Annotated in this window: 51 protein-coding genes, 2 tRNA genes and 1 other RNA gene (1 of these 54 only partly in view); 33 read left to right on the plus strand and 21 right to left on the minus strand. The window is 58.7% G+C overall.

Annotated features, from left to right (window positions below):
* Positions 1-168: 168 nt before the first annotated feature.
* Together NUV89_RS01125 and NUV89_RS01130 are read right to left on the minus strand one after the other, a co-directional pair.
* Complete coding sequence (locus NUV89_RS01125; protein ID WP_257779987.1) at positions 169-2,022, minus strand: DUF4105 domain-containing protein; 1,854 nt, start codon at positions 2,020-2,022, stop codon at positions 169-171.
* 91 nt (positions 2,023-2,113) lie between these two features.
* Positions 2,114-2,602, minus strand: coding sequence for a DUF3015 domain-containing protein (locus tag NUV89_RS01130; protein ID WP_026137099.1), 489 nt, complete (start codon positions 2,600-2,602; stop codon positions 2,114-2,116).
* A gap of 268 nt (positions 2,603-2,870) precedes the next feature.
* Here NUV89_RS01130 and NUV89_RS01135 point away from each other — a divergent pair, with 268 nt between their 5' ends.
* Positions 2,871-5,309: a Lon protease family protein gene (locus NUV89_RS01135; protein WP_257779988.1), complete on the plus strand. Its 2,439-nt coding sequence runs from the start codon at positions 2,871-2,873 to the stop codon at positions 5,307-5,309.
* A gap of 311 nt (positions 5,310-5,620) precedes the next feature.
* Positions 5,621-5,929: a hypothetical protein gene (locus NUV89_RS01140; protein WP_257779989.1), complete on the plus strand. Its 309-nt coding sequence runs from the start codon at positions 5,621-5,623 to the stop codon at positions 5,927-5,929.
* A gap of 3 nt (positions 5,930-5,932) precedes the next feature.
* Here the strand turns inward: NUV89_RS01140 and NUV89_RS01145 are convergent, their stop codons facing one another.
* Positions 5,933-7,756, minus strand: a complete 1,824-nt coding sequence (locus NUV89_RS01145; RefSeq protein WP_257779990.1) for a hypothetical protein — start codon at positions 7,754-7,756, stop codon at positions 5,933-5,935.
* A gap of 161 nt (positions 7,757-7,917) precedes the next feature.
* Between NUV89_RS01145 and NUV89_RS01150 the strand changes: the two genes are divergently transcribed.
* Positions 7,918-8,406 (plus strand): TIGR00645 family protein, encoded by a 489-nt coding sequence (locus NUV89_RS01150; RefSeq protein WP_005791582.1) that lies wholly within the window; start codon positions 7,918-7,920, stop codon positions 8,404-8,406.
* 15 nt (positions 8,407-8,421) lie between these two features.
* On the opposite strand, the gene NUV89_RS01155 is transcribed toward NUV89_RS01150, so the two are convergent.
* From NUV89_RS01155 to NUV89_RS01165, 3 genes are all read right to left on the minus strand, one after another.
* Positions 8,422-9,855, minus strand: a complete 1,434-nt coding sequence (locus tag NUV89_RS01155) for a glycosyltransferase family 39 protein (protein WP_257779991.1) — start codon at positions 9,853-9,855, stop codon at positions 8,422-8,424.
* A gap of 143 nt (positions 9,856-9,998) precedes the next feature.
* Positions 9,999-10,520, minus strand: coding sequence for a hypothetical protein (locus NUV89_RS01160; protein WP_257779992.1), 522 nt, complete (start codon positions 10,518-10,520; stop codon positions 9,999-10,001).
* Between the two features lie 118 nt (positions 10,521-10,638).
* The gene (locus NUV89_RS01165; protein ID WP_257779993.1) at positions 10,639-11,532 is read right to left on the minus strand and encodes a hypothetical protein; all 894 of its coding nucleotides are present in this window, start codon (positions 11,530-11,532) and stop codon (positions 10,639-10,641) included.
* Between the two features lie 368 nt (positions 11,533-11,900).
* Between NUV89_RS01165 and NUV89_RS01170 the strand changes: the two genes are divergently transcribed.
* The 3 genes from NUV89_RS01170 to NUV89_RS01180 all read left to right on the plus strand — a co-directional run bounded on the left by NUV89_RS01170 (position 11,901) and on the right by NUV89_RS01180 (position 15,790).
* Positions 11,901-14,633: a hypothetical protein gene (locus NUV89_RS01170; protein ID WP_257779994.1), complete on the plus strand. Its 2,733-nt coding sequence runs from the start codon at positions 11,901-11,903 to the stop codon at positions 14,631-14,633.
* Positions 14,630-15,271, plus strand: coding sequence for a phage tail protein (locus NUV89_RS01175; protein WP_257779995.1), 642 nt, complete (start codon positions 14,630-14,632; stop codon positions 15,269-15,271). Before NUV89_RS01170 ends, NUV89_RS01175 begins: the two co-directional genes overlap by 4 nt.
* A 90-nt stretch (positions 15,272-15,361) precedes the next feature.
* Positions 15,362-15,790: a hypothetical protein gene (locus tag NUV89_RS01180; protein ID WP_257779996.1), complete on the plus strand. Its 429-nt coding sequence runs from the start codon at positions 15,362-15,364 to the stop codon at positions 15,788-15,790.
* On the opposite strand, the gene NUV89_RS01185 is transcribed toward NUV89_RS01180, so the two are convergent.
* The 7 genes from NUV89_RS01185 to NUV89_RS01215 form a co-directional block, all read right to left on the minus strand.
* A complete protein-coding gene (locus NUV89_RS01185) occupies positions 15,739-16,887 on the minus strand; it encodes a DUF1906 domain-containing protein (protein ID WP_257779997.1) in 1,149 nt (382 codons plus the stop codon). The genes NUV89_RS01180 and NUV89_RS01185 overlap by 52 nt on opposite strands.
* 96 nt (positions 16,888-16,983) lie before the next feature.
* On the minus strand, positions 16,984-17,592 hold the full coding sequence (locus tag NUV89_RS01190) for a hypothetical protein (RefSeq protein WP_257779998.1): 609 nt from the start codon (positions 17,590-17,592) through the stop codon (positions 16,984-16,986).
* 1 nt (position 17,593) lies between these two features.
* Positions 17,594-18,304, minus strand: coding sequence for a hypothetical protein (locus NUV89_RS01195; protein ID WP_257779999.1), 711 nt, complete (start codon positions 18,302-18,304; stop codon positions 17,594-17,596).
* Positions 18,301-18,966 (minus strand): hypothetical protein, encoded by a 666-nt coding sequence (locus tag NUV89_RS01200; RefSeq protein ID WP_257780000.1) that lies wholly within the window; start codon positions 18,964-18,966, stop codon positions 18,301-18,303. Before NUV89_RS01200 ends, NUV89_RS01195 begins: the two co-directional genes overlap by 4 nt.
* 121 nt (positions 18,967-19,087) lie before the next feature.
* Positions 19,088-19,702 carry a hypothetical protein gene (locus tag NUV89_RS01205; RefSeq protein WP_257780001.1) on the minus strand — a complete coding sequence of 205 codons (615 nt, stop codon included), beginning with the start codon at positions 19,700-19,702 and terminating at the stop codon, positions 19,088-19,090.
* Between the two features lie 482 nt (positions 19,703-20,184).
* On the minus strand, positions 20,185-21,048 hold the full coding sequence (locus NUV89_RS01210) for a hypothetical protein (protein ID WP_257780002.1): 864 nt from the start codon (positions 21,046-21,048) through the stop codon (positions 20,185-20,187).
* Positions 21,014-21,256, minus strand: coding sequence for a helix-turn-helix domain-containing protein (locus NUV89_RS01215; RefSeq protein WP_257780003.1), 243 nt, complete (start codon positions 21,254-21,256; stop codon positions 21,014-21,016). Before NUV89_RS01215 ends, NUV89_RS01210 begins: the two co-directional genes overlap by 35 nt.
* Before the next feature lie 60 nt (positions 21,257-21,316).
* On the opposite strand from NUV89_RS01215, the gene NUV89_RS01220 reads away from it, so the two are divergent.
* Both NUV89_RS01220 and NUV89_RS01225 read left to right on the plus strand, forming a co-directional pair.
* Complete coding sequence (locus tag NUV89_RS01220) at positions 21,317-22,222, plus strand: Dam family site-specific DNA-(adenine-N6)-methyltransferase (protein ID WP_257780004.1); 906 nt, start codon at positions 21,317-21,319, stop codon at positions 22,220-22,222.
* A gap of 132 nt (positions 22,223-22,354) precedes the next feature.
* Positions 22,355-22,591, plus strand: a complete 237-nt coding sequence (locus NUV89_RS01225) for a helix-turn-helix domain-containing protein (RefSeq protein WP_257780005.1) — start codon at positions 22,355-22,357, stop codon at positions 22,589-22,591.
* 616 nt (positions 22,592-23,207) lie between these two features.
* Here NUV89_RS01225 and ssrA read toward each other — a convergent pair.
* The 4 genes from ssrA to NUV89_RS01245 all read right to left on the minus strand — a co-directional run bounded on the left by ssrA (position 23,208) and on the right by NUV89_RS01245 (position 28,699).
* Positions 23,208-23,604, minus strand: a transfer-messenger RNA (tmRNA) gene (ssrA, locus tag NUV89_RS01230).
* A gap of 104 nt (positions 23,605-23,708) precedes the next feature.
* On the minus strand, positions 23,709-23,987 hold the full coding sequence (locus NUV89_RS01235) for a hypothetical protein (protein WP_257780006.1): 279 nt from the start codon (positions 23,985-23,987) through the stop codon (positions 23,709-23,711).
* 136 nt (positions 23,988-24,123) lie between these two features.
* On the minus strand, positions 24,124-26,934 hold the full coding sequence (locus tag NUV89_RS01240; RefSeq protein WP_257780007.1) for an FAD-binding and (Fe-S)-binding domain-containing protein: 2,811 nt from the start codon (positions 26,932-26,934) through the stop codon (positions 24,124-24,126).
* A gap of 70 nt (positions 26,935-27,004) precedes the next feature.
* Positions 27,005-28,699, minus strand: a complete 1,695-nt coding sequence (locus NUV89_RS01245) for a lactate permease LctP family transporter (RefSeq protein WP_257780008.1) — start codon at positions 28,697-28,699, stop codon at positions 27,005-27,007.
* A gap of 261 nt (positions 28,700-28,960) precedes the next feature.
* Between NUV89_RS01245 and NUV89_RS01250 the strand changes: the two genes are divergently transcribed.
* Positions 28,961-29,728, plus strand: coding sequence for a GntR family transcriptional regulator (locus NUV89_RS01250; protein ID WP_257780009.1), 768 nt, complete (start codon positions 28,961-28,963; stop codon positions 29,726-29,728).
* A 38-nt stretch (positions 29,729-29,766) separates the two neighbouring features.
* Here NUV89_RS01250 and smpB read toward each other — a convergent pair whose 3' ends face one another.
* Positions 29,767-30,249 carry an SsrA-binding protein SmpB gene (gene smpB / locus NUV89_RS01255; RefSeq protein ID WP_014719962.1) on the minus strand — a complete coding sequence of 161 codons (483 nt, stop codon included), beginning with the start codon at positions 30,247-30,249 and terminating at the stop codon, positions 29,767-29,769.
* A gap of 166 nt (positions 30,250-30,415) precedes the next feature.
* Here smpB and NUV89_RS01260 point away from each other — a divergent pair, with 166 nt between their 5' ends.
* A complete protein-coding gene (locus NUV89_RS01260) occupies positions 30,416-30,850 on the plus strand; it encodes a type II toxin-antitoxin system RatA family toxin (protein WP_017735533.1) in 435 nt (144 codons plus the stop codon).
* Complete coding sequence (locus tag NUV89_RS01265) at positions 30,843-31,145, plus strand: RnfH family protein (RefSeq protein ID WP_017735534.1); 303 nt, start codon at positions 30,843-30,845, stop codon at positions 31,143-31,145. The genes NUV89_RS01260 and NUV89_RS01265 overlap by 8 nt, the downstream gene beginning before the upstream one ends.
* A 63-nt stretch (positions 31,146-31,208) precedes the next feature.
* On the opposite strand, the gene NUV89_RS01270 is transcribed toward NUV89_RS01265, so the two are convergent.
* Positions 31,209-31,736 (minus strand): outer membrane protein assembly factor BamE, encoded by a 528-nt coding sequence (locus NUV89_RS01270; protein ID WP_017735535.1) that lies wholly within the window; start codon positions 31,734-31,736, stop codon positions 31,209-31,211.
* A 98-nt stretch (positions 31,737-31,834) separates the two neighbouring features.
* On the opposite strand from NUV89_RS01270, the gene fur reads away from it, so the two are divergent.
* Entirely contained in the window at positions 31,835-32,239 is a 405-nt protein-coding gene (gene fur, locus NUV89_RS01275) for a ferric iron uptake transcriptional regulator (RefSeq protein WP_124527768.1), read from the plus strand.
* 86 nt (positions 32,240-32,325) lie between these two features.
* Here the strand turns inward: fur and recN are convergent, their stop codons facing one another.
* Positions 32,326-33,999, minus strand: coding sequence for a DNA repair protein RecN (gene recN / locus NUV89_RS01280; protein WP_257780010.1), 1,674 nt, complete (start codon positions 33,997-33,999; stop codon positions 32,326-32,328).
* 254 nt (positions 34,000-34,253) lie between these two features.
* Between recN and grpE the strand changes: the two genes are divergently transcribed.
* From grpE to NUV89_RS01320, 8 genes are all read left to right on the plus strand, one after another.
* Positions 34,254-34,814: a nucleotide exchange factor GrpE gene (gene grpE, locus NUV89_RS01285; RefSeq protein ID WP_257780011.1), complete on the plus strand. Its 561-nt coding sequence runs from the start codon at positions 34,254-34,256 to the stop codon at positions 34,812-34,814.
* Positions 34,815-34,916: 102 nt separating this feature from the next.
* Positions 34,917-36,833 (plus strand): molecular chaperone DnaK, encoded by a 1,917-nt coding sequence (gene dnaK, locus NUV89_RS01290; RefSeq protein ID WP_257780012.1) that lies wholly within the window; start codon positions 34,917-34,919, stop codon positions 36,831-36,833.
* Positions 36,834-37,150: 317 nt separating this feature from the next.
* Positions 37,151-38,275: a molecular chaperone DnaJ gene (dnaJ, locus tag NUV89_RS01295; RefSeq protein WP_257780013.1), complete on the plus strand. Its 1,125-nt coding sequence runs from the start codon at positions 37,151-37,153 to the stop codon at positions 38,273-38,275.
* A 9-nt stretch (positions 38,276-38,284) separates the two neighbouring features.
* Positions 38,285-39,091, plus strand: a complete 807-nt coding sequence (gene dapB / locus NUV89_RS01300; protein ID WP_257780014.1) for a 4-hydroxy-tetrahydrodipicolinate reductase — start codon at positions 38,285-38,287, stop codon at positions 39,089-39,091.
* 259 nt (positions 39,092-39,350) lie between these two features.
* Entirely contained in the window at positions 39,351-40,487 is a 1,137-nt protein-coding gene (carA, locus tag NUV89_RS01305) for a glutamine-hydrolyzing carbamoyl-phosphate synthase small subunit (protein WP_257780015.1), read from the plus strand.
* A 105-nt stretch (positions 40,488-40,592) separates the two neighbouring features.
* Positions 40,593-43,814 (plus strand): carbamoyl-phosphate synthase large subunit, encoded by a 3,222-nt coding sequence (gene carB / locus NUV89_RS01310; protein WP_257780016.1) that lies wholly within the window; start codon positions 40,593-40,595, stop codon positions 43,812-43,814.
* On the plus strand, positions 43,811-44,287 hold the full coding sequence (greA, locus tag NUV89_RS01315) for a transcription elongation factor GreA (RefSeq protein WP_124527760.1): 477 nt from the start codon (positions 43,811-43,813) through the stop codon (positions 44,285-44,287). The genes carB and greA overlap by 4 nt, the downstream gene beginning before the upstream one ends.
* A 28-nt stretch (positions 44,288-44,315) precedes the next feature.
* Entirely contained in the window at positions 44,316-44,720 is a 405-nt protein-coding gene (locus tag NUV89_RS01320) for an MFS transporter (RefSeq protein ID WP_192298923.1), read from the plus strand.
* Between the two features lie 9 nt (positions 44,721-44,729).
* Here NUV89_RS01320 and NUV89_RS01325 read toward each other — a convergent pair whose 3' ends face one another.
* A complete protein-coding gene (locus NUV89_RS01325) occupies positions 44,730-45,038 on the minus strand; it encodes a YhbY family RNA-binding protein (RefSeq protein WP_017139256.1) in 309 nt (102 codons plus the stop codon).
* A 105-nt stretch (positions 45,039-45,143) separates the two neighbouring features.
* Here NUV89_RS01325 and rlmE point away from each other — a divergent pair, with 105 nt between their 5' ends.
* From rlmE to truB, 13 genes are all read left to right on the plus strand, one after another.
* Positions 45,144-45,794, plus strand: a complete 651-nt coding sequence (gene rlmE, locus NUV89_RS01330) for a 23S rRNA (uridine(2552)-2'-O)-methyltransferase RlmE (protein ID WP_017735545.1) — start codon at positions 45,144-45,146, stop codon at positions 45,792-45,794.
* A gap of 200 nt (positions 45,795-45,994) precedes the next feature.
* Entirely contained in the window at positions 45,995-47,905 is a 1,911-nt protein-coding gene (ftsH, locus tag NUV89_RS01335) for an ATP-dependent zinc metalloprotease FtsH (protein WP_257780017.1), read from the plus strand.
* Positions 47,906-47,913: 8 nt separating this feature from the next.
* Entirely contained in the window at positions 47,914-48,765 is an 852-nt protein-coding gene (folP, locus tag NUV89_RS01340) for a dihydropteroate synthase (protein ID WP_257780018.1), read from the plus strand.
* Between the two features lie 16 nt (positions 48,766-48,781).
* Positions 48,782-50,119 (plus strand): phosphoglucosamine mutase, encoded by a 1,338-nt coding sequence (glmM, locus tag NUV89_RS01345; RefSeq protein ID WP_017735548.1) that lies wholly within the window; start codon positions 48,782-48,784, stop codon positions 50,117-50,119.
* Positions 50,120-50,185: 66 nt separating this feature from the next.
* Positions 50,186-50,941 (plus strand): triose-phosphate isomerase, encoded by a 756-nt coding sequence (gene tpiA, locus NUV89_RS01350; protein ID WP_257780019.1) that lies wholly within the window; start codon positions 50,186-50,188, stop codon positions 50,939-50,941.
* Between the two features lie 4 nt (positions 50,942-50,945).
* On the plus strand, positions 50,946-51,329 hold the full coding sequence (gene secG, locus NUV89_RS01355) for a preprotein translocase subunit SecG (RefSeq protein ID WP_010206600.1): 384 nt from the start codon (positions 50,946-50,948) through the stop codon (positions 51,327-51,329).
* A gap of 22 nt (positions 51,330-51,351) precedes the next feature.
* A tRNA-Leu gene (locus tag NUV89_RS01360) sits at positions 51,352-51,437 on the plus strand.
* Positions 51,438-51,533: 96 nt separating this feature from the next.
* A tRNA-Met gene (locus NUV89_RS01365) sits at positions 51,534-51,610 on the plus strand.
* A gap of 140 nt (positions 51,611-51,750) precedes the next feature.
* Complete coding sequence (gene rimP / locus NUV89_RS01370) at positions 51,751-52,209, plus strand: ribosome maturation factor RimP (RefSeq protein ID WP_257780020.1); 459 nt, start codon at positions 51,751-51,753, stop codon at positions 52,207-52,209.
* Between the two features lie 47 nt (positions 52,210-52,256).
* Positions 52,257-53,738 carry a transcription termination factor NusA gene (gene nusA, locus NUV89_RS01375; RefSeq protein ID WP_207045563.1) on the plus strand — a complete coding sequence of 494 codons (1,482 nt, stop codon included), beginning with the start codon at positions 52,257-52,259 and terminating at the stop codon, positions 53,736-53,738.
* 27 nt (positions 53,739-53,765) lie between these two features.
* Positions 53,766-56,282 carry a translation initiation factor IF-2 gene (infB, locus tag NUV89_RS01380; protein WP_257780021.1) on the plus strand — a complete coding sequence of 839 codons (2,517 nt, stop codon included), beginning with the start codon at positions 53,766-53,768 and terminating at the stop codon, positions 56,280-56,282.
* A 159-nt stretch (positions 56,283-56,441) separates the two neighbouring features.
* Entirely contained in the window at positions 56,442-56,837 is a 396-nt protein-coding gene (rbfA, locus tag NUV89_RS01385) for a 30S ribosome-binding factor RbfA (RefSeq protein ID WP_003176137.1), read from the plus strand.
* 3 nt (positions 56,838-56,840) lie between these two features.
* A protein-coding gene (gene truB / locus NUV89_RS01390) for a tRNA pseudouridine(55) synthase TruB (RefSeq protein ID WP_257780022.1) crosses the window boundary here: on the plus strand, positions 56,841-57,228 show its start. 530 nt of this gene lie beyond the right edge of the window; only the first 388 of its 918 coding nucleotides appear in the window; the start codon lies at positions 56,841-56,843; its stop codon lies beyond the right edge, outside the window.

Raw genomic sequence — 57,228 nt, forward strand, 5'->3', positions numbered from 1 at the left:
TTTGGGCGCTATCATAGCGCCCGATTGAAGTGTCCAAAATCATTAGGCCAGTTCAGTTTGCTCGCGAATGCGGTGGGCCAGTTACAGATGTTTTGTCTGATCCACCGCATTCGCGAGCAAGCCCGCTCCCACACAAGCCCGTTCCCGCCTTTGGATTTGCGGTGGGCCTTAGTAGTGATACCACTTCACTTCCAGCATCACTTCATTTACTGGCGTCGACAAGTGGCTGAACTCACGCTGGGCACTCAAGCGTACGCCCAGGTTACGTGACAATTCCCACTGCTGGTTCAGGCTGAGGCTACGGCGCACTTCGCCATTGGTGAAGAAGTCGCCCTTGGCCTCCAGGCTCAAGTTGCCCAGCGGATTCCTCCACAGCACACCGGTATTGAACCCGGCCGCGGGTGAGATGGCTTCGTTGAAGTCATTGTTGTGTTCCACGCGCACGGTGCCGAGGGCAAAGCCGAGCATGTCGTCGCGCAGTTGCCAGGTGCCGCCGGCGCCGCCGTTGACGTGGGCGACCAGGGTTTCGTCGTCGTGTTTGCCCGGTACGCGCTCCAGGCCGCCAGTGACTTGCCATGACAGCGGTTGCAACAGGGCGTTGCGCGGGGTCAGGGAGCGGATGGTGGCCAGGTCCAGTTGCTGCAGTTGCCAGTGGTTGCCTTCGTACTGGCGCAGTTTCATTTGCAGGATTTCGATCTGTGCGCCGAGGGGGAAGCCTTCGGCGTTGTCGTTGAGGTCGTGGTAGGCCATGCGCAGGCCGTATTCGCCAAAGGCCTTGTCGCCCCGGGTGCCGATGCCGGCTTGCCAGGTGCGCGACTCATGGCCGTTTTCCGGCAGCCCGGGCGGGGTGATCTTGAGGTCGGGCGCGGGGTTCTGGTTGATCGCGCGCAGCAGTTCGAAGCTGCGCTGGGAGCGGGCGGGGTCGCGTTCGAGGCCGTTGGCGCGGTAACGGCCAAGGCGGTAGGCGGCGTCGATAATCAGGGCCTGGCGGTCTTTGGCGAGGGCCTTGAACGCCGGGTCTTGCAGTTGCTTCTGGTCATCGCTGACGTTCAGCACCCATTGCTGTTCATCACTGTCCAGCGGCTTGGCACGCTCCAGCAACTCGCGTTCGCGGGAAGGCCGGTAGTCGATCTTTTCAACCAGGCCGGCATCCTTGACGGCTTTTACGGTGTCGGTGGGGATCGCGGTCAGCGGGAACTGTTCGGTCAGGCGCAGGCCGGGGCGCGCCACTTGCAGCAGTTCCAGCAGGCGATAGGAGCAGTTTTCGTCGAAGAAGAAGTAGTCGAACTTGATCTGCTTGAGCTCCCACACGTGCTCGACCATGCGCTCGGTCTCGACCTGGGTCAGGTTGAGGCGGTATTCCCACAGGTCGCGGTTCTCAAGGCTGCGGTATTCGGAGAGCTTTTCCTGGTACGGCACCAGCGCGAACAGGCCGGGGTAGCCGCCCATCAGGCCTTTCCAGGCGTAGAGGATGCTGTTGTCGGAGCCTTCGATATAGGCGCCGAAGTTGATCGCATAGCTGAGCAGGGCGGTCTTGTCTCTCTGCACATCGGCCTGGTCGATGCGCAGCAAGGTATGGCCGAACATCGACGACGGGCTGTTGAGGTAGGCCGCCGGGAAGATCATCACCGCGCTATGGGGGGCGACGTCCTTGAACCATTGCTTGAATTCGGTGCAGTCCACGGCAGGCAGGTCAGTGAGGTGCAACTGATCCTTGAGCCAGCGGGTACGTGCGGGGTAGACGCATTGGGCGTGTTTTTCGCCGAGGCTGGCCGGCGCGTACAACGCGTCAACGGTGGCCTTGAGTTCGGCGTCGGGGTGGTGCGCGCCATCTGCGGCGAGAAAGAACTTCTGTTCGCTGACGTAACTGCGCCAGCCACTGATTTTGCCGGCTTCATAATGGCCCAAAGACAGCCAGAACGGATCGTTGGCCAGTTGCTGCAAACGTTGATCGTCAAGATGCGGGGCCGCGTACAGCGGGGCGCAGGCGAAGAGTGCCATCCAGGCAAAGCGTTTGAGCATAGGAGCAACTTAAGTCGGAAAAAGTGAGACCCAAAAGGGGGGCGGGTCCAAAAATACAGCCCGCGCCTGGGGAGGCGCGGGCTGGTCGAGCTTAAGCTTGGGTCGCGTATTTCGCCAAGCGGGCATCGCTTTTCAGTACAGACAGGGTGTTGTTGTGCACGTCGTCAGCGGTCACGTCAGCCTTGCTGAAGATTTGCTGGAAGTGCTCGTGGGTCACGGCCGCGAAGTGCTCGCGATCTTCCGGCGCCACGCCCAGTACCACCGCGTAGGTGGTCAGCGCTTCGCCATTGCCCTTGGCCATGTCTTCGGACAGCTCGTTCATCATGCCATTCATGGCAATCCAGGACTTGCCGCCGTAGGTCAGGGCGCTGTTGGTGCTGCAACCGTTGGTGCCCGAGGTCATGCCGAAGGTGGCGTTGCCGGACGTGCCGTTGGTGGTGGAAGCCAGGAAGTGGGCTGGCGTGCCGCGCTGGCCTTCGAACAGCATGTTGCCCCAACCGCAGTTCGGGCCGCCTGGCGATTCTGCCATTGCATTGAGGGAGACAACGGTGAAGAGAGTACCGAGAAGGATCCGTTTCATAGCTTTGTTCTCTTTGTGTGCAAACCAATGGACAAGGGTTCAGGCGCATCGTAGCGCCCTAGGGGCCAGTTATTAGTCCAACCCGCGCAGTTTGGAGTTTAGGCAGGTTCAAGGGGTTCCGTGAGTTTTTATAAAACAATCAGAGATGTCGTGCTTTTTTTTGTAGGACCGGTTCCGTGTCCAAGCTTTCCCAACGACGTGCCTTGCCAGAGCGCGCAAGCGGGAGCCAGAATGCCGACATCTGCCCCGCCTGATGTAAGGAAGCCCGATGCCTGATCCTGTTGCTGCCAGCTTGCGTCTAGCGCCTGAAGCGCTGACTCGCCCTTTCTCCGCTGAACAGTTCAGCTTCTCGACCACCAATGATTTGGAGCCCTTTCGCGGTGTGCTTGGCCAGGAACGTGCGGTTGAAGCGTTGCAGTTCGGTGTGGCCATGCCACGCCCCGGTTACAACGTGTTTGTCATGGGCGAGCCAGGCACTGGCCGCTTTTCGTTCGTCAAACGCTACCTGAAGGCCGAAGGCAAACGCCTGCAGACCCCGTCGGACTGGGTCTACGTGAACAATTTCGATGAGCCCCGCGAACCCCGCGCCCTGGAATTGCCAGGCGGCGCTGCTGCGGCGTTCATCAACGACATCAACGGCTTGGTCGACAACCTGACGGCGACCTTTCCGGCGGTCTTCGAACACCCCACTTACCAGCAACGCAAAAGTGCCATCGACCGCGCCTTCAACCAGCGTTACGACAAGGCCCTGGACGTGATCGAGCGCCTGGCCCTGGAAAAGGACGTGGCGCTCTACCGCGACAGCTCCAACATTGCCTTTACGCCGATGCTCGACGGCAAGGCCCTGGACGAGGCGGAGTTCTCGCAGCTGCCGGAAGCCGACCGCGAGCGTTTCCACACGGATATTTCCGAGCTGGAAGAGCGTCTCAACGAGGAGTTGGCCAGCCTGCCGCAGTGGAAGCGTGAGTCGAACAACCAACTGCGCCAGTTCAACGAAGAAACCATCACCCTTGCCCTACAGCCTTTGCTCGCGCCGCTGTCGGAAAAGTACGCAGAAAACGCCGCAGTCTGCGGTTACCTGCAAGCCATGCAGGTGTACCTGCTCAAGACCGTGGTCGAGCAATTGGTGGACGACGCCAAGACCGACGCCCAGGCGCGCAAGCTGCTCGAAGAGCAATACTGCCCAAGCCTGGTGGTGGGCCATCCGGTCAACGGCGGCGCGCCAGTGGTGTTCGAACCGCACCCGACCTACGACAACCTGTTCGGCCGTATCGAATACAGCACCGACCAGGGCGCGCTCTACACCACCTATCGCCAGTTGCGTCCGGGCGCATTGCACCGCGCCAACGGCGGTTTCCTGATCCTTGAAGCCGAGAAAATGCTCAGCGAACCCTTTGTGTGGGACGCCCTCAAGCGCTCCCTGCAATCGCGCAAGCTGAAGATGGAATCGCCGTTGGGCGAGCTGGGCCGCCTGGCCACCGTGACCCTCAACCCGCAGATGATCCCGTTGCAGGTCAAGGTGATCATCATCGGCTCGCGGCAGTTGTACTACGCGCTGCAGGACGCCGATCCGGACTTCCAGGAGATGTTCCGCGTGCTGGTGGACTTCGACGAAGACATCCCGATGGTGGATGAAAGCCTGGAGCAGTTCGCCCAGTTGCTCAAGACCCGCACCTCGGAAGAAGGCATGGCGCCGCTGACCTCGGATGCGGTGGCGCGGTTGGCCACTTACAGCGCACGGTTGGCGGAGCATCAGGGCCGTTTGTCGGCGCGTATCGGTGATTTGTTTCAACTGGTCAGCGAAGCGGACTTCATTCGCCACCTGGCCGGCGACGAGATGACCGACGCCGGGCACATCGAGCGGGCGCTCAAGGCCAAGGCCACCCGTACCGGGCGTGTGTCGGCGCGGATTCTCGACGACATGCTCGCGGGGGTGATCCTGATCGACACCGACGGTGCGGCCGTCGGCAAGTGCAACGGGCTGACGGTGCTGGAGGTCGGTGACTCGGCCTTTGGCGTGCCGGCGCGGATTTCCGCCACGGTGTACCCGGGGGGCAGCGGCATTGTCGATATCGAGCGCGAGGTCAACCTCGGCCAGCCGATCCACTCCAAAGGCGTGATGATCCTCACCGGTTACCTCGGTAGCCGTTATGCCCAGGAATTCCCGCTGGCGATCTCGGCGAGTATCGCGCTGGAACAGTCCTACGGTTACGTGGACGGTGACAGTGCGTCGCTGGGCGAGGCGTGCACCTTGATCTCGGCCCTGTCGAAGACGCCGCTCAAGCAGTGCTTTGCCATCACCGGTTCGATCAACCAGTTTGGTGAAGTGCAGGCGGTGGGTGGGGTCAACGAGAAGATCGAAGGTTTCTTCCGCCTGTGCGAAGCGCGCGGTTTGACCGGCGAGCAGGGGGCGATCATTCCCCAGGCCAACGTGGCCACGCTGATGCTCGATGAGAAGGTGTTGCAGGCGGTACGCGCCGGGCAATTCCATATCTATGCGGTGCGCCAGGCGGATGAAGCCTTGAGCCTGCTGGTGGGCGAGCCGGCCGGTGCGCCGGATGAGGAAGGGCAGTTCCCGGAAGGCTCGGTCAATGCGCGGGTGGTTGAGCGTTTGCGGGTGATTGCGGAGATGATTAGCGAGGAAGATCTGAAGGAAGCGGAGAAGGAGCTGGCGCAGGAGGCGTTGGCGGAAGCCAAGCCGAGCTAAATGTCCGGCGTTACTCAGGCCCAGTGTGGGAGCTGGCTTGCCTGCGATAGCGGTGTATCAGTCAACAGAAATGGTGGTTGTGAGTCAGTCATCGCAGGCAAGCCAGCTCCCACACTGGGTACAGCAGTGTCTTCGGGAATGCTGTCATGAAATTGACTCGGTGCCGGGACCAACGCCCGTTGGTCCCTACAACCTTGGTTTCTCGCGGTTTTCTTCTATTCTCTGCTCAAGGGATCTCCACAGGAGTCGCAGGATAGAGACAGCCTCGCCGAGCGTCGGGGTTGAACACCGATCTACCGAGGGTCGCCGCCATGCCGCGCAGCCTTTGCCTTACCCGCCAGTGCTTGGGCCTGGTCACCCGTATCGAATGTTCCATTCGCCCTCTTGCCGGGGATAACGGGCTGTGGACCTTGTTGTTTGCCGCCGGAATGACCGGTGAACAGCCGTCCACCATCAAGTCACAAGGCCCGTTTCATGGGCCGTTCGTGGCAGAAACCATGCTTGAATCAATCGTCGACAGCCTCACGCTGCATGGCTATGAGCAGGCCGGCGATCCGCAGATCTGGAGCCTGCACATGCAGGCCCATTTGCGACAGCTCAATGGCGACACCCAGCACTGAGCGCTATTTGCTCTCGGGCTTGTCCAACTTGACCTCGAAACCGTATTGCACGGTGCTCAGGTCGGTGCGCTGGTAGCTTTCCAGGGTGGTCGGCTGGCCGTAGAAATAATGCACGTCAAACATCGCCGTGCCGTATTCCTCGGCGCGGTGGCTGACGCCGAGGATTTCCTTGAGGTAATGGCCGCTGGCGTCCTTGGCATAGAAACGCCAGCTGTCGGCGGGAAACTCTTTCTGGTCAACCACTAGCGCGTTGTCCTTGAGCGACAGGCCTTTGGGCAGCTTGGCGGTGTCAATCGTGGCTTTCTCGATGGTGGCCAGGAACAGCGGGATCGAGCCGACCACAAACGCCGGGTTTTCCGGGAACAGGTTGAGGTCGTAGGTGAGGGTGCCGCGTGCCGGGTTGAGCTCGAAGGCTTCGGTCGGCAGCTCGATGGGCTCGCCGCGTTCGCCCTTGTCATCGGCGGTGAAGAAGGTGATCGGCGATTCGCTGCTGTTGCGTTCGGCACCGACCAGGTCGTCATTGAAGGTGAACGGGTGGTCGAACACGATATGCGCGGCGCTGGCGTCTTCGGTGGACTGGCTGATGGTGACGCTGTTTTTCAGCTGGTCTTCGGTCAGGGTCGCGTCTTTCAGCCAGCTTGCGGCACCGTCGTCGTATACCGTGACGGGCATCGGCAAGGCTTGCACGGTTTTTTGCAGGCTGTTCTTGTCGAAGCGCAGTACCGGCAGGTCGAGGTCCTTGCGGGTGAGCGTGGCCTTGGAAAAATCCAGCACGTTGATCTGCAGGTTGTCGATCACACCATTGAAGTAGACCTTGGCGTAATGGCTGCTCTGCTTGTGTTCAAAGTCTTTCTGTTGGCTGACGAGCTTTTTCTCGAAGGCATCGGACCAGGCCGTCTGTTTTTGCATCTCGGCCAGTTGTTTCTCGTAAAACGCCACTTGCGCGGCGCTTTCGTTGATCGAACCCGAGCGTGTGAGAAATTGCCCGGTGCTGTCCCGCGCTTCTACCAGCAGCGGGTTGGGTGACTCGTCACCGACTTCCGGGGCCAGGGGCGCGCTGTTGGTCATCTCGATCTCGGCGTAGTTTTTTTCCAGCAACAGCAGCTTGAGGCTGACCGTGCCTTCGGTACGTGTGCGCCCGACGTCCTGTTTGCTCAGGTCAAAACTCACCACCTTGCCGGGTGCGATCACTTCCACCGTGCCTTTGAGGCTGACGGGCTGCGGCTGGCTTTTGTTTTCGGTCTCGATACCGTCGATGAACGGGTAGGTCACCGTCAAATCATCGGGGTTGGTCAGGTTGGAACTGCTGGGGCTCAACTGGATGCCGGGGTCGGTTTCTGACCATTCCGGCTGGAACGGAATAACTTTGTTGTTGCTCAACGTTACCGACTGCCACTCCAGCCCATGGGGGAACGGGAACTGGTCCGGGCTGTTGAAGCTGAAGGGGAAGACCGGCTGCAAGTCCGTCAGGTAGTCGGAATGGGAGGCTTTGCGCAGGACGAAAAGGCCGTTGATATAGGTGTCCACCAGCGCCTGGGGCGTAGGGTAATGCGTCAGCAGGGCGAGGGAGTTTTCACCGTATTCGGCTTCGATGGGTTTATCGGCGAGTTTGACCCGCGCCCGTTCCAGCAACAGCAGCGAACCGCCAAGGTCGGCGATGGCGTCGCGCAGCTTGGGGTCCTGGATGCTGTCCAGGGATTGTTCGAACTTAGCGGTTTTCTCTTCGAGGGTGGCTTGCTTCTGCTCATCTTTGGGGGAGCAGCCGCTGGCCATCAGCAACACTGCACACAGGCCGAAGCTGGCCAAAGGCGTTCGCACATCCATCATCTGAGTTTTCCTGTCCGACGTCATCGAGCCGATTTAATGGCCTCGACACTAGCAGAAAAATTCTCTTACAGATGCGCCCAGGTCAGTTTTCTCGCGGTTACAGGTGTTTGGTAGCGGCTGGTATACTCGCCGCCATTTCTAGCCCCGCTGTGTGAGATCCCATGGAACGCTTTATCGAAAATACGATGTACGCCTCACGCTGGCTGCTGGCGCCGATCTACCTGGGGCTGTCCCTGGGCTTGCTGATCCTGGCGTTGAAGTTCTTCCAGGAAATCATCCACGTCATTCCTAATATTTTCACCATGCTGGAAGCAGAAGTGATCCTGCTGCTGCTGTCGTTGATCGACATGGCGCTGGTCGGTGGTCTGCTGGTGATGGTGATGATCTCGGGCTACGAGAACTTCGTCTCGCAGCTGGATATCGATGAAAACAAAGAAAAGCTCAACTGGTTGGGCACCATGGACTCTTCTTCATTGAAGATGAAAGTGGCGGCGTCCATCGTGGCAATTTCCTCGATCCACCTGCTGCGCATCTTCATGGACGCCAAGAACGTCGATCCACAGCACCTGATGTGGTACGTGATCATTCACATGACCTTCGTCGTCTCGGCGTTTGCCATGGGTTACCTGGACAAACTGACCAAGCACTGATGCACCGCGCCGGCCTTATTGCTCGACGAAGTAGTAAGGCTGGCGGCCGATCGCCATCTCCTTGAACACCTTCACCGGCTCATTCAGCCCCTTGGTGTGATCCGTCAACGCAACGTTGCCGGGTTTGGCGGCCAGGAATGCACGCAACTCGGGCTCGGTTTGCAGGAGCGGCACGTAGCCCTGCATATAGAACACCCCGGCCCCGGCAATCCGCTCGTTCGGCTGGAATATCGCCACTTCCCGACCTTCTGCTTGCAGCGCCTGGAGCTGGCTGATGACCGGCACGAAGGACTCGCGCTTGTCGGCTTTGGGCGCAAACCAGAAGGCCGTGGCCAGGTAACTGGCAAACAGAGCGGCGAATACGCCGACGATGATCTGCCGGTGGTAGCGGTACAGGCCGGGCTTGCGGTCCCTCAAACGCTCCAGCAGCACGCGCGCATACTCCGCAGCGAGTACGGCGGCGGCTGGCGTGAGCGACATCAAGTACACGGTGCGCTTGCTGGACGCCAGCGTCAGCAGGGTGAACTGCGCCACCAGCCAGATGCAGAAAAACAGCTGGTAGCGATTGCGCACCAGGCTCTTACGGAAGTGCCACAAGCCCAGGTACACCAGGATATTCCACGGCAGGAACGCCTCGGGCAGCTTGGCGATGTAGTAGTAGAACGGTTCGTAGTGCCCGGCCTCGACAAACGAGCCACTGAAGCGACCGACGCTGTTGGTCCACAACACTTCACCCACGGCCTGCATGCCGCCGCGCTGGAACAGGAACGCCAGCCAGATCATCAGGGGCACCAAGGCCAGCAGGGTGAACAGCCCAGGCTTGAGCCAGTCGCCGATGCGCAGGCGCTTGTCGATCACACTGGTCACGGCCAGGTACACAAAAATCACAATGCCCGGCATCGCCAGGCCCAGTACGCCTTTGCTCAGGGTGGCGATCACCATGCCCGCGGTGAACAGCGCCCATGCGCCCGCCTTGGAACCTGAGTTTTCCGGGCGCATGGCTTGGTAGAACGCCAGCAGTGCGGTGGTCACGCCGAGGCTGAGCAGCGAGTCTTCACCGACGCCGCGCACGTTGCTCCAATAACTGGCCATGGTTGCCAGGATCAGCGCCGCGCAAAACGCCAAGGTCTGCGGCCGGCCGAACTTGCGCAGCATCCCGTAGAACAGCATCACGCTGAACAGCCCGGCGAACGCCGACGCCAGGCGCACCGCCCAAGTGGTACCGCCAAACAGGCGAATCGCCCCGGCATCGAGCCACAGGCTCAGGGGCGGTTTTTCCAGGAAGGGCTCGCGAAACAACTGCGGCACCACCCAGTTGTTGTCCAGGTGCATGGCCATCGCAATCCCGGCGACGCGGGCTTCGGTGGAGCCTTGCAGCTCATGGCTGCCAAGGGCGAAGAAAAACAACAGGGCAACAAGCAGGAGCAGCAGAGGAACAGGACGCGTCATGGATTCTGGCTACCAGGGCAGGGGAGCGCTCGGGGGAGCGGTCATTGCAATGGGCTAGTATCGGTCGGCGATTCTGAATATTTCGTGAACGGATGGATAAATAGTGCGGGGTCGGCCCCGCGGCCGATCTGGCCGCAGGAGGGTCATAGGGGCACAGCGCCTATCACCACAAAACCCAGAGGCCCGCTACGTTTTTCCACCCGCACCCAACCCTGATAAGCACCGCTGCCGGCTTCGCAGATTTTGATCTGTTTGTTCACTTCCGTATCGAACACGTGGATGCCTGTGCAACTACGGTGGCCTCTACCCGCGTATTCGTACGCGGTGTCGTAGCTGCTGAGCGTTCTGCTTGTAAGAAAAATGACTGCTGCTAGCAGCGAGACCATGACTACGGCACTCGCGATGAAGGCCCCGAGAAAAACTTTCAACCGCTCCAACGGTTTTTTGCGTAGCCATTCGCCCTTTCTGGTATGCCACAGGCGTAATAGCCACGCGATTGCCAGCACTGGCGATGAGATCAGACAGATTTTTTCGGCCATCGGTTTGAAGTGTACAGAAGGCCAGACAATCAGTACCCAGCCCAGCAGCAACGCCGTGACCAGCACAAAGCCAATGACGACCGGTATCAGGTAGGCGTAGGAATTTCTATTCAATGCGGCGTTCATCCTTGTAGGCAAAGCTTGCTGCCGCTGTCCTCTGGAGGCCGGGGCAGTGGGTCCATTACGGCGGCATATTCTGCGCCGGTGCAGCCGCCAATCCAAATGCAGTGTCTCGGTTTATCGATCATCCGCTGAAAAAGTGGCGTTCCAGCCCTGCGCAAATGGTCTGGGCCAGGTCCTGCTGCAACGCGATGCCGGGCTTGGTGTACCGATCCATCTGATCGGACCAGGCGATTGAGCCAGTCGAGGCATTAATCAGGCGCACCGAGACGCGCATCAGGCTGCCATCGATGCGCACGCTGCCCTCCAGCAGGTGGCTGGCGGCCGATGCAAACGCCGGTTCGCTGGCGTGTTGCGAGAAGGAGTAGGTGACGATCTTGTTGCCAAACTCCTTGAACAGTTGGCAACTCAACTCTTCGTTCAAACCGGGAGCAAAGAGCGGGCAGGTGAGGTCGCTGGTCAGGTTTTTCAGCGGCTGAACGGCCAGCAGCGGGCACATCTGCGAACGTTTGGCTGAGTCATCGGCGTGTCGGATCAAGGGCATGTAGCTCCCGATTGGAATGGAAATAACCACACCGGCGCCTCGTGTGGACTCTGAGTAATAGGCCTTGAGCTTTTCCCGCAGGCGCCCGATCTGCACGCGCACGATGGGGTCGTCTCCCGTGCTGTAGAAGGCCGGGTCGCGGTCGAATACGTCAATGCCGATACCATATTCGGTGGTGTCCTGGAGCGTGTCGCTCAGGTAGCGGTCAACCAGGAACTGCAGTAGGCGACTCAGTCTTGGCGCTTTGCAGAACAGCGAATTCTCTAGCACCAGAGCCAGCGTGGCGCGGATTTCCGCCTTGTCCGGTGGCACGATCAATGCCGTCGACGGCGATGTGGGCAGGGTGTCTGTGAGCTTGGGGCGTTTTCTGGCGGTATGCGTGACGGCGTTGAATCCGGTGACGGTCTCCCGGAAGGCAGCCACGGGATATTTGCTGGAGTCGAGTCGGTCTGGCATGGATTTTACCTTCTGCATTTCTTCCGTTCGTGGACTTGTCCTTGTCAAACCAGACACCCAATCAGTATTGAGATGATGCCTGCCATCCAAGCATGGACACCCTGAGCCAGCGGCCTTTCGCACGTGGCGTCCGGCGTTTCCCGCTGCTGACCTTAGGGCAAGATGCCATCACGCATAAGTATTGTTACGGTAACGCCGGGTGGGGTGTTACGTGCTGATACTTCACCGTGGTGCCGGGGGGCAACTAGATTGCGGGCTGCAATCGCACTCCGTATCCACGCCAGGGATGTCTTATGGAAAATGCACCGATAGCACCCTGGGAGACCCCGGAGGGAGCTCTCAGCTTCGCCAGTGAATGGGAGTCGAGCGCAGGCGGGTTTTGGGCGGTGAGGGTCCGCATCCGCCGTACCGGCCACGGCCATGCCGACCAGGGCGATGTCGTAGTTGTCCCGTTCGAGGGCGACGAGGTGGCGTGCGCACAGCCGAGTCATTTCAATATTCGCTTTGCCGGCGGTTACCTGGCCTATGGCAGGCTGCACTGGGATTACGAAAGCGTCGCGGGCTGTGAAGTTTCCATCCTGCGCGTTGAGGTCACCCATGGGGCCGACGGTGCGCAGCCCCAGACCGCGCACGGTGTGTTGACCCGCGTTGCAGGCGATCAGCCCGAGCCGAGGCCCTGGCCGCCGCAGCCCGAACCCGAACCCGAACCGTGCACCGAGCCCAGGCCTGAGCCGTTCAGGCCCATACCTGCGGCGGATACCGCACTCTTCCCCTATCTGTACATTCGCCAGTGGCCGTTTATCAGTGCGGCCCAGGCGCAACGGCGCTTCCTGTCGTACACGCCGCCGCCCAGTACTGAGCCGCAGGGCTTCTATGGCGACTTGAGCAAGTGTTCCAGCCGGGCTGCGATGGACAAACTGGCGCTGTCGTTCATCCAGGGGACGGCGCCGTACACGTCACCGCAGTGCGTGACTCTGGAGCAGCTTTCAACCGGCACCTATGCGCTGCTGACGCGGTTGAAGGAAGTCGTACTCGCGTCGGACTACGACCCTCAGACCGTCAGCACGTGGGTCACGACCCACCTGCCGTCCAATTATGCCGAAGCGGTCGCAACGCTCTGGGACAGCTATTTCGCGCTGGTGGTCGTGCCTTGGTGCAGGCCCCAGTTGCTGACACCGTTGTGCAGCCAGTTGGTCATGGCCCATCTGGCGTCCCAGGTCTACGCCCCTCCCGCCGGCACGCCGCTGCTCACGCGAACCGCCTTGCGCGAGCTGATGCAGGCAACGATCACCTTGCCCCACGGGTTTTTCTCGCCACCGGCCAACACGTCCCCGCCGGCCGCTGCACCGGCGGTCGCAGGCGGCTGGATCGAGCCCTGTTCCATCGGTGATCTGCAAATGGTGCGCCAGCGCTTGTTGCGCCATGTCCCCGGCGAAATTGCCGCCATCGAGAACCTGATGCGCGGCGAGCGCAAGGACATCAGCCGCCGGCGAGTGCGGCGCCAGGTGGATGTCAGCCTGTCACAGACCCTGGACGCGCAGGCGCTTGACGACAGTGCGGCCGACGCCCGCGATGACCTGCATACCGAGACTTCGCGCACCATCGGTGAAAAAACCACCAACAAGACCTACAACAAACTGAGCACCACCTATGGGCCACCGACCGTCGCCACCGTCAATGGCGGGCCCGTGACAACCACGGTGCAGCGTGGGCCAGACAGCGATGACGCCACCCGTTTTGCCCGCGAAGTGTTGAGCAAGACGGTCAAGCGCATCAGTCGCAATGTGGACCAAGTGCGCGGCAGCAGCGTGCTGCATGAAACGGCCGAAACCATCACCAGTAATATCGACAACAGTGCTGGCGCCAGCAATCAGATTTATGTGCTGCGTTGGGTCAACAAGCTGTACGAGGCGCGCGTGGTCAATTATGGCTGCCGGCTGATGGTCGAGTTTGTGCTGGTCGCCCCTGCCACCGCCTATTTTCGCGATGTTGCGCCGGATGAGCGCGCGCTGTTCGGCCCGCCGAAAACCCTGGAACAGCAGGGTGTCGATAGCTTCAAGAAGATGACGCCCGACAACTACGCAGCCCTTGCCGCTGAATATCGCAGCACCGCCATCAACCCGCCGCCGCAGGCGCGGCGCGATGTCTCGGTATTGCTGGGGGAGGGGGCGTCGGCGGTTGTCGCTGTGCCGGCCGGGTACCAGGCACAAATCGCCACGGCCAGCGCTATCACGGCACCTCAAGCGAGCTGCCCGGCGATCATGGTGGGCGTCGATACCTTCGCCATTCCCTATAAGCCCATCGCCATTCATTTTGGCTGTGGCGAGAGCCTGATCGTTGCCGTGGGCCGCGCGCAGGCCGCCGCCTCGGTGCCTGACGAGCCGGAAGCGCCCGTGACGCCCCCGGCACCTGCACCTGCCCCTGAGCCGGTGCGGGTCAATATCACCGTCAAATGCGTGCCCACGGCCCATGCCATGGACGAATGGCGGATCAAGACCTACAACGCCTTGCTCGACGCCCGACAGGCGCTGTGTGTCGACAGCGCCGCCCTGGAGACGCCCGTTACCCGGGAACGCTCGGCCCTGGCGGCGCGGCGGGTCGAGCGCCGTGAGCTGCGGCGCGGTTGTCTGGCGCTGTTGCAGCAACGCTGCGCCAACCTCACCGGCTACCTGGACCCGGGAAGCCCGACGTTCGCCGAGGACAGCTTGGCGGAGACCGGGCGCGTGCAATTCGTCGATGACATGTTCGAATGGGATGAGATGAACATTCAGTTCTACCGCCAGGACGACGGTGCGCATTACCCGTTGGCGCTCGATGATGACGGCGCGGGCGTGTCGCCACTGGCGGCGTTCCAGGCTGCCGACCTGGCTCGGGTATTGGTGCCGGTGCGGCCGCGTACGGCGCTGATCGTGCTTTATCTGCTGTCCTCAGGCCAGCTTTGGCCGGCAGGTTGCGAGACGGTGCCCATCGAGGCCCATGAAATGGCGATTGCCAACGCATTGAAGTCGGCGCAAGGGCTCGCGCACGATGAGGTGCAGTGCGTCGGCCGGCCTTGGGAGGTCCTGGTGCCCACGGCCATGCAGGTCATCGATGGGGTTTGTCTGGACGGTATTCTGTGAGGGCCTTTCACGATGACTGGCCGGTGGGGCTGGTGCCGGGCGGCAGCTTGCCGGTCGGTGCGGTGACCGCATTCGCTGGTCCGTTGGACGAGCCCACGCCGGACCCGTTCCTGCCCGGGAGCACCGCGCCGGACAGCGACCTGCCAGCCATCGAGGTGTGGGGTTGGATGATCTGCGACGGACGCTCGCTGATGGTCGCCTGCTATCCGGAACTGTTCGCTGTGCTTGGGTACCTGTATGGCGGCGCCGACGGTACGTTCACGATTCCTGATCTTCGCGGCACGTTCCTGCGCGGCAATGACGCTGGCACCGGTAACGACAAGGATGCAGCCACACGCACCAGCCCGATCGACGACACTCAACTCTATGCCGGCGTTGGCTCGCGCCAGACTGATGCGATGCTGACTCACGAACATACCTACCAGAACGTGTCCGTGGAAGTGATGGTCGTTGAGGAAGGCGTGTCGGCCAGCACGGCATCCGGCCAGGCGGTGTCTTCTGCGCCGACCGACCCGCAAGGCAAGCCATTGGAGACCGGCGTCAGCCCACATGAAACCCACCCGCGCAACACGGCGGTCAACTACCTGATCAAATACACCAGCGGCTGCGGGCCGAGCTGGGCGCGTTTGTGGCTTTGAGCGACAGATACTTGCACCAACAGCGTTTTCCCCATTCATTCGATACTTGCATTCCGAACGGTGGACATCATGGGCAACCTAGCAGAACCGATGACAGACACGGATGTTGTAGCGCGCCAGGAGGCGCTGCGCCTCGATTTTGCGGTGAGCCTGAACGAGGAGCACGTCACCTTGCAGGTGGCCACACGCGCGGCGTCGATCGCGTTGGGTGAGCGCACCCATCATTACAGCGTGCTGGCGCTGGCCCGGCACCGCTTGCGGGATGCCGAGCGCGGGCTGGACGCTTCCAGCCAAGGCTGGATCGAGACGGCGGAGTTGGCCCAGAGCCTGGGTATCGACGAGGCCCATCTGAACATTCACATCTTCCGCGCGCGTACCCAGTTCCGGCAGGCCATCGCGGCCACCGGCCAGGCACCGGAACTGATCGAGCGGCGGCGGCGTGAATTGCGTATGGGCAGCTTGTGTTTTCAGATCATGCGCGGCTCATCGCTGGAAGGGGGGCTCTGGTCGCCGGAGTGAAGGGCCCAGCACTGCGGTCGCCCGCCCTTGGCATCGGTGGTCATGTAGTTGATGTCGACCTCGATGCCCTGTGTCCTGATGCTGGGAGATTGCTTCATTTGATAGCCGCGATGGGGAATGTCCGGCACTCGACTCATGGATTTCCAGTAGGCCTGGAAGGGCAGGTCATAGAGTTGTTCACCCGACAGGCCGCAATCGTAGCCGACATAAATACCCGGCAAATATCCCTGCGCGGCCACCGCGGCGTACCAGGCTTTGCAGTACGCGATGACGTCCTGCGGCGTGGCGCCCGGATCGACGGCCTCCAGGTCCATCCACACACTGACGCCAGGCGGGACGCCGACCGTGTGGGCGTTGCTCGCTGCGCTAGCCCCATACTTGGCGCCCAGCTCCTGGGTCGGCCGCCATCCAGCCTCCGGCTTTTGAAACGGCGGGGCATGTTGCACCGGCATCAGCGCCAAGCCATTGGCTAGGATGAGCTGCGCTTCCTTGGGACTCAGGTCGCCGGGCGCCTCGACTTCCGTCCGCGAAAGATAGCGCAGGCAAAACGCGAAGTTCTGGTTGGCGATCCGGTTCAGGAACACTTGAGTCAGCCGCGTATCCGTATCAAAACCCTTGAGCGGCGGTGGCACGACAGCGTGGCCGTTGTACTCGGCCGGGTGGCCCGCCAGGTTTTGCGAGGCACCCACGTAGCTGATTGCACCCTGGGCGTTCGCGTAGATGCCGTGGGTGCTGGTGTTGATGTGGGCGGCTTTCGAGTGACGAGGGTGTCTGGCGCCATCGAAGTACTCTCGAACCCCGGCCCAGATCGCGCCAGCGGCTTGGTCCAGCGAGGACAGGGTGCAAGCGTCCACGCTGACCGGCACGCCCTTGAGGGTATTGGCCAATGCGCTGAATGTCGCATTGTGTATCGCCGCAAACTCATTGGAATGACCTTGCAGGCTGCACGTGAGGTGCGCGCACCAGAGCGAAGCGTCGGCCATGCGAATGATCACGCCGACGCCGGGGGAGCAGCCATCGGTACCGATGGAGTGACCCTGGTGGACGTAGTTCATCGCGTCTTTGGCGACGAGAAAATTCACTTTGATCTCGGACATTCCGGGTACTCGACTAGGATGGCGGCATGAAGGGGGACGGCGCCGGCGCGCCAGCGCTGCCGAGGTGAGGGGGCAGGCTGGCGGTAGTGTTGGCGGTTATGCCGGTGCAGAGATCACCAGGCTGCTGTACCCCATCCTGACGATCAATTGGGACAAAGAGGTTCGCCCTGTTTCCACGACGCCGGTGTTGGAGTCGTAAAGCGTGTACGTGTAAGGCCCCGGCGTTTCGGCAGGTGTTGTGGGGGGAGTGGTGGGGACGACTGGCGTGACAGCAGTGATGAGAAAACCCACCACATGTACCGTATTACCCGCCCAAATCCGGGTACCTACTTGAAGGTCCTTGAGTTCGTCGTTGACCGCATCGAGGCTCATTGGCAGCGGGAAGGCTTTCGAGTGGGAGTTGCCGAGCGCGTTGTTCGCTTCGGTCGTTTGTTGCTCCAGACTCTGCAGGTTGATCAGTTGCTGGGCCGCAGAAATCTTGACGTGGTCAACCAGGTTCTGGATGCCGTAGACATTTGGAGTATTTGCATCATTGAGCCAGTAGGTGGTGAGCAATGAGCAGAATTGGTTGACATACAGCCACTGCGAACCGGGGGACAGCGTCTGGATGCGGTACTCCACAGGGTCGCTGAACAGGCTGTCCATCTTGACGAAAAGCGTGGGATTTGGCGTGGTAATGGCGCCGATGCTGATTAAGTTGGCCATGTTATTCCTTAAGTAACGGGACGGTAGGGGGCAATGCGCTGCGGGGAAATCTCGCTGTTGGTGACGGCGATAGGGGCCTGGAGCCAGCGGCAAGCGCGCAGGGCGTGCCCGGGTGCCAGTGGTGCTTTTCATCCAGATAAAAGCTCAACGTGTAGACGTTGGCGGGAAAGCGCACTGCCAGCGTTGGGCTGCGGTGGTGGCTGTCGATGACGCTTGCGGCACTGATATCCGTGCCAGCGGCTATCCAGTAATCGGCGCTGAAGTCATAGAGCTGTGAGGTCATGGCCGTGCAGGCCAGGACGCTGGCACCGTCCATGCGGGTGCCGATCCTGTAGGTATGGTCGGGGACGTTGTCCGCGACGGCGATGCTCCAAGCTCCCGGTGCTTCAGTGACGGCACACGGTTCAAAGCGTGGCCCATTACTGTCCTGATTGAACAACACGCCCTGGTCGCCCCTGCGATCCACGGCGTGTAGGCCGCTGGCGGTAAACGGCATGGGCGTCAGGTGTTGGGAGTGGGTGCACCAGATAAAGCTCGACGTGGCGTGCCACATCAGCAGTGCATGCGAGCCGGGTGGCACGCGGCTGGGGCTCGCGATCCAGACCAGGGACTCGATCCGACTGTCTGCAACTGTCGGGGCCTGGTAGACAAAAAAGGTCCAGTCGCGGCCGGAGGCGTTTTCCAGGCGCAGGCTATAGGTGGGGGCCGTCATGCCGGGTTGTGCCTGAACTGGTTGAGCGAGGGTTCGCCAGTGCTCAGCGTCCACTCGTTGTGCGCATCCAGTGCCACCGTCATGGTGTAGACCTGATCGGGGAAGCGTATGCGTACAGGAGGGTTGAGTTGGGCCGGATACAGCGCTGCATTGGGCCGCAGATCATAGGTGCCAAAGCTGATCCAATAGGACAACTGTGCCTTTGCGGCAGGGGTAAACACCGTGGTGATATTCGGGCCGGCGCTGACGGTGAACAGGGCGCCTCCTTGCATGCCAAGGCCTGCGCTTGGGGCTGTTGAGGCGATGAGACTGCGGTCACCCTGGATCGCCAGTTGGCCATTGGGCGTAGGGTCGGACCGCTCTCGGAACTCATAACCGAAGGGCGTCTGGGTAAGACTCACTGTGCTTCCCAGCGCCTGATTGGCACTGACGAATTGGCAACGACTGGCCGCCTCGCTGTCATCGAGCCACACGAAATCGTAGTCCAGCGCCCATTCAAAACAGACCACCACCCCCGGATTGGCACCCGCGACGCGCCACGCATGCTGACGCACCCCCTGCTGATTGCAGGCGGCGTTGGCCAAGTCGTGGTAAAGGCAGGCCTGGCCACTGCGAAGTGATTGATTGACGAACCACAGCGTGTAGTGGGGAGTGCTGCGCATAGTGTGTTTTCCAAGGCTGGGAACGTAGACCGATCACGGGCGTGGCTGACGCGACGGTCAAGCCCTGCCCGCTACCGGCGACGGCCACGTCAGGGCTGCCCGGACGCCGCCGCACTTCTACTTAGATGGCGACCCAGCGGTTGTCCGTACCCAAGGCGTAGGACAGTTTGTAAACGTTGTCAGGGAAAATCACTTGTTGCGTCGGATTCACGGTGGTGACATCGAGGATAGTCCCGACTTTGATTTCACTGCCGGCCGCGATGTAGTAAGTCGGCGTTGGCGTGAACTGATGCACCAGGTTAGGACCCGCTTTCATGACGAACGCCGGAGAACCCCCTACGCTCAGGCCGACCGAGAACTTATTGTTCGGGATCGAACCGTCAGCGCTGATCACCAGCGAGCCGGAAGGGCTGCCTTTGACCGGGGTCGAAAAGGACGGCGTGTTGTCTTCGTTGGAAAACTTGATCGTATTGCTGTCGGTCAAATCACCTTCCACCACGTCGGAAGCGTTGAACGTGACACCCGGAATCACATCACCCACTGCGCCCCAAACGAAGCCGTACTCGATCGTCCAATCAAAGGTGATCTGCGTACCTGTGGCGATGGTGAACGGGCTGGCGAACCACGCCAGCGAGAAGATATTGCTGGAGGCGTTATCGGGGGCTTTCTGATAGACATAGAAAGTCCATGGATTCACGGAGTTGTTTTTCAGCGTCAACTGATACAGGTTAGCCATGGGGATCGTTCTCCATTTACTGCGTTGAGGGTACGGGGGCCTGTTGTGTTGATGGTCCGTGGGGGGAGTATTGTCTGGTTGGGGGGTGGGGGGTATTACAGGGCATTACATTGGATTACACGGGGGAGGTGGGAGAAGATGGAGGGGGGAGATACGTATCTTGCAGGAAACTCTACCTCATCAACCGCAGTAGACTCGATGGCCGGCATGGGTTGTATGTGCTCAAGATACATTGGTCATTATAAAAGAATGGAAATCGACGTCCCATTATATGAAGAGCTGACAGCTTTGGCCTTCAGGGGGCTCGCTTGATAGAGTGGCTTTACTACTGACTACTTTGAATTAAGCTGCTGGTTTAATCTGACTGCCCTCTTGGGCGTCGTTTTGGGTTTTTTTTTTTTGCGTTAGAACTTTCAAGCTTTAGATTTTTGGGGGGGGTAATAAAAACCCACCGTTTGGTGGGCTTTTATTTGAGGGCTAAATTACTGCGCGAATACTTGGCGTGCGTCGAGTTGTCGTTTCCATTCGTTAACAAGGACAGGAAGCCTGTGAATGACCTCTCGGCCAAAAATCACTTCGTCAATATACCCCATGTGCAGCATATCAACTATTCTACACAGATAAGAGCGGCCGCACTCCCACCAAGTGAAGTAGTCGTCAACGACTAACATGTGATGAATTCGCTGGTGCCCTGCTTGTTCTAATTCGGACAGCTCCATACCGTCCAGGAGAGACTCGTACACACCGTCAGCAACACGGCTGCCGAAAGTGGTTGTGTAATAATACTCTTTGATTTCCCATATGGCGATGGGGTTAATTACAGCTGGGAACGCACCATCGACCCGACGCGAAAGGGTTCTCAAAGGCATGCGGTTGTGGGTAACCGTGGTCAAACTTCTCGGGTCGTAGTCGCAATGGTATCCCCCGATATTTGCTTCAACCAGCATATTAACCATGCCTGTAAGGAAGGCGTAATTCTTCTTTTCCGCCTTCTGCTTGTTCATGGGTAGCGGGCAAGTAGGACGCAATTTATCATGAAGTTGATAAAACACCTCTTCCGCCTGATCTTTGTTCATCAGATTTCCGCGAACAACGTTGTTCAAGATGTCAGCGCGATAAACGAAGTAGTCGATTAGCACGCTGCCAAATTGTGTGAGGTTTCCGTACTGATCTTCAATGTGAGCGAGCGATAAATTGAGTTTGTTGAAAGCGTTGTGTAGTTGCGGTCGGTTTGGTATTAGAATGGTTTTGCTGGACCTGTCTGTGTAACCGACTTCCTGGCTAATAGTGCGAACATTAGCCCAGAATTCTCTAGTCTGGCTCAGAAAACGGATGTCTGCTTTCAAGATATTTCCCTATAAAGTCCATTAGCGGCACCCCAATAGCGTCGCAAATGCGTTCTAACTCATATAAATCTAAACGCTGCTCACCACTTTCGTATTTACTGACAAACGATTGTGTTTCGTTGATGCGTTCAGCAAGTTGCGCTTGAGTAATTCCAGCCTCAAGACGATATTGACGAAGAATTAAATTATATCTTTGAATTTTGGCCATTTACACAATATAAAATGTCTGCTACGATATTCAAAATCAGAATATTGATCAGTTGAGGGCGTGAGTTTGGGGCACATACAGAGAGATTTTTTTGAGGCTGAGGGGCTGAAAACCCCGCCTCTAAAATCCCAAGCGTTCAAAAGCCAACTACTGAAGTGGGTAGGGAATAAGCAAAAACAAGCTGAAGATATTATTAGTTATTTTCCAGAATATTACGGTACATATTTCGAACCGTTTCTGGGGAGTGGTGGAGTCCTCGGGACTTTAAGCCCAGCCAAAGCGATTGCAAGTGACGTATTCCCCCCGCTCGTAGAAATATGGGCGGCGTTACGTGGCGATAAAGAGTTGCTTAAGAAATGGTATCAGGATCGATATGAACTCGTGGCGATACTGGGAAAAAAAGAGGCATATAAGAAGGTTCTAGATTCTTATAATGCTTGTCCTAATGGGGCTGATCTCGTTTTCATACTTCGCTCCTGCTACGGTGGCGTCGTGAGATTCCGGAAAAAAGACGGTTTTATGTCCACCCCTTGCGGGGCGCACAATCCCATGTCGCCTGAAAAGTTTGCTTATAGGGTTGATTTGTGGAGCGAAAGAACAAAAGGTGTTGAGTTTTTCTTGTGTGATTTTGAAGTGTCGATGGATAAAGCAAAACAAGGGGATTTGATTTATTGCGATCCGCCCTATGTTGATAGTCAAGCAATTTTATATGGTGCGCAGTCTTTCTCTCTCAGCCGTTTGCTCAAAAAAATAGATGAATGCAAGCGTCGTGGAGTTTATGTTGCGTTGAGTATTGATGGAACGAAATTTTCCGGAAAAAAGCTATGTGATGTAGATGTTCCTGATGGTTTGTTTGAGCAAGAAGTATTTATCAATGTTGGTCGTTCGATGCTGAAGCGCTTCCAAATGGATGGAAAGAGCTTAGAGGATCACTTGGTTACAGATAGATTGCTTCTGACGTACTAAATAATAAAGCCCTTGTGTGGGCTTTATTATAAGTCGAATGCTAACTAATTCAGATAGATCGGAAAACACTTAAGTGGCATGCAGCAATAGGTAGATTGCTGTTGGTTTGTATGATATAGAGATGAGTTTATTATGCATAATGTAAACCTCAGGAGTTCAGTTGTTGTAGCATTGGCTAGTTATTTAGAAATCCTGGATGGGGAAATTCCAAGCGATGGGATTTACAAGGTTTTCACTGGCGAGGTTGAACGTGAGTTGTTTCGCTTTGTGTATCAGCATTGCGGAGAGAATCAGACTTTGGCAACGAAAGTATTAGGTATTAGCAGAGCTACATTTCGAAAAAAAATGACGGAATTTGGTTTCATCTGAAAGAACCTGTCATCAAGCGTTCACCCTGATGGGGGGGTAAAAGCCCCGGGCAGGCCTCCTGCAAAACATAGGTGAAGTTTTGCTGGGCTACAGAGTCTCTACTTATCTTTTAAAATAAGCAGGCAACCCTTTTTGCAATTACCGATTCATTTTTGATGAGGCGGGCTCAGGCTCGGGGAAAATTCCACGATAGCTATCGTCCACGCCACGTCAAAAGCCTCCTAGTGTAGCTGGGTGAGCGCGGCGAAATTGCTAATGTGAATGACTGGTCGTCGGTTTGCGAGAGTGAAGCGTTGGCGGGGGGGGGGGGGGGCTTGCAGTAATTGAAATTCCACATCATCGAGCCGCTCGCGCGTACTTGAAGCAATAAGCCATCGCCGTCTCCGAGCACGAAGTTTTTACCCGTCCCCCTGACTGCCTTGAGCTGGCGATCGGAGAGGTGGGTTGCGTCAGCAGGCTTGGGGGCTACCTCCAGCACCGTTTTGGTATCCTGAAAACAGTATTTGGCAGTCCGGGGTACCAAAGGGGCTGGAAGATCTCACAAGCGCTAAAAGCCCTGCATTCACTGAATTCCAGACACAAAAAAAGACGCCCGAGGGCGTCTTTTTTGTTGAAGTGGTGGAGCCGGGGGGATTTGAACCCCCGTCCGCCAGTACTCCGCTGTCGGTACTACATGCGTAGCCGTTTCTATTAAGTTAACCCTCAGCGACCCGAAGGGCAGGGTGCTTTGGGCGAGTTGTGTAAGTTTTAGCCGCTTCGTCCACAACGTACTGCACGGCGATTCTGTTCTATATGACAATCACTTTGGGTTTACAGACATCCCCTGGTGATTGCTGGACCCGAAGGTACCAGAAGCTCAGGGCTAAGGCTGCTTACGCAGCGAGAGCGAATTCCTGGCCGTAGTTTTCGTCATTGGCAACTATAAGAAGTTGCAACAGTGGATTTACGAGTTCTGTTACCAACTCGGCATGCACCTAAAGTTTCGCAACCGGCGTCGAATCCTAAACGGCCCCGTGCTTGTAACTCGTTGTTTCATAGTGAGTGACAAGCCTGTGCAGTGTACGCCAAACCGTCACGGAAGGCCAACCCGAAGGTTGGCCCCGAGCGGGTGAGGCGTCTATTGGCCGCCTTTCTCGCTGTTCTGCAGGTCTTGCAGGGCCTTGGAGGTGATCTCGATGCACTTTTTGTCATCACCTGCGGCATGCGCCGCCTTGGCCTGAGAGACGGCAGTGTCTATTTCGCCGCTTTTGCCACTGGTGTCAGTGGCGAGTAGGGCTTTGCCGTTGTTGATTTTGTCCAGGTTGATCTGGCACAGATCGGGTTCACCGGCAGCGAAAACGGGGGAGGCCAGCATCGCAGCGGTGATGAACAAGCCAGCAAGAGCGGAACGCTTCATAGGGTATCTCCTTGCGCAAAAGGGCTCGACGCTGCTGGCGTTCACGGGCTGCCAGCGACATCACTGAGGGGCCTCGTTCGCCGAGGCCTATGCAGATGACTACGCCTGCGCGCAGGGGTTCGGTTTTTTTGCCGGGTCAGTGGGCGCGGGCTTGGGTGACGCGGTCCACGAGGTAGACCAGCCCGTGGTAATCAATGCCGCCATGCTGGGTCAGACCGATCTCGCAGGTGCGGCTGGTGGAGATGCCTTCACTGCAATATTGCACGGCGTCCTTGAGGGAGCGCAGTGAGTGGGCGTTGAGTTGCGGCGTGGTAAAGCCTTTGTCGCCGGCAAAGCCGCAGCAATGGATGCCTTCCGGAATGACCACGTTTTTTGCGCAGCGGCGGGCCAGGTCGATCAGAGCCTGGCTTTCGCCCAGATGTTGGGTGCTGCAGGTCACGTGGACGGCGATGGGGGCGTCCTGTGGTGTGAAGTCGAGGCGGTCCATCAGGTGGGTGCGGATAAAACGCACGGGGTCGTAGAGGTCCAGGCGTGTGTTGGCCAAGTCTTGCACCAGGCGCAGGGTGCAGGGGCTGGTGTCGCAATAGATCGGGTCGAGGCCGCCACGGCTGGCGTGGAGCAGGGCGCCGATCAGTTCCTGGCGCTTGTGTTCGGCTTGTTCGGCATAACCTTTGGAGGCGAAGGGCTGGCCGCAGCAGAGGTTGTCCTGGTTGTCGGGAGAGACGACTTGATAGCCGGCCTTTTCCAGCAGGCCACGGGTTTTGTCGTACAGCGACATTTGCTCTTTATCCCCAGCTGCCGGGCCCATGGCGCGTGAGACGCAGGCGGCCAGGTAGACCACGCGCGGCCGCTCGTCGGTCACGGGCGGGCTGAAACGGATGGCTTTTTCCGGCTGGGGCATGGCGTTGGACCACTGCGGGATCTGCCCCTTGGACAGTTTGGTGACCGTGGCTGACAGCTTCGCCAGGCGGGGCGCGCCCAACAGCATCCGCGCGCCATTGGCCACGTGCAAGGTAAAGCGTGCGCCTTGCAGTGCGGTGGAGAAATGGGTGGCCAGCCATTCGGCGGTTTTCGTACGGTCGGCGTCGCGGCTGCGCAGTTTTTTCACCAGGTCGCCGGTGTTGATTCCTACGGGGCAGCGTTGGGCGCACAGGCCGGTGGCGGCGCACGTCTCGATGCCTTGGTAGTGATAGGCCGCTTCGAGTTCGGTGGTGTCGATGCCGGCGCGTTGCTTCGCCTGGATGTCGCGCCAGATCACAATGCGCTGGCGCGGGCTTAGTGTCAGGCCTTTGGACGGGCACACCGGTTCGCAAAAGCCACACTCGATGCACTTATCCACAAGCTCGTCGGCGGCCGGCAGCGGCTTGAGGTGCTTGAGGTGGATTTGCGGGTCTTCGCTGAGGACCACGTCCGGGTTGAGAATGCCGTTAGGGTCCAACAGGCGCTTGAGTTGCCACATCAGCTGATAGGCATCGCTGCCCCATTCCAGCTCGACAAACGGCGCCATGTTGCGGCCCGTGCCGTGTTCGGCCTTCAGCGAGCCGCCAAACTCCACGGCCACCAACTGTGCCACGTCGTCCATGAATGCCTGGTAGCGTGTGACTTCTTGCGCGCTGTTGAAGCCTTGGGTGAACACAAAGTGCAGATTGCCTTCCAGGGCGTGTCCGAAAAGAATGGCTTCGTCGTAGTGATGTTTGTCGAAGAGTTCGATCAGGCGGTTGACGCCAATGGCCAACTGTTCGACCGGGAAGGTCACGTCTTCGATAATCACCGTGGTGCCGGTTTTACGCACGGCGCCGACAGCCGGGAAGGTGTCTTTGCGAATGGCCCACAGGCGCGCGTTTTCCAGCGGGTCTTCGGTAAAGTCGACCTGTTTTTCCACCGGGAACACGGCCAGAGACGCCATGATCAGTGCCAGTTGTTCCTGCAGCAGCGAAGGCGACGCCGCGCGGGATTCGATCAGCAGTGCGCAGGCGTTTTCCGACAGGTGCTGTACGAATGCGGGCATGCCGGGTTTGTCCTGCACCGAACGCATGCTGCGCCGATCCAGCAGTTCAACGGCCGAGACAGGCTGGGTTTTCAGCACCGTCACCGCATTGCAGCACGTCTCGACGTCCGGGAACACAATCAGCGCGGAGGCTTTGTTCGGGTGGTCGATCACCGTGTCGTAGGTTACGGCGCTGATAAACCCCAGGGTGCCCTCAGATCCCACCAGTAGGTGGCTGAGGATTTCCAGCGGGTCATCGAAATCTACCAGGGCGTTGAGGGACAGGCCGGTGGTATTTTTCAGACGGTATTTGTGGCGGATCTTGGCCGCCAATTCAGCATTTGCCCGCGTCTCGCGACCGAGTGTCGCCAGGCGTTCAAGCAGCGGACCCTGTTGTTCACGAAAGGCCGCAACGCTGGCCGTATCTTCGGTATCCAGGCGGCTGCCGTCAGCCAATACCAGGCGGATACCCGCGAGGGTGTGGTAGGTGTTTTGCGCCGTGCCGCAGCACATGCCGCTGGCGTTGTTGGCGACGATGCCGCCAATTTTGCAGGCGTTGATCGACGCCGGGTCTGGCCCGATCTTGCGTCCGAATGGCGCCAGCCACGCGTTGGCCTGGGCACCGATCACGCCGGGTTGCAGGCGGATCTGCGTGCCTTGCCCGCGAACCTCGCGGCCGTTCCAGTTATCGCCCAGCACGATCAGCACGGAGTCGCTGATGGCTTGCCCAGACAGGCTGGTGCCGGCTGCACGGAAGGTCACGGGAACGCGGTCGCGCTGGGCCAGTTGCAGCAGGGCGACGACTTCGTCTTCTGACTCCACGCGGATAACCAACTGTGGGACAAGCCGGTAAAAGCTGGCGTCGGTGCCGAATGCGAGGGTGGAAAGCGGGTCGTCGAAGCGCCGATCGTTCGGGATCAGGTGTGCGACGTCGTGCAGGAAAGCAGCAGGCAGGCTCATCGGTCCTCCAGAAATAGCTGACGCCGGAACCGTGGTCCGGCGTCGATTCTTACTCTATTGCGTGCAGGCCTTAGTGCACCAGCATACCGGTGAACCAGTAGGCTTGGGCCAGCGTAATCAGGCCGACGATGGTGGCAAAGAACAGGCTGTGCTTGAGCGTGAAGCGGAACAGGTCCGATTCCTTGCCGACCAGGCCAGTGGCTGCGCATGCCACGGCAATCGATTGCGGCGAGATCATCTTGCCGGTCACGCCGCCGCTGGTGTTTGCCGCGACCAGCAGGGTGTCATTGACGCCGATCTGGTGCGCAGTGGTGGCTTGCAACGAGCTGAACAGGGCGTTGGATGAGGTGTCCGAGCCTGTCAGGAAAACGCCCAGCCAGCCGAGGAAAGGCGAGAAGAACGGGAAGGCTGCGCCCGTGCCAGCCAATACCAGCGCCATGGTGGAGGACATGCCGGAATAGTTGGTGACGAAGGCGAAGGCCAGCACCATGCCGATGGACAGGATCGGCCAGCGCAGCTCGTAGAAGGTTTCCTTAAAAGTGGTCAGACCAGTTTTGATATCGATTTTCAGCACCAGCATCGAGATCAGCGCGGAGAAGAAAATCGCCGTACCGGTTGCGGAGATCGGGTCCAATTTGAACACGGCTGGAATCGCCGTCGGGTTGGTCACAATCGGGGCGACCTTGACCACCAGTTGGTCCAGGTGCGGGATGGCGAAGTTGAACACCCAACTGTACATCGAGCCGCCCGCGGCGAACATGGCCTTGAACGGCTTGAGGGTCCAGATGGTGACCAGCACGGTCAGGATCAGGAAGGGCGACCAGGCCTTGAAAATTTCCCCCAGGCTGTAAGGCGATGCCACGGTGCTGCGCGGCAGGCCGAAGCCGCCGGCACTGGCGGTTACGGCGGCGCTGGTGGTCGCGCCGGCAATCTGCGCGCCTGCGGTGCGTTTGGGTTGCCAGACTTTCAGGAACAGGGTCAGGGAGATCAGGCTGGCCAGGGCCGAGGTGATGTCCGGCAGTTCCGGGCCGATGAAGTTGGACGTGAAGTATTGCGTGATGGCGAAGCTCAGGCCCGCGACCAGTGCGGCCGGCCAGGTTTCACGAACGCCGCGCAGGCCGTCCATCATGAACACTAGCCAGAACGGTACGAACAACGACAGCAGCGGCAGTTGGCGACCGGTCATGGCGCCAATCTTGAACGCGTCGATGCCGGTGACTTGGCCGGCAACGATGATCGGGATGCCCAGTGCACCGAATGCCACCGGTGCGGTATTGGCGATCAGGCACAGGCCTGCGGCGTACAGCGGGTTGAAACCCAGGCCCACCAACAGCGCGGCGGTGATCGCCACAGGGGCGCCAAAGCCGGCAGCGCCTTCGAGGAAGGCGCCGAAGCAGAAGCCAATCAATAACACTTGCAGGCGTTGATCGTCAGTGATCGACAGGACCGAGCTGCGGATGACTTCGAACTGGCCGCTCTTGACGGTCAATTTGTAGAGGAAGACAGCGGCGACGATGATCCATGCGATGGGCCACAGGCCGTAGGCAAAACCGTAGCCGGCGGCGGCAAGCGCCATGTCGACTGGCATCTGGAAGGCAAAGATCGCCACCAGGATCGAAAGGGCCAAGGTGATGCTGCCGGCCACGTGGCCTTTGAGGCGGAACACGGCCAGGGCCAGAAAGAAAAACACGATGGGAATAACGGCGGCCAGTGCGGACAGGCCAAGGCTGCCGAGAGGGCTGTAGAGCTGTTGCCAGGTTTGCATATGGGGTGGCCCCTAATTGTTGTTGGTCATGCATTTTTTGTTAGCTTGGTTAATTGGTAATACCAATTTACAATCGCTGTTGGCTAGGTTAAGAGTCTTCGGGGTGGTGTGTCAATTTGCCGCCCGCGAAACTTTGGTCGTAGGTCGGTGGGTGGGGGGGGCTGAGCGGGTAAATCCAGAGTGCTCTGATAGGTGCTGCAAGCGCTGCGATAGGCGAGAATAGAGGGCCCGGCGAGTGGTCGGGATGGTGGAGAATGAGTTATGGGGTTTGATCAGGTGCGTCAGCGCCGTTTGTCCGACGATATTGTCGAGCAGCTTGAGGGGATGATCCTTGAGGGCACGCTGAAGTCGGGCGAGCGTTTGCCGGCCGAACGCGCACTGGCGGAGCAGTTTGGTGTGTCGCGCCCGTCGTTGCGTGAGGCGATCCAGAAACTGGCCGCCAAGGGCTTGCTGGTCAGTCGCCAGGGCGGGGGGAACTACGTCGTTGATTCGTTAGGGTCTACGTTCAGCGATCCGTTGCTGCACCTGTTGGAAAACAATCCCGAGGCGCAGCGTGATCTGTTGGAGTTTCGCCAGACCCTTGAAGCGTCATGCGCCTATTACGCGGCGTTGCGCGCCACCGAGGTTGATCGTGAGCGGCTGACCTCGGCGTTTGAGGCGCTGCAGGATTGCTATGCGCGTGTCGATGAGGTCAGTCGGGCGGAGGAAGGTGCGGCAGATGCGAGCTTTCACCTGGCGATTGCCGAGGCCAGTCATAACGCCGTGTTGCTGCATACCATTCGTGGGCTGTTCGATTTGCTCAAGCGCAATGTGGTGACCAACATTGGTGGCATGTATCAGCAGCGTACGGAAACCCGCGACATGCTAATCAGTCAGCACCGGGCTTTGTACCTGGCAATTATCGAAGGGCGGGCAGAGGAAGCTCGCGAGGTCTCCACACGTCATTTGCAGTATGTGCAGGAAGTGTTGGAAGAGGTGCGTCAGGAGGTTCAGCGCGTGGCACGGGCGGAGCGGCGCAAAGGCATGTAGCCAAGGGTGACCCACCCAAGGCTACAGCGCGGCAAGGATTATTCTTCCTTGCCTTTGTTGCGCACGGCGCGGTGCAGCTCGCGATTGGAGTCGCGTTCGCGCTCGGTATCGCGTTTGTCGTATTCCTTCTTGCCCTTGCCCAGTGCGATTTCGCACTTGACCAGATGCTTGCTCCAGTACCAGGACAGGCAGACGCAGGCATAGCCTTTCTGCTGTACGGCAGCGGCGAGTTTTTCCAGCTCGCGCGCATTGAGCAATAGCTTGCGTGTGCGCACCGGGTCGGCAATCACGTGGGTGCTCGCGGTGGTCAGCGGGGTGATATGGCTGCCCAGCAGCCACGCCTCGCCATCCTTGAGCAGCACGTAGCTGTCAACCAGTTGCAGCTTGCTGGCACGCAGGCTCTTTACTTCCCAGCCGGCCAGGACCAAGCCAGCCTCGAACCGATGTTCGATGAAGTAATCGTGTCGCGCCTTTTTGTTTTGCGCGATGGTCCCTGTGGGGTGTTTCTTTTGTTTAGCCATAGGGGCGGCATTATAGGGAGTTGCGAGCGTGTCGGCTACGGTCAACCTGCGTGCTTGAGCGTGTTGGATGAATCCCGGACAATACGGGCAGTTCTTTGGTTTTTTTCTCTCGCGGATCGGCCTGTTGTTTCGCGATGTTTGCCTCAGCAGTGGAAATAACGCTCACATGACGACGCACATTCAACGTTCGGCCCTGCTGCCCTATCCGGCGCAGGCGCTCTATGACCTGGTCAACGACGTGGCGCGTTACCCGGAGTTCTTGCCGTGGTGCTCGGCCGCCGAAGTGCTGGAAAGCAGTGATGAGCACATGGTGGCCAGTGTCGGCGTGGCGAAGGGCGGGATTGGCCAGCACTTTGTTACGCGCAATGTCTTGGTGCCTGGGAAATCCATCGAGATGAATCTGCAGGAAGGGCCATTTACCCAACTTCACGGTGTGTGGGTATTCAAGGCGCTGACTGACAAGGCGTGCAAGATCAGCCTGGATCTTTCCTTTGATTACGCGGGGCCGCTTGTGCGCGCGACGTTGGGGCCTTTGTTCAATCAGGCGGCCAATACCCTGGTGGACGCGTTCTGCCAGCGCGCCAAGCAATTGCATGGTTGAGATTGAAGTGGTGTATGCCGCCGAGGATCGCCAGGTCTTGCGAGTGGTGGCGGTGCCGTCGGGCACCAGCCTGCGGGCGGCGGTGCAGGCATCGGGGATTGCGGCGCAGTTTCCTGAAGTGGTGCTGGCGGAATGCCCGTTGGGGATCTTTGGCAAGGTGGTTGCGGACCCTGAGGTTCGGGCTGTGCAGGCAGGTGATCGGATTGAGATCTACCGGCCCTTGCTGGCGGACCCGAAGGAGGTGCGCCGGTTGCGTGCCGCCAAGGCTGCCTTGGCCAGGCAACAGAATTCCTAGGCTTGCCAAATGGCAGGCAACAAAAAGCCCGGCATGCCGGGCTTTTTGTTGAGCGCCGCAAACTTACTGCGGGCTGGTGTCCAGAGGCTGCGGCGTCGGGACTGGAACAGTTTCCACGCCGTCGACGTCTTTCTGGATCTTGTCGAGCAAGGAGCCCGGCTTGGCCGGTACTTCGGACTTCGGCTTCTCGCCTTCCTGCGCCGGCGCAGTCGGGGTGGTGCCGTTGTCCTTGCCGAGCAGGGCTTCATCACGGCTTACACCGGGCATGAAGTCGCCGGACAGGCTCACAAGCTGGTCATTGCCATTAAAAATGACGCTGACGCGTTCCTGTTGGCGTTCACCGCCACCAGGCTGGATGCTGTAGAGATAATCCCAGCGATCAGCATGGAAAGTGTCGGTCAGCAGGGGGTTGCCCATGATAAACCGTACTTGCCGTCGGGTCATTCCCGGGCGTAACTGGTCTATCATGTCCTGCGTGACGACATTGCCCTGCTGGATGTCGATTTTGTAAACCCCGGGGAATGAACAACCGGCGAGTGCGAGCAGTCCCACAAAGGTGAAACTGGTTAGCAAGAGCTTGGTGTTTTGCATCGGTGGGCGACTTCCACTATCTTGGCTGGGACAACGTAAACGCCGATCATACCCGTATTAAGAGAAGCTGCGAAGCAGCATCCGCGAGAAAGCTAACCATGGTTGAAAATAGCGAACTACGCAAAGCCGGTCTTAAAGTGACTCTGCCACGAGTCAAGATTCTACAAATGCTCGATTCTGCTGAGCAGCGCCACATGAGTGCCGAAGATGTCTACAAGGCGCTGATGGACTCAAACGAAGACGTTGGCCTGGCCACGGTTTACCGTGTACTGACCCAGTTTGAGGCCGCAGGGCTGGTGGTTCGTCACAATTTCGACGGTGGCCATGCGGTGTTTGAATTGGCTGACGGTGGTCATCACGACCACATGGTTGACCTGGATACCAACGAGGTTATCGAGTTCACCAGTCCGGAAATCGAAGCGCTGCAGCACAAGATTGCTGAGGAGCATGGCTTCGATTTGGTTGACCACAATCTCGTGTTGTACATCCGTAAGAAAAAGTAAAAACAGCGCAGATTTGCCCTGTGAAACGATCGAAGGCGACCCTAGGGTCGCCTTCGTGCTTTCTATATAAAGGTAAAAGTGGCAGGTCAGGCCTTTGACGCCACCACCATTTTCTTCGCGTGCGCCAACGACTCTTTGGTCAAGTCGATGCCACCGAGCATCCGCGCTACCTCTTCCACGCGTTCCGACTTGTTCAGCTTGGACACGGCCGTGTGCGTCGCATCGCTGCCGCGCACTTTATGTACAAATAGGTGTTGATGCCCTTGGGCCGCCACTTGTGGCAAGTGGGTGACCGTCAGTACCTGGCCGCGATCCCCCAGGCGGCGTAACAATTGGCCGACAATTTCCGCCGTCGGCCCGCCAATGCCCACGTCCACTTCGTCGAATACCAGTGTTGGTACGCGAGACGTTTGCGCGGTAATGACCTGGATCGCCAGGCTGATCCGCGACAACTCACCGCCGGACGCCACTTTTGCCAGCGCCTTGAGCGGCTGCCCAGGGTTGGCGCTGACCAGCAGTTCTACCTGTTCAAGGCCGTGGGGTTGCAGTTCGTTGTTGGCATTGGCCCGCAGCTCAATGGTAAAGCGCCCGCCAGGCATGCCCAGTCGCTGGATTTCCTGTTCCACGGCGCTGGCGAGGCCGCCGGCAGCCTGTTGGCGCAGGTCGCTCAGCTCTTGTGCCTTCTCCTGATAGTGTCGGGCAAAAGCAGCAAGCTCATCGGCAAGGCGCTCAATGGATTCGTCATTGGCATTCAGGGTTTCGATTTCATCCAGCAGTTTCTGCTGCATCGTTGCCACTTCGGTTGGCTGGATTCGATGCTTGCGCGCCAGGGTATAGATAGTGTCCAGGCGTTCTTCGATTTCCTGCAGTCGTGCCGGGTCGGCGTCGAAGTGGTCCAGAAAGCGATTCAGCTCGCCAACGGCTTCCTCGACCTGGATTTGCGCACTGGTCAGCAGGGTGGTCGCTTCGTTCAAGGAACCGGAGGCATTGTTCACGCTGGACAGGCGATTGAGGCTGGCGGTCAGCGCATTGAGCACATTGCCGGAATCGCTCTCGCTGCATTGCTCGACCACCTGACGGCAAATACCCAGCAGGGTTTCGGCATTGGTCAGGTTCTTGTGTTCCTGCTCAAGCTGTTCCAGTTCTGTTTCGCCCAGGCCCAGGCTTTCGAGTTCTTCGAGTTGATAGCTGAGCAATTGGTGGCGAGCGCGCTGCTCGTCACCGGAATTGGACAGGCGTTCCAGCTCCTGGCGCGTCTGGCGCCAGCGCTGGGCGGCCAGCTGTACTTGGCGCGCAAGGTCGGTGGCGCCGGCGTACTCGTCGAGCAGGCGGCGGTGAGTGTCGGTTTTCAGCAGGGACTGGTGTTCGTGCTGGCTGTGGATGTCGATCAGCAACTCGCCCAGGGCTTTCAAGTCGCCAAGGGGGCAGGGCGTGCCGTTGATATAGCCACGTGAGCGGCCTTCGGCGGTGATGACACGGCGCAGGATGCACGGGCCGTCGTTATTCAGGTCGCGTTCGACGAGCCAGGCTTCGGCTTCTGGAATGTCCGCCAGGTCGAAGGTTGCCAGGATGTCGGCCTTGTCTGCACCCGGGCGCACGACGCCGCTGTCGGCGCGGTCGCCGAGGGTAAGGCCCAGGGCGTCGAGCATGATCGACTTGCCGGCGCCGGTTTCGCCTGTGATTACGCTCATCCCGCGATCCAGTTCGAGATCCAGGTGTTCAACAATGGCGTAGTTATGTACAGACAGGTGCACGAGCATGACGGCCGCTCCCAGGCGTTAGGTCTGGTTATTTATACAGTGTTTTGTTCTGGCCTGACAATCCTGGCGCTTAGCTCGATTTGCTTGAATGGCTTGTTTTTTTAGCGCAATCAGGAATGACTGTGCAGGAATTGATCCGGAGCACACGAAAGACTTTTGGTAACGCTCGCGCCCTTGAACCTGGAAATTGTGGCCCCATATACCGGAACAGAAGCGCGAGTTGAGTTCGCGCATGATTTTGAAAGGAGAAAACTATGGCTGACGAACAGACGCAGGATACGCAAACTCCAGACGCTAATGCGGCTGCCGGCGATGGCATGGCAACTCGTGTGCAAGTGCTCGAAGAGCAATTGGCCGCTGCGAATGATCAGGCTTTGCGTGTTGCCGCCGATCTGCAGAACGTCCGCCGCCGTGCCGAGCAGGATGTAGAAAAGGCCCACAAGTTCGCACTGGAAAAATTCGCTGGTGACTTGCTGCCGATCATCGACAGCCTGGAACGTGGCCTTGAGTTGTCCAGCCCGGATGACGAAAACATCCGCCCAATGCGCGAAGGGATCGAGCTGACCCTGAAAATGTTCCAGGACACCCTGAAGCGTTATCAGCTGGAAGCTATTGATCCACAAGGCGGCGAGCCGTTCAACGCTGAGCATCACCAGGCCATGGCCATGCAGGAAAGCCATGACCTTGAGCCGAACAGCGTGCTGAAAGTGTTCCAGAAGGGTTATCTGCTCAACGGTCGCTTGCTGCGCCCGGCAATGGTGGTGGTGAGCAAGGCTCCTGCACCGGTTGCACCTTCTATTGATGAGCAGGCTTGAAATTCGCCGCAAGGCCCCCATCTATAAGTCAAGCGTTTAAGTGCTACCGCAGTTAGCCACAACTGCTGCGGCAACCAAATTCAAGTTTCGGGAGAGTAAATCATGGGCAAAATTATCGGTATCGACCTGGGGACCACCAACTCGTGTGTCTCCGTTATGGAAAACGGTAAAGCTAAAGTTATCGAAAACGCCGAAGGCGCGCGTACTACGCCGTCGATCATTGCTTACGCCAATGACGGTGAGATCCTGGTGGGTCAGTCGGCCAAGCGCCAGGCTGTAACCAACCCGCACAACACCCTGTACGCAGTAAAACGTCTGATCGGTCGTAAGTTCGACGAACAAGTCGTACAGAAAGACATCCAGATGGTTCCGTACAAGATCGCCAAGGCTGACAACGGTGACGCCTGGGTTGAAGTGAACGGCAATAAAATGTCCGCTCCGCAGATCTCGGCCGAAGTCTTGAAAAAGATGAAGAAGACTGCCGAAGACTACCTCGGTGAGCCAGTGACCGAAGCGGTGATCACCGTTCCGGCCTACTTCAACGACAGCCAGCGCCAGGCGACCAAAGACGCCGGCCGCATCGCGGGCCTGGACGTAAAACGTATCATCAACGAACCAACCGCAGCTGCTCTGGCTTACGGTATGGACAAGGCCAAAGGCGACCACACCGTGATCGTTTATGACTTGGGCGGTGGTACTTTTGACGTCTCCGTGATCGAGATCGCTGAAGTTGACGGCGAGCACCAGTTTGAAGTGTTGGCCACCAACGGTGACACCTTCCTGGGCGGTGAAGACTTTGACATTCGTCTGATCGACTACCTCGTTGACGAATTCAAGAAAGAAAGCGGCATGAACCTCAAAGGTGACCCGCTGGCGATGCAGCGCCTGAAAGAAGCTGCCGAGAAAGCCAAGATCGAACTGTCTTCGAGCTTGCAGACCGACGTCAACCTGCCGTACATCACTGCAGACGCCACCGGTCCTAAGCACTTGAACGTGAAGGTTTCTCGCGCCAAGTTGGAATCGCTGGTCGAAGACCTGGTTCAGCGCACCATCGAGCCTTGCCGCATTGCTCTGAAAGACGCCGGTATCGACGTCGGCGCGATCAACGACGTGATCCTGGTGGGCGGTCAGACCCGTATGCCACTGGTTCAGCAGAAGGTCACCGAGTTCTTCGGCAAGGAAGCACGTAAAGACGTGAACCCGGACGAAGCGGTTGCCATGGGTGCTGCCATCCAGGGCGCGGTATTGGCCGGCGACGTGAAAGACGTGCTGCTGCTGGACGTCAGCCCGCTGACCCTGGGTATCGAAACCATGGGCGGCGTGATGACCGCGCTGATCGAGAAAAACACCACGATTCCTACCAAGAAATCGCAAGTGTTCTCGACTGCCGATGACAACCAGGGCGCTGTGACCATTCACGTGCTGCAAGGTGAGCGCAAACAGGCTGCCCAGAACAAGTCCCTGGGCAAGTTCGACCTGGCTGAGATTCCACCAGCACCACGTGGCGTGCCACAGATCGAAGTGACCTTCGACATCGACGCCAACGGTATCCTGCATGTTGGCGCGAAAGACAAGGCGACTGGCAAAGAGCAGAAGATCACGATCAAGTCCAACTCCGGTCTGTCTGATGAAGAGATTCAACAGATGATTCGTGATGCTGAAAAGAATGCCGAAGAAGACAAGAAGTTCGAAGAGTTGGCCGGTGCACGTAACCAAGGCGACGCCCTGGTTCACTCGACGCGCAAAATGGTTGCTGATGCAGGCGACAAAGTGACTGCCGAAGAGAAGGTCGCAATCGAAGCTGCCGTGGTTGCCCTGGAAGCCGCTATCAAAGGCGACGACAAGGCTGTCATCGAGGCCAAGGTTGAGGAGCTGTCGAAAGTCTCCGCGCCGGTTGCTCAGAAAATGTACGCCGAACAACAGGCTCAGCCTGAGGGCGGCGCGCAACAGGCAGAGCCTGAAGCCAAGCACGACGACGTTGTCGATGCCGAGTTCGAAGAAGTAAAAGACCAGAAGTAAGTTGGTCGCCCGGTTGACCGCTATCAAGCGGTGACTGGTAGGATGTCGCCGCGCGGGAGCTTGCTCCCGCGTTGGCGTGTCTGGGGTATGGGAATTTTTACAGCATGCGACAACGTTCGGGTGCTGGCGGTGTGATCGGGAATGCTCCTGCTTTCCGAGCAGTAAATACCGCATTTTTGGCCGGGCACCTGGCTAAAAGTAGTAATGACCAGGATCGTTGAATTGACGTGAGTTGGGTCCGGGCCTGTATTGGGGCTCAACGAGTTTGGCAGGGCTCAGGAGGGTCTGGCCGAACGTCCTTAAGAGTGCAAAGACTTATGGCAAAGCGTGACTATTACATTGTGTTGGGTGTGGAGCGCAGCTCCAGCGAGGCGGACCTGAAGAAGGCTTACCGTCGCCTGGCGATGAAGCATCACCCGGACCGTAACCCGGATAGCAAAGAATCCGAAGAGCTGTTCAAAGAGGCCAACGAGGCCTACGAATGCCTGTCTGATCCCAATAAGCGTGCGGCCTACGACCAGTACGGCCATGCCGGTGTCGATCCAAGCATGGGTGGCGGCGGCGCTGGTTTTGGCGGTCAGAATTTCTCCGATATCTTCGGCGATGTCTTCAGTGACTTCTTCGGCGGTGGCCGTGGTGGCCAGCGTGGTGGCGCCCAGCGTGGCAGCGACTTGCGCTACACCCTGGAGCTGAACCTGGAAGAAGCTGTGCGCGGCACCAGTGTCAACATTCGCGTGCCGACGCTGGTCAACTGCAGTCCGTGCGATGGCTCGGGCGCCAAGAAAGGCTCCTCGCCGATCACCTGCCCGACGTGCGGCGGTATTGGTCAGGTGCGTATGCAGCAAGGCTTCTTCTCGGTGCAGCAAACCTGCCCGCGTTGCCATGGCCAGGGCAAGATCATTTCCGATCCATGCGACTCTTGCCACGGCGAAGGCCGCGTCGAAGAGTACAAGACCCTTTCGGTGAAAGTGCCGGCGGGCGTCGATACCGGTGATCGTATTCGTCTGTCGGGCGAAGGCGAGGCGGGTACCCAGGGCGGGCCTACGGGCGATCTGTACGTGGTGATCAATGTGCGCGAGCACTCGATCTTCCAGCGTGACGGCAAGCACCTGTTCTGCGAAGTGCCGATCAGCTTTGTCGATGCGGCCTTGGGTGGCGAGTTGGAGATTCCGACCCTTGACGGCCGAGTGAAGCTCAAGATTCCTGAAGGGACCCAGACCGGCAAGCAGTTCCGTATCCGTGGCAAAGGTGTTGCGCCGGTGCGCGGTGGCGGTGCTGGCGACCTGATGTGCCGTGTGGCGATCGAGACGCCGGTCAACCTGAACCGTCGCCAGCGCGAGCTGCTTGAAGAATTCCGCAGTTCCCTGGCGGGTGATGACTCCCACTCGCCGAAGACCACGGGCTTTTTCGATGGTGTGAAGCGCTTCTTCGGCGATCTGTAAGGAGTGAATATGCGACGTATAGCGGTAATGGGCGCTGCCGGGCGCATGGGCAAGACGCTGATCGAGGCGGTGCAGCAGCGCTCGCCAGTCTCCGGGCTGACGGCGGCGATCGTTCGTCCCGGCAGCACGTTGATTGGTGCGGACGCCGGTGAGTTGGCCTCGTTGGGGCGTATCGGAGTTCCGTTGTCGGGCGAACTGGCGCAGGTGGCCGATGAGTTCGATGTGCTGATCGACTTCACGCTGCCGGATGTGATGCTGAAAAACCTGGCGTTCTGCCGCAAGGCGGGCAAGGCCATGGTTATCGGCACTACGGGCTTGAGCGCTGAGCAGAAGCAGTTGCTGGTGGAGGCGGGCAAGGAGATTCCGGTCGTGTTCGCTGCCAACTTCAGTGTCGGCGTGAACCTGTCGCTCAAGCTGCTGGACCTGGCCGCTCGTGTGCTGGGCGATGAGGCGGATATCGAGATTATCGAAACCCATCACCGTCACAAGATCGACGCGCCGTCGGGTACTGCGCTGCGCATGGGCGAGGCGATTGCCGATGCGCTGGGCCGTGATCTGTCCAAGGTGGCGGTGTACGGCCGTGAAGGCCATACCGGTGAGCGTGCGCGTGACACCATTGGTTTTGCGACCGTGCGCGGTGGTGATGTGGTCGGCGATCACACCGTGCTGTTCGCCACCGAAGGCGAGCGCCTGGAAATCACGCACAAGGCGTCCAGTCGCATGACCTTTGCCAAGGGTGCGGTGCGTGCTGCGCTGTGGCTGGAAGGTCGTACGCCTGGTCTGTACGACATGCGCGATGTGCTGGATCTGCACTAATCAGTAGCTAAAACGGGGCCTCAGGATTATCCTAAGGCCCCGTTTTTACCCGCTAAGCGACGTCCTGTCGCATTCTCCTGCCTTTTCGGCTCATTAGCGGTGGACCAAAAAAGCCTTTTTCTGTAAGCTACAGCTTTAGTGTGTCCACTAAAAGCGCGCAGAATAATTCAGTGAAGAAGCGGGGTGACGTGTCCATACGTCACTCCGCTTTTTTACAACCTGCGATCGCCCTTTCAGGCTTTATTTACGGGAGGTCTTCTTGACTAAGCCAGCCATACTCGCCCTTGCTGATGGCAGCATTTTTCGCGGCGAAGCCATTGGAGCCGACGGTCAGACCGTTGGAGAGGTGGTGTTTAACACCGCCATGACCGGCTATCAGGAAATCCTTACCGATCCTTCCTACGCCCAACAGATCGTTACCCTGACCTATCCGCACATCGGCAACACCGGTACTACACCGGAAGACGTCGAGTCTGATCGTGTCTGGTCCGCCGGCCTGGTGATTCGTGACCTGCCACTGGTTGCGAGCAACTGGCGTAACACGATGTCGCTGTCCGATTACCTGAAAGCCAACAACGTTGTGGCGATCGCTGGTATCGATACGCGCCGCCTGACACGCATCCTGCGTGAAAAAGGTTCGCAGAATGGCTGCATCATGGTCGGTGACAACATTTCCGAAGCCGCGGCGATTGCTGCAGCCCAGGGCTTCCCTGGCCTGAAAGGCATGGACCTGGCGAAAGTCGTCAGCACCAAGGAATCCTACGAGTGGCGCTCCACTGTCTGGGACTTGAAGACCGACAGCCACGCGACCATCGAAGCCGCTGACCTGCCATACCACGTTGTGGCCTACGACTACGGCGTCAAGTACAACATCCTGCGCATGCTGGTCGAGCGCGGTTGCCGCGTGACCGTGGTGCCGGCGCAAACCCCGGCCAGCGATGTCCTGGCTCTGCAGCCGGACGGCGTGTTCCTGTCCAACGGCCCGGGCGATCCTGAGCCGTGCGACTACGCCATCCAGGCGATCAAGGAAGTGCTGGAGACCGAGATTCCGGTATTCGGTATCTGCCTCGGTCACCAACTGCTGGCCCTGGCCTCCGGCGCCAAGACCCTGAAAATGGGTCACGGCCATCACGGTGCCAACCACCCTGTGCAGGACCTGGACACTGGCGTTGTAATGATTACCAGCCAGAACCACGGTTTTGCGGTGGATGAAGCGACCTTGCCGGGCAACGTGCGCGCCATTCACAAGTCGCTGTTCGACGGTTCCCTGCAAGGCATCGAGCGCACTGACAAAAGCGCGTTCAGCTTCCAGGGCCACCCTGAAGCGAGCCCGGGCCCGAACGACGTAGCGCCGCTGTTCGACCGTTTCATCAATGAGATGGCCAAGCGACGCTGACTGAGCGGCCTGCGGGCGGCCCCGAGCTTCGGCGGCCCCCGCAGGCACTTCAAGGATTGTTCAAGACGGCTTGCCGACTGACCTGCGGATTTGAGTGACAAACCCATGCCAAAACGTACAGACATAAAAAGCATCCTGATTCTCGGCGCTGGCCCGATCGTGATCGGCCAGGCCTGCGAATTCGACTACTCCGGCGCCCAGGCCTGCAAAGCCCTGCGCGAAGAGGGTTACCGCGTCATCCTGGTGAACTCCAACCCGGCCACCATCATGACCGACCCGGACATGGCCGACGCCACCTACATCGAACCGATCAAATGGCAGACCGTTGCCAAGATCATCGAGAAGGAGCGCCCGGACGCGCTGCTGCCAACCATGGGCGGCCAGACCGCCCTGAACTGCGCCCTGGACCTGGAGCGCGAAGGCGTCCTGGAGAAGTTCGGCGTAGAGATGATCGGTGCCAACGCCGACACCATCGACAAGGCTGAAGACCGTTCGCGTTTCGACAAGGCCATGAAGTCCATCGGCCTGGCGTGCCCGCGTTCCGGTATCGCCCACAGCATGGAAGAAGCCAATGCGGTCCTCGAGACCCTGGGCTTCCCGTGCATCATCCGTCCGTCCTTCACCATGGGCGGCACCGGTGGCGGTATCGCGTACAACCGTGAAGAGTTCGAAGAAATCTGCGCCCGTGGCCTGGACCTGTCGCCGACCAAAGAGCTGCTGATCGACGAATCCCTGATCGGGTGGAAAGAATATGAGATGGAGGTTGTCCGCGATAAGAAGGACAACTGCATCATCGTCTGCTCCATCGAAAACTTCGACCCGATGGGCGTGCACACCGGTGACTCGATCACCGTGGCGCCAGCACAGACCCTGACCGACAAGGAATACCAGATCCTGCGTAACGCCTCCCTGGCGGTATTGCGCGAGATCGGCGTGGAAACCGGTGGTTCCAACGTTCAGTTCGGCATTTGCCCGGACACCGGCCGCATGGTCGTGATCGAGATGAACCCGCGTGTATCCCGTTCGTCGGCCCTGGCTTCGAAAGCCACCGGTTTCCCGATCGCCAAGGTCGCGGCCAAGCTGGCGGTGGGTTACACCCTGGACGAGCTGTCGAACGACATCACCGGCGGCAAGACCCCGGCGTCCTTCGAGCCGTCCATCGACTACGTTGTGACCAAGCTGCCACGTTTCGCCTTCGAGAAGTTCGCCAAGGCTGACGCGCGCCTGACCACCCAGATGAAATCCGTGGGTGAAGTCATGGCCATCGGCCGGACTTTCCAGGAATCCCTGCAGAAAGCCCTGCGCGGCCTGGAAGTGGGCGTTTGCGGCCTGGACGAGAAGCTCGACCTGAGCAACCCGGAAAGCATGAGCGTGCTCAAGCGCGAGCTGACCGTGCCGGGCGCCGAGCGTATCTGGTACGTGGCTGACGCCTTCCGTGCCGGCATGACCGTCGAAGACATTTTCGGCATGAACATGATCGACCCGTGGTTCCTCGTACAGATCGAAGATCTGATCAAGGAAGAAGAGAAGGTCAAGACTTTGGGTCTGGCCAGCATCGACCGCGACATGATGTTCCGCCTCAAGCGCAAGGGTTTCTCCGACCAGCGTCTGGCCAAGCTGCTGGGCGTGACCGAGAAGAACCTGCGTACCCATCGCCACAAGCTGGATATCTTCCCGGTCTACAAGCGCGTTGACACCTGCGCCGCCGAGTTCTCCACCGACACGGCGTACCTGTACTCCACCTACGAGGAAGAGTGCGAAGCGGCGCCGTCGGGTCGCGACAAGATCATGATCCTGGGCGGCGGTCCAAACCGTATCGGCCAAGGCATCGAGTTCGACTACTGCTGCGTACACGCCGCTCTGGCCCTGCGCGCAGACGGGTACGAGACCATCATGGTCAACTGCAACCCGGAAACCGTTTCCACCGACTACGACACCTCCGATCGCCTGTACTTCGAGCCAGTGACCCTGGAAGACGTGCTGGAAATCGTGCGCGTCGAGAAGCCGAAAGGCGTGATCGTCCAGTACGGCGGCCAAACCCCGTTGAAACTGGCTCGTGCGCTTGAAGCGGCTGGCGTACCGATCATCGGTACCAGCCCTGACGCCATCGACCGTGCCGAAGACCGTGAGCGCTTCCAGCAAATGGTTGAGCGCCTGAACCTGCGTCAGCCGCCAAACGCCACCGTGCGCAGCGAAGACGAAGCCATCCGTGCAGCCAGCAAGATCGGCTACCCGTTGGTGGTGCGTCCGTCCTACGTGTTGGGCGGTCGTGCGATGGAAATCGTCTACGAAGAAGAAGAGCTCAAGCGTTACCTGCGTGATGCGGTGAAAGTGTCCAACGACAGCCCGGTGCTGCTGGACCACTTCCTCAACTGCGCCATTGAAATGGACGTGGATGCCGTCTGCGACGGTACTGATGTAGTGATCGGCGCGATCATGCAGCACATCGAACAGGCGGGCGTTCACTCCGGTGACTCCGCGTGCTCGCTGCCGCCGTACTCGCTGCCGCTGCACATCCAGGACGAGATGCGCGAACAGGTCAAGAAAATGGCCCTGGAGCTGGGCGTGGTCGGCCTGATGAACGTACAGTTGGCGCTGCAAGGCGAAGACATCTACGTCATCGAAGTCAACCCGCGCGCTTCGCGTACCGTGCCGTTTGTTTCCAAGTGCATCGGTGTGTCCCTGGCCATGATCGCTGCCCGCGTGATGGCTGGTAAGACCCTGAAGGAAATCGGCTTCACCAAGGAAATCATTCCGAACTTCTACAGTGTGAAAGAGGCGGTGTTCCCATTCGCCAAGTTCCCTGGTGTGGACCCGATCCTGGGCCCAGAGATGAAGTCCACCGGTGAAGTGATGGGCGTGGGCGATACCTTCGGTGAAGCGTTCGCCAAGGCCCAGATGGGCGCCAGCGAAGTGCTGCCGACCGGCGGTACTGCGTTCATCAGCGTGCGTGACGACGACAAACCTCTGGTTGCAGGCGTGGCCCGTGATCTGATCAACTTGGGCTTCGAAGTCGTGGCCACCGCCGGGACCGCCAAGCTGATCGAAGCTGCCGGCCTGAAAGTGCGTCGCGTGAACAAAGTGACGGAAGGCCGTCCGCACGTGGTCGACATGATCAAGAATGACGAAGTCACCCTGATTATCAACACCACCGAAGGTCGCCAGTCGATCGCGGATTCCTACTCCATTCGCCGTAACGCCTTGCAGCACAAGATCTACTGCACCACCACCATTGCTGCTGGCGAAGCTATCTGCGAAGCGCTCAAGTTCGGTCCTGAAAAAACCGTGCGTCGCTTGCAGGATCTACACGCAGGATTGAAGGCATGACCAAATACCCAATGACCGTCCAGGGCTTCAAGGCCCTGGAAGAGGAGCACGCCCACCTGACCAAGGTCGTACGTCCAAAGCTGAGCCAGGACATCGGTACGGCCCGCGAGCTGGGCGACTTGAAGGAAAACGCCGAATACCACGCTGCCCGTGAGCAGCAGGGTATGGTCGAGGCACGGATCCGTGACATCGAAGGCCGCCTGCAGAACGCGGTGGTCATCGATGTGACGACCATTCCGAAGACGGGCAAGGTGATTTTCGGCACCACCGTGGAAATCGCCAACGTCGAGACTGACGAAAGCGTGGTTTACCACATCGTTGGTGAAGATGAAGCTGACTTCAAGCTCGGCAAGATCTCCGTCGGTTCACCGCTCGCTCGCGCCTTGATTGCCAAGGAAGAGGGTGATGTGGTGGCCGTCAAGACGCCGGGTGGCGTGATCGAGTACGAGATTGTTGAAGTTCGTCACGTCTGAAAGGCGGCGCCCGCTTCGTGCGGGCGCTATGCTGTGGCAGCTCTCCCAGATGCTTTGGGTAGGCGGCCTGTGGCTGTTGCACATTGGTGTTTTACCGGCGCTGGGCCTGATTGGCCTGGCACCGTTGTTGATCGATGAGATCGACGGATTACTGAGTGCGCTGCTGGTGGGTTTTGCGGCGGCGTGCGTGACCCTCCAGGCGTTGGTGCTGGTCAAGGCCGAAGGCTGGGGGAGTTTGTGGCGGGATATTCGCGGCCAACTGCTGTTGATGGCGCTGTATGCGTGTGCAATGTTCTGCATCGTGCATGTGTGGCTGCCGGAAGCGTTGCGCTGGCAGTTGTTCAGCTATCTTGTACTAGGCTTCTCTGGCTTGGTGCTGGTGGTGCAGCCGGCGCCGGGATGGAGTGGCAGGGCGCGCGAAGCACGCCCGTGACCCTTTGAATCATTTGAAGCGATGAACGTTCGACAGTTGCTTGTTGACGCTGAAATTCTTGCGATACAGCAGCGCCATCTTGCCGATGACCTGAACCAGGTCCGCTTTGCCCACCTTGCACAGTTCTGCAATGGCGGCCAGGCGCGCTTCGCGGTCAAGGATGTTGACCTTGATCTTGATCAGTTCGTGATCGCCCAATGCGCGTTCAAGTTCGGCTAACACACCTTCAGTCAAACCGTTGTCTGCCACAATCAGAACTGGTTTCAGATGGTGGCCAATGGATTTGTACTGTTTCTTCTGCTCTTGAGTGAGCGGCATAATCTGACCCCTGCGTCTGATCTTGTAAAAAGCGGCGGCCAGTTTACCCGAGCGAGTCCGGGACCGCCCAGTTAATCACAACCCGTTTTATTTTCGAGGTGGCCCGTGGCCCGTTCCAAAACTAGCCTCAAGTGGCTGCAAGAGCATTTCAACGATCCTTACGTCAAAAAGGCGCAGAAGGACGGCTACCGCTCCCGTGCCAGCTACAAGCTGCTGGAGATCCAGGATAAGGACAAGTTGATTCGTCCAGGCATGAGCGTTATCGACCTTGGTGCCGCCCCCGGTGGCTGGTCCCAGGTGACCAGTCGTCTGATTGGTGGGCAAGGTCGTCTTATCGCTTCCGACATCCTTGAGATGGACAGCATCCCGGACGTGACCTTTGTTCATGGTGACTTCACTCAGGACACGGTGCTCGCCGAAATCCTTGAGGCTGTGGGAAATTCGCAGGTAGACCTTGTGATTTCCGACATGGCCCCCAATATGAGTGGATTACCGGCCGTCGATATGCCGCGTGCGATGTTCCTTTGCGAGCTGGCGCTGGATTTGGCGGGTCGGGTATTGCGTCCCGGTGGCGATTTCCTGGTGAAAGTATTCCAGGGCGAAGGTTTCGACGAGTACCACAAGAACATACGCAAGTTGTTCGATAAGGTGCAGACGCGTAAGCCCGACTCGTCCCGAGACCGGTCCAGGGAGCAATACCTGCTGTGCCGCGGCTTCCGTGGCGTCGAAGGTGCGACAAGCGAAGAGCGTTTTTAAGAAAGCCGAGGAAGGCGATAGGTTTTTTTATGTCGCTTTCGTCACGAAGCTTTACGAATATTGTGTAGTCAAAGTTTCACAAAGGGTTACAGACGGCGCCTGCCAGTGTTGTAGGTAATGTAGTAAGTTAGGCCGGTGAATATCATGCGAAGCGCGCGCCAGTAGCGGAGCTTGCTTCAGAGGGTAGTTAATTGAACGATATGGCAAAGAATCTGATCCTGTGGTTGATCATCGCAGCTGTCCTGGTGACGGTGATGAACAACTTCTCCAGCCCTAACGAGCCGCAGACCCTCAACTATTCCGACTTCATCCAGCAGGTCAAGGATGGCAAGGTCGAGCGCGTGGCGGTTGATGGCTTTGTGATCACCGGCAAACGCAACGATGGCGATAGCTTCAAGACCATTCGCCCGAATATTCCGGACAACGGCCTGATCGGGGACCTCGTGGATAACAAGGTTGTTGTCGAAGGCAAGCAGCCAGAGCAGCAGAGCATCTGGACGCAGCTCCTGGTGGCCAGCTTCCCGATCCTGGTGATTATCGCCGTGTTCATGTTCTTCATGCGCCAGATGCAGGGTGGTGCGGGAGGCAAGGGCGGGCCGATGAGCTTTGGCAAGAGCAAGGCGCGCCTGCTTTCCGAAGACCAGGTGAAGACCACCCTGGCTGACGTCGCAGGTTGCGATGAAGCCAAGGAAGAAGTGGGCGAGCTGGTTGAGTTCCTGCGCGATCCGGGCAAGTTCCAGCGCCTGGGTGGCCGTATTCCTCGCGGCGTGCTGATGGTGGGCCCACCGGGTACCGGTAAAACCTTGCTGGCCAAGGCGATTGCCGGCGAAGCCAAGGTGCCTTTCTTCACCATTTCCGGTTCTGACTTCGTCGAGATGTTCGTCGGTGTGGGTGCCAGCCGTGTTCGCGACATGTTTGAGCAGGCCAAGAAACACGCGCCTTGCATCATCTTTATCGATGAAATCGACGCCGTTGGTCGCCATCGTGGCGCCGGCATGGGTGGCGGTCACGATGAGCGTGAGCAGACTCTCAACCAGTTGCTGGTAGAGATGGACGGTTTCGAGATGAATGACGGCATCATCGTCATCGCTGCAACCAACCGTCCAGACGTATTGGACCCGGCATTGCTGCGTCCAGGTCGTTTCGACCGCCAGGTGGTGGTCGGCTTGCCGGACATCCGTGGTCGCGAGCAGATCCTCAAAGTACACATGCGCAAAGTGCCAATGGGTGACGACGTGGCTCCGGCCGTGATTGCCCGCGGTACCCCGGGCTTCTCCGGTGCTGACCTGGCCAACCTGGTGAACGAGGCTTCGCTGTTTGCGGCCCGTACCGGCAAGCGCATCGTGGAAATGAAGGAATTCGAATTGGCGAAAGACAAGATCATGATGGGCGCCGAGCGCAAATCCATGGTCATGTCCGAGAAAGAGAAGCAGAACACCGCTTATCACGAAGCCGGTCACGCCATTGTGGGTCGCGTTGTGCCTGAGCATGATCCGGTCTACAAGGTGTCGATTATTCCTCGTGGTCGGGCATTGGGTGTCACCATGTTCCTGCCGGAAGAGGATCGCTACAGCCTCTCCAAGCGCGCACTTATCAGTCAGATCTGCTCGCTGTACGGTGGCCGTATCGCTGAAGAAATGACCCTGGGCTTTGACGGTGTGACCACCGGTGCTTCCAACGACATCATGCGTGCCAGCCAGATCGCACGAAACATGGTGACCAAGTGGGGTCTGTCAGAAAAGCTCGGTCCATTGATGTATGCTGAGGAAGAAGGCGAAGTGTTCCTGGGTCGTGGCGGCGGTGGTCAAAGCGCAAGCTTCTCTGGCGAGACAGCCAAGCTGATCGACTCCGAGGTGCGCAGCATCATTGACCAGTGCTACGGCACGGCCAAGCAGATCCTGACCGATAATCGCGACAAGCTGGATGCGATGGCTGACGCGTTGATGAAGTACGAAACCATCGACGCCGACCAGATCGACGACATCATGGCCGGTCGCGCCCCGCGTGAACCACGCGATTGGGAGGGTGGCTCGGGTACTTCGGGTACTCCCCCAGTGACTCAGAATGAGCGTCCGGAAACCCCGATCGGCGGCCCTGCGGCTGACCACTAAGGTTTGAAATGACTTCTGTGTTGTCCTCCACCCGGTTGCCTTGCGGCAATCGGGTTCTTGATTTGGCCCATACGCACGTGATGGGCATTCTTAATGTAACCCCCGATTCCTTTTCCGACGGTGGCCGCTTCAGTCAGCTTGATGCTGCCTTGCGCCATGCCGAGGCGATGGTGGCGGCTGGGGCTACGTTGATTGACGTGGGTGGTGAATCCACTCGTCCCGGTGCTCGTGTGGTTTCTCCGTTGGAGGAGCTGGAGCGGGTTGCGCCGATTGTTGAGCGCATCGCCCGTGAGCTGGATGTGATTATCTCGGTTGATACGTCCACCCCGGCAGTGATGCGTGAAACTGCGCGCCTTGGGGCTGGGCTAATCAATGATGTGCGCTCATTGCAGCGTGATGGTGCCCTGGATGCGGCGGCAGCCACCGGTTTGCCGGTGTGCCTGATGCATATGCTGGGGGAGCCTGGGAATATGCAGGACAGCCCGCATTACGATGACCTTGTTGGCGAAGTGAGTGGTTTCCTGGCAGAAAGGATCGCCCAGTGCGCCAGTGCACGGATCGCCGCGGAAAAGATCATCCTTGATCCAGGGTTTGGTTTTGCCAAAACCCTGCAACATAATCTGAGTCTGTTTAAGCACATGGAGTCCCTCCATGCCCTTGGTCGCCCCCTGTTGGTTGGGGTTTCGCGCAAGAGCATGATAGGGCTGGCATTGAATCGTCCAGTGGGTGAACGGTTGTATGGTGGCCTGGCGCTTGCGGCGCTTGCTGTGACCAAGGGTGCGCGCATCTTGCGTGTACATGACGTCGCCGAGACGGTCGATGTGGTGCGCATGCTGGCCGCTGTAGAATCTGCCGAATAAGAATGATGGAGCACTTATGACTAAAAAATACTTTGGCACCGACGGTATCCGTGGTCGGGTCGGCGAGTTCCCGATTACCCCTGATTTCATGCTCAAGCTGGGTTGGGCGGCAGGTATGGCGTTCCGCAGCATGGGCGCGTGCCGCATCCTGGTGGGCAAGGACACTCGAATTTCGGGTTATATGTTTGAGTCTGCGCTGGAGGCCGGTTTGTCCGCCGCCGGTGCTGACGTGATGTTGCTGGGGCCGATGCCGACGCCTGCGATCGCCTACCTGACGCGTACCTTTCACGCTGAAGCCGGTATCGTGATCAGTGCTTCGCACAATCCCCATGATGACAACGGCATCAAGTTCTTCTCCGGCCAGGGCACCAAGTTGCCTGATGAAATCGAACTGATGATCGAAGAGTTGCTGGATGCGCCGATGACCGTGGTCGAATCCAGCAAATTGGGCAAGGTGTCGCGAATCAATGACGCGTCTGGCCGCTACATCGAGTTCTGCAAGAGCAGCGTGCCCACCAGTACCAATTTTGCCGGGCTGAAAATCGTCGTCGATTGCGCCCATGGTGCGACCTACAAGGTGGCGCCAAGTGTCTTCAAGGAGTTGGGCGCGGATGTCACCGTGTTGTCGGCTCAACCTGATGGCTTGAATATCAACGAAAACTGCGGCTCCACTCATATGGAGCAGTTGCAGGCCGCGGTGCTGGCCAAACATGCCGACCTCGGTATTGCCTTTGATGGCGATGGCGATCGCGTGCTGATGGTCGATCACACGGGCGCCGTGGTCGATGGCGATGACCTGTTGTTCATCATTGCGCGTGACCTGCATGAGCGTGACAAGCTGCAGGGGGGCGTTGTCGGTACGCTGATGAGTAATCTGGGGCTGGAGCTGGCCTTGGCTGATCTCGGCATACCTTTCGTTCGCGCCAACGTGGGTGACCGTTATGTGATTGCCGAGTTGCTGGAGCGTAACTGGCAGGTCGGTGGCGAGAACTCCGGGCACGTGGTCTGCTTCCAGCACACCACCACAGGCGACGCGATTATTGCTGCGCTGCAGGTATTGCTGTCGTTGCGTCGCCGTGAAGAGAGCCTTGCCCAGGCGCGCCAGGCGCTGCGCAAATGTCCGCAGGTGCTTCTCAATGTGCGCTTCGCGGGCGGCGAAAACCCGATCGAGCACCCGGCTGTCAAAGAGGCGTGCGAGCGCGTAACGCTAGCAATGGCGGGGCGTGGGCGCGTGTTGTTGCGCAAGTCCGGTACAGAGCCTCTGGTGCGTGTCATGGTCGAAGGTGATGATGAAACGCAGGTTCGCGAGCATGCGGAAAGCCTGGCAAAACTGGTAAGTGAAGTTTGCGCCTGAATTCGGCTTGCCAGTGATGATGTGGTTGGGTAACATCTGCGCCCACTTTGACCGACGAGGTACAGCATGCGTCGCACTATGGTAGCTGGTAACTGGAAGATGCACGGTACCCGCGCCAGTGTCGCTGAGCTGGTAAATGGCCTTCGTCATTTGGCCTTGCCGAGCGGTGTTGATGTTGCGGTGTTCCCGCCTTGTTTGCATATCAACCAAGTGGTTGATGGCTTGAAAGGCAAGTCGATCCAGGTCGGCGCGCAGAACTCCGCGGTGGAGCCGATGCAAGGTGCGTTGACCGGTGAGATTTCGCCGAGTCAATTGGTCGATGCGGGCTGTCGTTATGTGCTTGTCGGGCACTCCGAGCGTCGTCAGATGATGGGCGAGCGTGATGGGACACTCAATCGCAAGTTCGCAGCGGCACAGGCTTGTGGCTTGATTCCAGTGTTGTGCGTAGGGGAAACCTTGGCGGAGCGCGAATCGGGCAAGACTCTTGAAGTTGTCTCGCGTCAGCTGGGCAGCATCATCGAGGAGCTGGGTGTTGGTGCGTTTGCAAAGGCAGTAATTGCTTACGAGCCGGTCTGGGCCATTGGTACCGGGCTGACTGCTACACCGCAACAGGCGCAGGATGTGCACGCAGCCATTCGCGCGCAGTTGGCGGCAGAGAATTCTGAAGTCGCACAAGGTGTGCGGCTTCTATACGGCGGCAGCGTGAAGGCGGCCAATGCGGTCGAACTGTTCGGCATGCCGGATATCGATGGGGGGCTCATTGGTGGAGCTTCCCTGAATGCAGATGAGTTCGGTGCGATCTGTCGCGCCGCGGGAAACTGAAAAAATGCTGGAAACAGTCGTAGTCGTTTTTCATCTGTTGGCTGCCCTGGGCGTAGTTGCCCTGGTTTTGTTGCAACAGGGTAAAGGTGCGGATGCTGGTGCGTCTTTCGGTGCAGGTGCTTCAAATACTGTGTTCGGAAGCCAAGGTTCCTCTACCTTTCTTAGTAAGTTTACTGCTATACTTGCCGCAGGTTTTTTCATAACCAGCTTAGGGTTAGGTTACTTTGCTAAAGAGAAAGCTCATGTGCTGACTCAAGTAGGTTTGCCAAACCCAGCGGTGTTGGAAGTACCAAAAGCAAAACCGGCTTCTGATGATGTCCCGGTGCTTCAAGAGCAAAAGTCGGCTACTCCAGCGACTGACGTACCTCCAGCTCAAGAGCAGAAGTAAGAAGGGTTGTAAACGCTGTATTGCCGAGGTGGTGGAATTGGTAGACACGCAACCTTGAGGTGGTTGTGCCCATAGGGTGTAGGGGTTCGAGTCCCCTTCTCGGTACCAATTATCAGGAGAGCCCGCTGTTGCGGGCTTTCTTGTAGGTGGAAGGTTACATTGACCCTGCAAGGGATCGGTCGTATACTTCCGCCCCAGCTTTGTCGCGGGGTGGAGCAGTCTGGTAGCTCGTCGGGCTCATAACCCGAAGGTCGTCGGTTCAAATCCGGCCCCCGCAACCAGTTTTAGCGGAGCCCCTTTTAAGGGGCTTTTTGTTAGCTGGACACTTTCAACGCCGCTGTTCGACGGCGTTTCAAGGATGGGCGTTTCGCCCATTTTTTTATTTTGCACAGCATGCACATACATGCACGAGGGGGTTCAGGTGTCGAGCAAGCTAGAAGAGTTGCAGGCCTTGCTGGCCCCGGTGGTCGTGGCCCTAGGCTATGAATGCTGGGGTATTGAGTTTTCGGCTCAAGGTCGCCACTCAATGTTGCGCGTTTATATCGATAAAGAGGGCGGTGTGCTGGTGGACGATTGCGCCATTGTCAGCCGTCAGATCAGCGGTGTCCTGGATGTTGAAGATCCAATCTCCGTTGAATACACCCTCGAAGTTTCCTCGCCAGGCATGGAACGCCCACTGTTCACTATCGAGCAGTTTGCCAAATATGCCGGTGACCAAGTGAAGATCAAACTGCGCTCCCCTTTTGAAGGGCGACGCAATTTTCAGGGCCTTCTGCGCGGTGTAGAAGAACAGGATGTCGTGGTGCAGGTAGAAGACCATGAGTTCCTGTTGCCGATCGATATGATCGACAAGGCCAACATTATTCCCAGTTTTGACTGAGACGCGGATCCCGCGGATCCAATGGCTTGCGAAAGGCGAGGCGTACGATGAGCAAAGAAGTACTGCTGGTTGTTGAGTCGGTATCCAACGAAAAGGGTGTACCGGCAAGCGTGATTTTTGAAGCGTTGGAGCTGGCCCTGGCCACTGCTACCAAAAAGCGTTTTGAAGACGAAGTTGATCTGCGTGTGGAAATCAACCGCCACACCGGTGCCTACGAGACTTTCCGTCGCTGGACGGTCGTCGAAGAGGACGATCTTGATGATCCGGCCATCGAAACCTGGCCAAGCAAGGTTGCGCAAACGCATCCTGGCGCCCAGGTCGGTGATGTCGTCGAAGAAAAGATCGAGTCCATCGAGTTCGGCCGCATTGCTGCACAGACTGCCAAGCAAGTCATCGTGCAGAAAGTCCGCGAAGCCGAGCGCGCGCAAGTCGTTGACGCTTATCGCGAGCGCCTGGGTGAAATCATCTCCGGCACCGTGAAAAAAGTGACCCGCGACAATGTGATCGTCGATCTGGGCAACAACGCCGAAGCGTTGCTGGCCCGTGAAGACATCATCTCTCGCGAAACCTTCCGTGTTGGCGTGCGTCTGCGTGCGCTGCTCAAGGAAATCCGCACCGAGAACCGCGGCCCTCAGTTGATCCTGTCGCGTACCGCGCCGGAAATGCTGATCGAGCTGTTCCGTATCGAAGTGCCGGAAATCGCCGAAGGCCTGATCGAAGTCATGGCGGCGTCCCGCGACCCGGGTTCGCGCGCCAAGATCGCGGTCCGCTCCAAGGACAAACGCATCGACCCGCAGGGCGCTTGCATTGGTATGCGCGGTTCGCGTGTCCAGGCAGTGTCGGGCGAATTGGGCGGTGAGCGTGTGGACATCGTCCTGTGGGACGATAACCCGGCGCAGTTCGTGATCAACGCCATGTCGCCGGCTGAAGTGGCGGCAATTATCGTTGACGAAGATGCCCATGCTATGGACATCGCCGTTGGCGCAGACAATCTGGCTCAGGCCATTGGTCGTGGTGGTCAGAACGTGCGTCTGGCCAGCCAACTGACCGGTTGGACCCTGAACGTGATGACCGAATCGGACATCCAGGCTAAGCAGCAAGCTGAAACCGGTGACATCCTGCGCAACTTCATCGACGAGCTGGAAGTCGACGAAGACCTGGCACAGGTGCTGGTAGATGAAGGCTTCACCAGTCTGGAAGAGATTGCCTACGTACCGTTGGAAGAAATGCTCAACATCGACGGCTTTGACGAAGACACCGTCAACGAGCTTCGCGCTCGGGCCAAGGATCGTTTGTTGACTAAAGCCATCGCTACTGAGGAAAAGCTGGCAGACGCCCATCCGGCCGAAGACCTGCTCTCGCTTGAGGGTATGGACAAGGATTTGGCGATGGAACTGGCGGTGCGCGGCGTAATTACCCGCGAAGACCTGGCCGAGCAGTCTATTGACGATCTGCTCGACATCGACGGCATTGACGATGATCGTGCCGGCAAGTTGATCATGGCCGCCCGAGCCCATTGGTTCGAGTAACTAGGCGCGGCCTGAGGAGAGAAGTGCATGACGCAAGTCACGGTGAAACAACTGGCCGATGAGGTCAAAACACCGGTAGAGCGCCTGTTGCAGCAGATGCGTGAGGCAGGTCTGCCGCACACCGCCGCCGATGAAGGTGTGAGCGATAGTGAGAAGCAGTCTTTGCTGACTCACTTGAAGAGCAGCCACAAGGCGAAAGTGGAAGAACCGCGCAAGATTACATTGCAGCGCAAAACCACCAGCACCCTGCGTGTTGCTGGTAGCAAGAGCATCAGCGTTGAAGTACGCAAGAAGAAAGTCTTCGTACAACGCAGCCCGGAAGAAATCGAAGCCGAGCGCAAGCGCGAACTGGAAGAACGTCGCGCAGTAGAAAATGCTGCCCGTCAGAAGGCTGAAGAAGAGTCCAAGCGTCGCGCCGAAGAAGAAGCGCGTCGCCAGCCTGCTGCTGCGCAACCTGCTGGTACTGAAGCGGTCGCTGCGCCTGTTGAAGCTGTGCGTGAGGCCGCTCCGGTTGCCGCTGCACCTGCTCCTGCAGCCGACGCTCGCAAGCGTGACGAACCTCGTCGTCCGGACAAACCACGTGCCGACGATAACAATCGTCGCAGCGGCGGTGGCGATGGCGAGCGCAAAAACGCTCCGCATCGTGCTTCGGTCAAAGAGAAAGCGCCTGCTCCACGCGTTGCCCCACGTACTACCGACGAAGAAAGCGATGGCTTCCGTCGTGGTGGTCGCGGCAAGGCCAAGCTGAAAAAACGCAACGCCCACGGTTTCCAGAGCCCAACCGGCCCTGTCGTGCGTGAAGTGAAGATCGGCGAGACCATCACTGTTGGCGATCTTGCCCAGCAGATGTCGGTCAAGGCAGCTGAAATCATCAAGTTCATGTTCAAGCTGGGTACTCCGGCCACCATCAACCAGGTACTGGATCAGGAAACTGCTCAACTGGTTGCTGAAGAGCTGGGCCACAAAGTGACCTTGGTCAGCGACACCGCCCTGGAAGATTCCCTGGCCGAGTCCCTGAAGTTTGAAGGTGAGGCCGTTTCCCGTGCACCGGTTGTGACCGTAATGGGCCACGTTGACCACGGTAAGACTTCCCTGCTCGACTACATCCGTCGTGCCAAGGTTGCTGCTGGCGAAGCCGGCGGTATCACCCAGCACATCGGTGCGTACCACGTAGAAACCGAGCGCGGCATGGTCACCTTCCTCGACACCCCTGGTCACGCTGCGTTTACCGCAATGCGTGCCCGTGGTGCCAAGGCGACCGACATCGTGATCCTGGTAGTAGCAGCGGACGACGGCGTAATGCCGCAGACCATTGAAGCGGTCCAGCACGCCAAGGCTGCCGGTGTTCCGCTGGTCGTTGCCGTGAACAAAATCGACAAGCCGGGCGCTGATCTCGATCGCATCCGTAGCGAACTGTCGGTTCACGGCGTGACGTCCGAAGAGTGGGGCGGCGAGACGCCATTCGTATCGGTTTCCGCGAAGATGGGTACCGGCGTTGACGAACTGCTCGAAGCCGTTCTGTTGCAAGCCGAAGTCCTGGAACTGACCGCTACTCCATCGGCCCCTGGCCGTGGTGTTGTGGTTGAGTCCCGTCTCGACAAGGGCCGTGGCCCGGTTGCGACCGTACTGGTTCAAGACGGTACCCTGCGCCAAGGCGACATGGTCCTGGTCGGTTCGAACTACGGCCGTGTGCGTGCCATGCTCGACGAGAACGGCAAGCCAATCAAGGAAGCAGGTCCTGCTATCCCGGTCGAGATCCTCGGCCTGGACGGTACCCCGGACGCTGGCGACGAGATGAGCGTAGTGGCCGACGAGAAGAAAGCCCGTGAAGTGGCTCTGTTCCGTCAAGGCAAGTTCCGCGAAGTCAAGCTGGCCCGTGCTCACGCCGGCAAGCTGGAAAACATCTTCGAGAACATGGGCCAGGAAGAGAAGAAGACGCTTAATATCGTCCTCAAATCTGACGTACGTGGTTCCCTCGAAGCGTTGAACGGCGCCTTGAACGGCCTGGGTAACGACGAAGTGCAAGTGCGCGTTGTCGGTGGCGGTGTCGGTGGTATCACCGAGTCCGACGCCAACCTGGCACTGGCTTCCAACGCTGTACTGTTCGGCTTCAACGTGCGTGCCGATGCTGGCGCTCGCAAGATCGTCGAGCAGGAAGGCCTGGACATGCGTTACTACAACGTCATCTACGACATTATCGAAGACGTCAAGAAAGCCCTTACCGGCATGCTTGGCAGCGACGTCCGGGAGAACATCCTGGGTATCGCCGAAGTGCGTGATGTGTTCCGCTCGCCGAAATTCGGCGCGATCGCCGGTTGCATGGTTGTCGAAGGCACCGTGTACCGTAACCGTCCAATCCGTGTACTGCGTGAAGACATCGTTATCTTCGAAGGCGAGCTGGAATCCCTGCGCCGCTTCAAGGATGACGCTTCCGAAGTACGTGCCGGCATGGAATGCGGTATCGGCGTCAAGAGCTACAACGACGTCAAGGTTGGCGACAAGATCGAAGTCTTCGAGAAGGTTCAGGTTGCTCGCAGCCTCTAACTCGCGCACTTCCGGAGCCACGCAGCGTGTGGGCATGCAAATGCCCCGTGCAGCGTACGGACTCTAAACGCAACGCCCGGTCTGGCTTTTGTCAGGCCGGGCGTTTGCCGCTTTCAGACCCCACGGGTTTCACCGTGTGGCAGTAACAGGTAACAAGACATGGCAAAAGAATACAGCCGTACCCAGCGTATCGGCGATCAGATGCAGCGTGAGCTCGCCCAACTGATCCGTCGTGAAGTCAAAGACCCCCGCGTTGGCCTGGTGACCATCACCGCCGTTGAAGTGAGCCGTGACGTTGGTCACGCCAAGATCTTCATCACCGTGATGGGGCAGGACAACAGCGAAGAAATCGCGCAAAGCATCAAGGTGCTCAACTCGGCCGCAGGCTTCCTGCGCATGCAGTTGGCCCGTGAAATGAAGCTGCGCAGCGTTCCTCAGTTGCACTTCCATTACGACGAAAGCGTCGTGCGTGGTGCGCACCTGTCGGCACTGATCGAGCGCGCCGTGGCTGAAGACAGCCAGCACCCGTCCACACCTGAAGACGCCAAGGAGTAAGTGGTGGCTCAGGTCAAACGTATCCGTCGCAATGTCAGTGGCATCATCCTGCTCGACAAGCCCATTGGCTTTACCTCCAATGCTGCCTTGCAGAAGGTCCGCTGGCTGCTCAATGCCGAGAAGGCCGGGCACACCGGCAGTCTCGATCCCCTGGCCACCGGTGTCTTGCCGTTGTGCTTTGGCGAGGCCACCAAGTTCTCGCAATACCTGCTCGATTCCGACAAGGGTTACGAAACCCTGATGCAACTGGGCAAGACCACCACCACGGCCGATGCCGAAGGTGATGTTTTGCAGGTTCGCGACGTGACCGTTGGTCGTGCAGATATTGAAGCGGCTTTACCCGGTTTTCGTGGGCAAATCAGTCAGATACCGCCCATGTACTCGGCGCTCA

Source organism: Pseudomonas sp. 18.1.10, from assembly GCF_024655625.1.
Classification (GTDB): domain Bacteria; phylum Pseudomonadota; class Gammaproteobacteria; order Pseudomonadales; family Pseudomonadaceae; genus Aquipseudomonas.

Excerpts from the sequence above, each read along its gene's own strand:
- NUV89_RS01190 (WP_257779998.1), bottom strand. The coding sequence starts at position 17,592 with ATGGCCAACTTAATCAGCATCGGCGCCATTACCACGCCAAATCCCACG.
- glmM (WP_017735548.1), top strand. The coding sequence starts at position 48,782 with ATGACTAAAAAATACTTTGGCACCGACGGTATCCGTGGTCGGGTCGGC.
- NUV89_RS01130 (WP_026137099.1), bottom strand. The coding sequence starts at position 2,602 with ATGAAACGGATCCTTCTCGGTACTCTCTTCACCGTTGTCTCCCTCAAT.
- smpB (WP_014719962.1), bottom strand. The coding sequence starts at position 30,249 with ATGGCTAAACAAAAGAAACACCCCACAGGGACCATCGCGCAAAACAAA.
- NUV89_RS01165 (WP_257779993.1), bottom strand. The coding sequence starts at position 11,532 with ATGCAGAAGGTAAAATCCATGCCAGACCGACTCGACTCCAGCAAATAT.
- NUV89_RS01205 (WP_257780001.1), bottom strand. The coding sequence starts at position 19,702 with ATGGCTAACCTGTATCAGTTGACGCTGAAAAACAACTCCGTGAATCCA.
- NUV89_RS01145 (WP_257779990.1), bottom strand. The coding sequence starts at position 7,756 with ATGATGGATGTGCGAACGCCTTTGGCCAGCTTCGGCCTGTGTGCAGTG.
- NUV89_RS01265 (WP_017735534.1), top strand. The coding sequence starts at position 30,843 with ATGGTTGAGATTGAAGTGGTGTATGCCGCCGAGGATCGCCAGGTCTTG.
- grpE (WP_257780011.1), top strand. The coding sequence starts at position 34,254 with ATGGCTGACGAACAGACGCAGGATACGCAAACTCCAGACGCTAATGCG.
- NUV89_RS01195 (WP_257779999.1), bottom strand. The coding sequence starts at position 18,304 with ATGACGGCCCCCACCTATAGCCTGCGCCTGGAAAACGCCTCCGGCCGC.
- NUV89_RS01215 (WP_257780003.1), bottom strand. The coding sequence starts at position 21,256 with ATGGCCAAAATTCAAAGATATAATTTAATTCTTCGTCAATATCGTCTT.
- recN (WP_257780010.1), bottom strand. The coding sequence starts at position 33,999 with ATGCTCGTGCACCTGTCTGTACATAACTACGCCATTGTTGAACACCTG.
- NUV89_RS01320 (WP_192298923.1), top strand. The coding sequence starts at position 44,316 with ATGCTGTGGCAGCTCTCCCAGATGCTTTGGGTAGGCGGCCTGTGGCTG.
- NUV89_RS01260 (WP_017735533.1), top strand. The coding sequence starts at position 30,416 with ATGACGACGCACATTCAACGTTCGGCCCTGCTGCCCTATCCGGCGCAG.
- fur (WP_124527768.1), top strand. The coding sequence starts at position 31,835 with ATGGTTGAAAATAGCGAACTACGCAAAGCCGGTCTTAAAGTGACTCTG.
- folP (WP_257780018.1), top strand. The coding sequence starts at position 47,914 with ATGACTTCTGTGTTGTCCTCCACCCGGTTGCCTTGCGGCAATCGGGTT.
- NUV89_RS01240 (WP_257780007.1), bottom strand. The coding sequence starts at position 26,934 with ATGAGCCTGCCTGCTGCTTTCCTGCACGACGTCGCACACCTGATCCCG.
- dnaJ (WP_257780013.1), top strand. The coding sequence starts at position 37,151 with ATGGCAAAGCGTGACTATTACATTGTGTTGGGTGTGGAGCGCAGCTCC.
- NUV89_RS01160 (WP_257779992.1), bottom strand. The coding sequence starts at position 10,520 with ATGAACGCCGCATTGAATAGAAATTCCTACGCCTACCTGATACCGGTC.
- NUV89_RS01185 (WP_257779997.1), bottom strand. The coding sequence starts at position 16,887 with ATGTCCGAGATCAAAGTGAATTTTCTCGTCGCCAAAGACGCGATGAAC.
- infB (WP_257780021.1), top strand. The coding sequence starts at position 53,766 with ATGACGCAAGTCACGGTGAAACAACTGGCCGATGAGGTCAAAACACCG.
- nusA (WP_207045563.1), top strand. The coding sequence starts at position 52,257 with ATGAGCAAAGAAGTACTGCTGGTTGTTGAGTCGGTATCCAACGAAAAG.
- NUV89_RS01325 (WP_017139256.1), bottom strand. The coding sequence starts at position 45,038 with ATGCCGCTCACTCAAGAGCAGAAGAAACAGTACAAATCCATTGGCCAC.
- NUV89_RS01245 (WP_257780008.1), bottom strand. The coding sequence starts at position 28,699 with ATGCAAACCTGGCAACAGCTCTACAGCCCTCTCGGCAGCCTTGGCCTG.
- NUV89_RS01225 (WP_257780005.1), top strand. The coding sequence starts at position 22,355 with ATGCATAATGTAAACCTCAGGAGTTCAGTTGTTGTAGCATTGGCTAGT.
- tpiA (WP_257780019.1), top strand. The coding sequence starts at position 50,186 with ATGCGTCGCACTATGGTAGCTGGTAACTGGAAGATGCACGGTACCCGC.
- NUV89_RS01135 (WP_257779988.1), top strand. The coding sequence starts at position 2,871 with ATGCCTGATCCTGTTGCTGCCAGCTTGCGTCTAGCGCCTGAAGCGCTG.
- NUV89_RS01150 (WP_005791582.1), top strand. The coding sequence starts at position 7,918 with ATGGAACGCTTTATCGAAAATACGATGTACGCCTCACGCTGGCTGCTG.
- rbfA (WP_003176137.1), top strand. The coding sequence starts at position 56,442 with ATGGCAAAAGAATACAGCCGTACCCAGCGTATCGGCGATCAGATGCAG.
- NUV89_RS01200 (WP_257780000.1), bottom strand. The coding sequence starts at position 18,966 with ATGCGCAGCACTCCCCACTACACGCTGTGGTTCGTCAATCAATCACTT.
- NUV89_RS01270 (WP_017735535.1), bottom strand. The coding sequence starts at position 31,736 with ATGCAAAACACCAAGCTCTTGCTAACCAGTTTCACCTTTGTGGGACTG.
- NUV89_RS01235 (WP_257780006.1), bottom strand. The coding sequence starts at position 23,987 with ATGAAGCGTTCCGCTCTTGCTGGCTTGTTCATCACCGCTGCGATGCTG.
- dnaK (WP_257780012.1), top strand. The coding sequence starts at position 34,917 with ATGGGCAAAATTATCGGTATCGACCTGGGGACCACCAACTCGTGTGTC.
- NUV89_RS01125 (WP_257779987.1), bottom strand. The coding sequence starts at position 2,022 with ATGCTCAAACGCTTTGCCTGGATGGCACTCTTCGCCTGCGCCCCGCTG.
- NUV89_RS01155 (WP_257779991.1), bottom strand. The coding sequence starts at position 9,855 with ATGACGCGTCCTGTTCCTCTGCTGCTCCTGCTTGTTGCCCTGTTGTTT.
- dapB (WP_257780014.1), top strand. The coding sequence starts at position 38,285 with ATGCGACGTATAGCGGTAATGGGCGCTGCCGGGCGCATGGGCAAGACG.
- NUV89_RS01140 (WP_257779989.1), top strand. The coding sequence starts at position 5,621 with ATGCCGCGCAGCCTTTGCCTTACCCGCCAGTGCTTGGGCCTGGTCACC.
- ftsH (WP_257780017.1), top strand. The coding sequence starts at position 45,995 with ATGGCAAAGAATCTGATCCTGTGGTTGATCATCGCAGCTGTCCTGGTG.
- NUV89_RS01180 (WP_257779996.1), top strand. The coding sequence starts at position 15,362 with ATGACAGACACGGATGTTGTAGCGCGCCAGGAGGCGCTGCGCCTCGAT.
- greA (WP_124527760.1), top strand. The coding sequence starts at position 43,811 with ATGACCAAATACCCAATGACCGTCCAGGGCTTCAAGGCCCTGGAAGAG.
- secG (WP_010206600.1), top strand. The coding sequence starts at position 50,946 with ATGCTGGAAACAGTCGTAGTCGTTTTTCATCTGTTGGCTGCCCTGGGC.
- NUV89_RS01250 (WP_257780009.1), top strand. The coding sequence starts at position 28,961 with ATGGGGTTTGATCAGGTGCGTCAGCGCCGTTTGTCCGACGATATTGTC.
- carB (WP_257780016.1), top strand. The coding sequence starts at position 40,593 with ATGCCAAAACGTACAGACATAAAAAGCATCCTGATTCTCGGCGCTGGC.